At 74.4% G+C, this 47,076-nt stretch carries 39 protein-coding genes and 3 pseudogenes; 20 read left to right on the forward strand and 22 right to left on the reverse strand.

What is annotated here, in order from left to right; genetic code table 11:
• Nucleotides 1–91 precede the first annotated feature (91 nt).
• Together ACFY0O_RS11480 and ACFY0O_RS11485 are read right to left on the reverse strand one after the other, a co-directional pair.
• Nucleotides 92–556 (reverse strand): hypothetical protein, encoded by a 465-nt coding sequence (locus tag ACFY0O_RS11480; protein ID WP_388946683.1) that lies wholly within the window; start codon nt 554–556, stop codon nt 92–94.
• A gap of 255 nt (nt 557–811) precedes the next feature.
• Nucleotides 812–1,345 (reverse strand): sigma-70 family RNA polymerase sigma factor, encoded by a 534-nt coding sequence (locus tag ACFY0O_RS11485; protein WP_358892588.1) that lies wholly within the window; start codon nt 1,343–1,345, stop codon nt 812–814.
• A gap of 340 nt (nt 1,346–1,685) precedes the next feature.
• Between ACFY0O_RS11485 and ACFY0O_RS11490 the strand changes: the two genes are divergently transcribed.
• Nucleotides 1,686–2,900: a CapA family protein gene (locus ACFY0O_RS11490; protein ID WP_388945644.1), complete on the forward strand. Its 1,215-nt coding sequence runs from the start codon at nt 1,686–1,688 to the stop codon at nt 2,898–2,900.
• Nucleotides 2,901–2,952: 52 nt separating this feature from the next.
• Here the strand turns inward: ACFY0O_RS11490 and ACFY0O_RS11495 are convergent.
• Nucleotides 2,953–3,440: pseudogene (locus tag ACFY0O_RS11495) on the reverse strand (universal stress protein).
• Between the two features lie 60 nt (nt 3,441–3,500).
• Here ACFY0O_RS11495 and lysX point away from each other — a divergent pair.
• Nucleotides 3,501–6,812 (forward strand): bifunctional lysylphosphatidylglycerol synthetase/lysine--tRNA ligase LysX, encoded by a 3,312-nt coding sequence (gene lysX / locus ACFY0O_RS11500; RefSeq protein ID WP_388945647.1) that lies wholly within the window; start codon nt 3,501–3,503, stop codon nt 6,810–6,812.
• Between the two features lie 106 nt (nt 6,813–6,918).
• Nucleotides 6,919–7,818 carry a polysaccharide deacetylase family protein gene (locus ACFY0O_RS11505; protein WP_388945650.1) on the forward strand — a complete coding sequence of 300 codons (900 nt, stop codon included), beginning with the start codon at nt 6,919–6,921 and terminating at the stop codon, nt 7,816–7,818.
• A 98-nt stretch (nt 7,819–7,916) separates the two neighbouring features.
• Here the strand turns inward: ACFY0O_RS11505 and ACFY0O_RS11510 are convergent, their stop codons facing one another.
• Nucleotides 7,917–8,582 (reverse strand): class F sortase, encoded by a 666-nt coding sequence (locus ACFY0O_RS11510; RefSeq protein ID WP_388945653.1) that lies wholly within the window; start codon nt 8,580–8,582, stop codon nt 7,917–7,919.
• Between the two features lie 353 nt (nt 8,583–8,935).
• Between ACFY0O_RS11510 and ACFY0O_RS11515 the strand changes: the two genes are divergently transcribed.
• Nucleotides 8,936–9,439, forward strand: coding sequence for a hypothetical protein (locus tag ACFY0O_RS11515; protein WP_388945656.1), 504 nt, complete (start codon nt 8,936–8,938; stop codon nt 9,437–9,439).
• Between the two features lie 55 nt (nt 9,440–9,494).
• On the opposite strand, the gene ACFY0O_RS11520 is transcribed toward ACFY0O_RS11515, so the two are convergent.
• From ACFY0O_RS11520 to ACFY0O_RS11530, 3 genes are all read right to left on the reverse strand, one after another.
• Complete coding sequence (locus ACFY0O_RS11520; protein ID WP_388945659.1) at nt 9,495–10,205, reverse strand: hypothetical protein; 711 nt, start codon at nt 10,203–10,205, stop codon at nt 9,495–9,497.
• A 199-nt stretch (nt 10,206–10,404) separates the two neighbouring features.
• Nucleotides 10,405–11,175: a hypothetical protein gene (locus ACFY0O_RS11525; protein WP_388945662.1), complete on the reverse strand. Its 771-nt coding sequence runs from the start codon at nt 11,173–11,175 to the stop codon at nt 10,405–10,407.
• A 104-nt stretch (nt 11,176–11,279) separates the two neighbouring features.
• Entirely contained in the window at nt 11,280–11,873 is a 594-nt protein-coding gene (locus ACFY0O_RS11530; protein WP_388945665.1) for a hypothetical protein, read from the reverse strand.
• Between the two features lie 410 nt (nt 11,874–12,283).
• Between ACFY0O_RS11530 and ACFY0O_RS11535 the strand changes: the two genes are divergently transcribed.
• Together ACFY0O_RS11535 and ACFY0O_RS11540 are read left to right on the forward strand one after the other, a co-directional pair.
• Nucleotides 12,284–13,114, forward strand: a complete 831-nt coding sequence (locus ACFY0O_RS11535) for an SAM-dependent methyltransferase (RefSeq protein ID WP_388945668.1) — start codon at nt 12,284–12,286, stop codon at nt 13,112–13,114.
• 149 nt (nt 13,115–13,263) lie between these two features.
• Nucleotides 13,264–15,432 carry a putative bifunctional diguanylate cyclase/phosphodiesterase gene (locus ACFY0O_RS11540; RefSeq protein ID WP_388946684.1) on the forward strand — a complete coding sequence of 723 codons (2,169 nt, stop codon included), beginning with the start codon at nt 13,264–13,266 and terminating at the stop codon, nt 15,430–15,432.
• A 40-nt stretch (nt 15,433–15,472) separates the two neighbouring features.
• Here the strand turns inward: ACFY0O_RS11540 and ACFY0O_RS11545 are convergent, their stop codons facing one another.
• Nucleotides 15,473–16,558 (reverse strand): FAD-dependent monooxygenase, encoded by a 1,086-nt coding sequence (locus ACFY0O_RS11545; RefSeq protein ID WP_388945671.1) that lies wholly within the window; start codon nt 16,556–16,558, stop codon nt 15,473–15,475.
• Nucleotides 16,559–16,679: 121 nt separating this feature from the next.
• Between ACFY0O_RS11545 and ACFY0O_RS11550 the strand changes: the two genes are divergently transcribed.
• Nucleotides 16,680–17,330 (forward strand): TetR/AcrR family transcriptional regulator, encoded by a 651-nt coding sequence (locus ACFY0O_RS11550; protein ID WP_388945674.1) that lies wholly within the window; start codon nt 16,680–16,682, stop codon nt 17,328–17,330.
• Between the two features lie 77 nt (nt 17,331–17,407).
• Nucleotides 17,408–18,931 (forward strand): AMP-binding protein, encoded by a 1,524-nt coding sequence (locus tag ACFY0O_RS11555; protein WP_388945677.1) that lies wholly within the window; start codon nt 17,408–17,410, stop codon nt 18,929–18,931.
• A gap of 187 nt (nt 18,932–19,118) precedes the next feature.
• On the opposite strand, the gene ACFY0O_RS11560 is transcribed toward ACFY0O_RS11555, so the two are convergent.
• Nucleotides 19,119–19,997 carry a LysR family transcriptional regulator gene (locus tag ACFY0O_RS11560; protein WP_388945679.1) on the reverse strand — a complete coding sequence of 293 codons (879 nt, stop codon included), beginning with the start codon at nt 19,995–19,997 and terminating at the stop codon, nt 19,119–19,121.
• Between the two features lie 120 nt (nt 19,998–20,117).
• Here ACFY0O_RS11560 and ACFY0O_RS11565 point away from each other — a divergent pair, with 120 nt between their 5' ends.
• The 3 genes from ACFY0O_RS11565 to ACFY0O_RS11575 are packed head-to-tail and all read left to right on the forward strand — an operon-like array spanning nt 20,118 to nt 23,541.
• Nucleotides 20,118–20,822, forward strand: coding sequence for a succinate dehydrogenase cytochrome b subunit (locus ACFY0O_RS11565; protein ID WP_388945682.1), 705 nt, complete (start codon nt 20,118–20,120; stop codon nt 20,820–20,822).
• Nucleotides 20,823–20,824: 2 nt separating this feature from the next.
• Entirely contained in the window at nt 20,825–22,804 is a 1,980-nt protein-coding gene (locus tag ACFY0O_RS11570; protein WP_388945685.1) for a fumarate reductase/succinate dehydrogenase flavoprotein subunit, read from the forward strand.
• A complete protein-coding gene (locus ACFY0O_RS11575) occupies nt 22,801–23,541 on the forward strand; it encodes a succinate dehydrogenase/fumarate reductase iron-sulfur subunit (RefSeq protein ID WP_388945687.1) in 741 nt (246 codons plus the stop codon). The genes ACFY0O_RS11570 and ACFY0O_RS11575 overlap by 4 nt, the downstream gene beginning before the upstream one ends.
• Before the next feature lie 126 nt (nt 23,542–23,667).
• On the opposite strand, the gene ACFY0O_RS11580 is transcribed toward ACFY0O_RS11575, so the two are convergent.
• The 4 genes from ACFY0O_RS11580 to ACFY0O_RS11595 all read right to left on the reverse strand — a co-directional run bounded on the left by ACFY0O_RS11580 (nt 23,668) and on the right by ACFY0O_RS11595 (nt 28,012).
• Nucleotides 23,668–26,082: an ABC transporter gene (locus ACFY0O_RS11580; protein ID WP_388945689.1), complete on the reverse strand. Its 2,415-nt coding sequence runs from the start codon at nt 26,080–26,082 to the stop codon at nt 23,668–23,670.
• Nucleotides 26,083–26,092: 10 nt separating this feature from the next.
• Nucleotides 26,093–27,127: an LLM class flavin-dependent oxidoreductase gene (locus ACFY0O_RS11585; RefSeq protein WP_388945692.1), complete on the reverse strand. Its 1,035-nt coding sequence runs from the start codon at nt 27,125–27,127 to the stop codon at nt 26,093–26,095.
• Between the two features lie 54 nt (nt 27,128–27,181).
• Nucleotides 27,182–27,685, reverse strand: coding sequence for a hypothetical protein (locus tag ACFY0O_RS11590; RefSeq protein ID WP_388945695.1), 504 nt, complete (start codon nt 27,683–27,685; stop codon nt 27,182–27,184).
• 111 nt (nt 27,686–27,796) lie between these two features.
• On the reverse strand, nt 27,797–28,012 hold the full coding sequence (locus ACFY0O_RS11595; RefSeq protein ID WP_388945698.1) for a dodecin: 216 nt from the start codon (nt 28,010–28,012) through the stop codon (nt 27,797–27,799).
• Between the two features lie 163 nt (nt 28,013–28,175).
• Here ACFY0O_RS11595 and ACFY0O_RS11600 point away from each other — a divergent pair, with 163 nt between their 5' ends.
• From ACFY0O_RS11600 to ACFY0O_RS11610, 3 genes and pseudogenes are all read left to right on the forward strand, one after another.
• Nucleotides 28,176–29,441, forward strand: a complete 1,266-nt coding sequence (locus ACFY0O_RS11600; protein WP_388945700.1) for an extracellular solute-binding protein — start codon at nt 28,176–28,178, stop codon at nt 29,439–29,441.
• Between the two features lie 190 nt (nt 29,442–29,631).
• Nucleotides 29,632–30,447, forward strand: a complete 816-nt coding sequence (locus tag ACFY0O_RS11605) for a GNAT family N-acetyltransferase (protein ID WP_388945703.1) — start codon at nt 29,632–29,634, stop codon at nt 30,445–30,447.
• Nucleotides 30,444–30,977 (forward strand): annotated as a pseudogene (locus ACFY0O_RS11610) (lysophospholipid acyltransferase family protein); the annotation flags it as partial. The gene ACFY0O_RS11605 and the pseudogene ACFY0O_RS11610, both read left to right, overlap by 4 nt.
• Before the next feature lie 452 nt (nt 30,978–31,429).
• On the opposite strand, the gene egtD reads toward ACFY0O_RS11610, so the two are convergent.
• Genes egtD through egtA form a run of 4 tightly spaced genes read right to left on the reverse strand, consistent with a single transcriptional unit; the run spans nt 31,430 to nt 35,911 of the window.
• Entirely contained in the window at nt 31,430–32,419 is a 990-nt protein-coding gene (gene egtD / locus ACFY0O_RS11615; RefSeq protein WP_388945706.1) for an L-histidine N(alpha)-methyltransferase, read from the reverse strand.
• Nucleotides 32,416–33,174: an ergothioneine biosynthesis protein EgtC gene (gene egtC / locus ACFY0O_RS11620; RefSeq protein WP_388945709.1), complete on the reverse strand. Its 759-nt coding sequence runs from the start codon at nt 33,172–33,174 to the stop codon at nt 32,416–32,418. The genes egtD and egtC overlap by 4 nt, the downstream gene beginning before the upstream one ends.
• A complete protein-coding gene (gene egtB, locus ACFY0O_RS11625) occupies nt 33,174–34,496 on the reverse strand; it encodes an ergothioneine biosynthesis protein EgtB (RefSeq protein WP_388945712.1) in 1,323 nt (440 codons plus the stop codon). The genes egtC and egtB overlap by 1 nt, the downstream gene beginning before the upstream one ends.
• The gene (egtA, locus tag ACFY0O_RS11630; RefSeq protein WP_388945714.1) at nt 34,493–35,911 is read right to left on the reverse strand and encodes an ergothioneine biosynthesis glutamate--cysteine ligase EgtA; all 1,419 of its coding nucleotides are present in this window, start codon (nt 35,909–35,911) and stop codon (nt 34,493–34,495) included. Before egtA ends, egtB begins: the two co-directional genes overlap by 4 nt.
• 106 nt (nt 35,912–36,017) lie before the next feature.
• Between egtA and ACFY0O_RS11635 the strand changes: the two genes are divergently transcribed.
• A complete protein-coding gene (locus ACFY0O_RS11635) occupies nt 36,018–36,842 on the forward strand; it encodes a TIGR02452 family protein (RefSeq protein WP_388945717.1) in 825 nt (274 codons plus the stop codon).
• Between the two features lie 4 nt (nt 36,843–36,846).
• Here ACFY0O_RS11635 and ACFY0O_RS11640 read toward each other — a convergent pair whose 3' ends face one another.
• Nucleotides 36,847–37,311: a type II toxin-antitoxin system PemK/MazF family toxin gene (locus ACFY0O_RS11640; RefSeq protein WP_388945720.1), complete on the reverse strand. Its 465-nt coding sequence runs from the start codon at nt 37,309–37,311 to the stop codon at nt 36,847–36,849.
• A gap of 125 nt (nt 37,312–37,436) precedes the next feature.
• Between ACFY0O_RS11640 and ACFY0O_RS11645 the strand changes: the two genes are divergently transcribed.
• The gene (locus tag ACFY0O_RS11645; protein WP_388945722.1) at nt 37,437–37,790 is read left to right on the forward strand and encodes a VOC family protein; all 354 of its coding nucleotides are present in this window, start codon (nt 37,437–37,439) and stop codon (nt 37,788–37,790) included.
• A gap of 132 nt (nt 37,791–37,922) precedes the next feature.
• Complete coding sequence (locus ACFY0O_RS11650; RefSeq protein WP_388945725.1) at nt 37,923–39,416, forward strand: cellulose binding domain-containing protein; 1,494 nt, start codon at nt 37,923–37,925, stop codon at nt 39,414–39,416.
• Here ACFY0O_RS11650 and ACFY0O_RS11655 read toward each other — a convergent pair.
• Entirely contained in the window at nt 39,413–40,726 is a 1,314-nt protein-coding gene (locus ACFY0O_RS11655; RefSeq protein WP_388945728.1) for a pyroglutamyl peptidase, read from the reverse strand. The two genes, ACFY0O_RS11650 and ACFY0O_RS11655, sit on opposite strands and share 4 nt — an antisense overlap.
• Nucleotides 40,727–40,796: 70 nt before the next feature.
• Nucleotides 40,797–42,230, reverse strand: a complete 1,434-nt coding sequence (locus ACFY0O_RS11660; RefSeq protein ID WP_388945731.1) for an amidase — start codon at nt 42,228–42,230, stop codon at nt 40,797–40,799.
• A 201-nt stretch (nt 42,231–42,431) separates the two neighbouring features.
• Here ACFY0O_RS11660 and ACFY0O_RS11665 point away from each other — a divergent pair, with 201 nt between their 5' ends.
• Together ACFY0O_RS11665 and ACFY0O_RS11670 are read left to right on the forward strand one after the other, a co-directional pair.
• On the forward strand, nt 42,432–42,839 hold the full coding sequence (locus ACFY0O_RS11665) for a YciI family protein (RefSeq protein WP_388945734.1): 408 nt from the start codon (nt 42,432–42,434) through the stop codon (nt 42,837–42,839).
• A gap of 44 nt (nt 42,840–42,883) precedes the next feature.
• Nucleotides 42,884–43,336, forward strand: a pseudogene (locus ACFY0O_RS11670) (RNA polymerase subunit sigma-24); the annotation flags it as partial.
• 57 nt (nt 43,337–43,393) lie between these two features.
• Here the strand turns inward: ACFY0O_RS11670 and ACFY0O_RS11675 are convergent.
• Together ACFY0O_RS11675 and ACFY0O_RS11680 are read right to left on the reverse strand one after the other, a co-directional pair.
• Nucleotides 43,394–44,188, reverse strand: a complete 795-nt coding sequence (locus tag ACFY0O_RS11675) for an alpha/beta fold hydrolase (RefSeq protein ID WP_388945737.1) — start codon at nt 44,186–44,188, stop codon at nt 43,394–43,396.
• A gap of 37 nt (nt 44,189–44,225) precedes the next feature.
• Nucleotides 44,226–45,461: an MFS transporter gene (locus ACFY0O_RS11680; RefSeq protein WP_388945740.1), complete on the reverse strand. Its 1,236-nt coding sequence runs from the start codon at nt 45,459–45,461 to the stop codon at nt 44,226–44,228.
• 132 nt (nt 45,462–45,593) lie between these two features.
• On the opposite strand from ACFY0O_RS11680, the gene ACFY0O_RS11685 reads away from it, so the two are divergent.
• Nucleotides 45,594–46,598 carry a LacI family DNA-binding transcriptional regulator gene (locus ACFY0O_RS11685; RefSeq protein ID WP_388945743.1) on the forward strand — a complete coding sequence of 335 codons (1,005 nt, stop codon included), beginning with the start codon at nt 45,594–45,596 and terminating at the stop codon, nt 46,596–46,598.
• Nucleotides 46,599–47,076 lie beyond the last annotated feature (478 nt).

Genomic DNA, 47,076 nt, shown 5'->3' on the forward strand with positions numbered 1-47,076 from the left:
CCGACCCGAGGCCCTACGTCTGGACCAAGACCGCAGACGAGATCCTCGAACGCCTCGCCAGCTATCTGAACAGAATTCCTGACTCAGAAGACTAGAACAGGTGCATCGCCAAGTGCCCCAGCGGCAGCCCCAGTTGCCAGGCGGGGGTCCAGACGCGGGCGTTCTCGTCCAGCCCGGGCGGGGGGCCGGCCTGGGCGGGGTGGTCCGGGTCGAGGTGGGTGGCGAACAGCTCGGTGCGGTCCAGCCAGCGCCAGGCGGCCCGGGCCAGTTCCAGGTCGGGGTCCTCGGCGGCGCCGCGCTCGCGGGCCTCCTCGCCCAGGGTGAGGAACCGGGTCTGGACCCAGTCGCGCCAGGGGTGCCCGTACGCCGTCAGGGAGAGCCACTCGTCGAGCTGCGAGACGACCCGGATCCCGGAGAGCTCGCCGGCCGCGTCCGAGAGGTAGATCGTGAGCGCGAGCGTGTCCCGTCCGGCACGGAACTCCAGGGTGCCGACCGGGATCAGCCGGCCCGTGCGCAGCAGCTCGTCCGCGATGTACTCCGCGTAGAGCCACGCCATGGGCACGGCCAGTCCGCCGTCACTGGTGCCGTTCGAACCCTCGGGCTGCACCGTTCCACCTTCTCCCGCGCGTCGAGTCTGCCGCCGTCACCCCGAGCCTTCACCGGCGGGCTCGCGGGGCGGGGGATGTTTACTCAACTTGAACGGACTGATGCCGATTTCGGCATGGTTTGTGTCCGGATCGTGCGCCTGGAGGGCGTTCCTTGAGTGTTCCTCCACCGGGGCGGGAGCGGTCCTCGTGCCCGCGCGCCCGGTTCAGGCTCCCAGCCCGTACCCCTGGAGCCCCTTGCGCAGCGCGCGCAGGGCGTAGTGGGTACGGGATTTGACGGTCCCGGCCGGGATGCCCAGCTCCGCCGCGGCCTCGGCGACCGAGCGGTCCTGGAAGTAGACCTGGACCAGGACGTCGCGGTGCTCCTGCCCCAGGCTGCCGACCGCCCGCCGTACGTCGATGGCGGTGACCGAGCCGGCCACCGCGTCCTCCGGCGCGGGCGCCTGCTCCAGGCCGTCGGACTCGACCTCCTGGGGCCGTGACATCCGGGCGCGCCGGGCGTCGATCGCGAGGCGCCGTGCGACGGTGAACAGCCAGGGGCGCATGGACTCGTGCCCGGTCGCCAGCACCTCGGGGTGCTGCCAGACCCGCACGAGGGTTTCCTGGACGAGGTCCTCGGCGCGCTGCGCGTCGCCGGCCGTGAGGCCGAGCAGGAAGCCGAACAGGGCCCGCCCGTGTTCGCGCTGGAGTGCGGCGAGCGTCTCGGGTTCCGTGCGCTGGAGGGTGGGGGAGGGCGGCACGTCGGTGGCTCCTTCCGGATCCGCGGGTCTGGCAAGGGGGGCGGGGAGGTCTGCGGGGACCGGCCGGCGGGTCCTGCGCGTCCGGCTCCACCCACCCTCACCTGCGCGGAGCCGCCCGGGAACCGTCCGGCGGCGCCGTTGCGCCCAAGCACCCGGGTGGTCCGGTGGGCGGCCGCGCCGGACGACGAACGGTTGAACGGCGCGGCGAACGGCCGGGGCCGCCACCGGAGTGAGGCCGGGCCGGGCGGACGGCGCCGTTCCTTGACGCGGGGCGCCCCGTCCGATGGATTCATAGGGAGTGCAGATCATCCGATAATCCCTTCAACGAGAGCCGGGTCAGATGACCAAGCGCACCCGTCGGACCGTCGCCCTGCTGTCGGCCGGCCTGCTGTCCGCCGCGGCCGCCGGCTGCGCCGGCGGCGGCCACCCCACGCCCGCGCGCCTGGGCACCAGTGCCGCCGGCGCCCCCGCCGCGGCGGCCGGATCCGCCTCCCCGGCCGCCCCCGCCGGCGCCCGCGGCTTCACCCTGGTGGCGAGCGGCGACGTCCTCCCGCACACCTCGGTCATCCAGCGGGCGCACACCGACGCGGGCCGCGACGGGTACGACTTCCGGCCCATGTTCTCCGCGGTCAAGCCGGTGGTCTCGGCCGCCGACCTGGCCCTGTGCCACATGGAGACCATCTACGGGGACGACGACGGCCCCTTCAGCGGCTACCCCGCCTTCGTCTCCCCGCCCGCCGTCGCCGACGCCCTCAAGGACGCCGGATACGACGGCTGCTCCACCGCCTCCAACCACACCCTGGACGATGGCGCCGAAGGCCTGAAACGCACCCTGGACCGCTTCGACAAGGTCGGCCTCGGCCACGCCGGCTCCGCCCGCACCGCGGCCGAGGCGGCCCGCCCCACCCTCTACACGGCCGGCACCGCCAAGGTCGCCCACCTCGCCTACACCTACGACACCAACGGCTACCCGATGCCCGAGGGCCAGCCGTGGGCGGTCAACCTGATGGTCCAGGACAAGATCATCGCGGACGCGCGGGCGGCCCGGAAGGCGGGCGCGGACGTGGTCCTCGTCAGCCTCCACTGGGGCACCGAGTGGCAGACCGAACCCGACGAGACCCAGCTCTCGCTCGGCAAGGCCCTCACCGCCGCGCAGACCGGCGGCCGCCCCGACATCGACATGATCCTGGGCACCCACGCCCACATCCCGCAGGCCTACGAGAAGGTCAACGGGACCTGGATCGTCTACGGCATGGGCGACCAGGTCGCCGGCGAGATGTTCAACCACAGCGGCGCCCGCGACATGCGCGGCAACTACGGCTCCATCGCCCGCTTCACCTTCGCCCCGCCCGCCGCGCCCGGACAGCGCTGGCAGGTCACCAAGGCCGAGTTCGTCCCGCAGATGATGGACCTGTCCACCGGCCGCGTCGTCAACCTCCCCGCCGCCCTCGCCCAGGACCCCGACCACTCCGCGTACGAGAGCGCCCAGGACGAGATCACCGAGGCCGTCCTCGGCCGCGGCGCCGCCAAGGACGGCCTCCGGCGCGCCGGATAGGCCCCCCGCGGCACCCGCCCGGCGCGCCCTGCGGCGCGCCGGACCGTGACGGCTACGGGACCACCGTCACCGGCCAGCGGCCCGCCTTCACCAGCCGCACCGCCACCGAGCCGACCAGCCGGTGCCCGGCCCGCTCCGAGGCGCCGACCACCACCGCGTCCGCCTTCAGCTCGTCGGCGGCGCCCACCAGGCCCGCTGGGGGCACCTCCCAGCGGTAGCTGGGGGAGGATCGCCCCGGAAGGTGTGGAACTGCCACCGCACCTCGAAGATCCCCTTCAGCCGCTCCGCCGAGGCCCGGATCTCCGCCACGATCCCCTCCGCGATCTCCCCCGTCGCCTCCGCCACCGGCGCGCCCAGGGAGGCCCCGGCGGCCAGCACCGGCTGCACGTACACCAGCGCCGGCAGCGCGTTCTGCCGCCGGGCCAGCCCCGTCGCGTACGCCGCCGCCCGCAGGGAGGACTCCGAACCGTCCACCCCCGCGAGGATGACCTTCGGCCCGTCCGTGCCCCGTTCGAATGCCGTACCCGCTTGCTCCGTCAGCCTGCCGAGGCTATCCCGTTCGGCGCGCGCCACGGCGCGGCCCTCCCTACAGTGCATGGCATGAGTGCCACGCAGGAGCAGCAGACCCGCGGTGCCCGCGGCAGGTTCCTCAACCGGGTCCCGGACGCCTTCGGAGCGTTCTTCGGCACGCTCGGCCTGCTGTGCGCGCTGCTGGCACTCTCACCGGTGCTGCGGGGGCTGCTGCGGCCCGTGGTGCGCGTCCTCGACGACTTCGTCGTCCCGGTCAGCGCCAACCTCGCGTACGCCGTCTTCCTCTTCCTGCTCGCCGCCGCACTCGGCATCCGCAAGAAGATCGCCTGGTGGATCGTCGTCACCTATCTGGCCCTGCTGATCCTCGTCGACGTCCTGATCATCGCGGACGGGGACCTCTGGGTCGGCGGGCTGTCCCTGGCCCTCGCGGTGGCCGCCCTCGTCGTGCTGACCGCCGCCCGCAAGGAGTTCTACGCCGCCTCCCGCCCCGGCGCCGTCTGGCGCGCCATGCTCGTCCTGGGCCTCGGGCTGCTCGCCGCCGTCCTCCTCGGCTGGGCCCTCGTGGCCCTGTTCCCCGGCACCCTGCCCCGGGGGCAGTGGCTCGACTGGGCCGCCAAACAGGTCTTCGGCGGCCTGTTCTCCGCCCGCCAGTTCGACGGCCGCCCGCCCAGGGTGCTCTACTTCCTGCTCGGCCTCTTCGGCGCCCTCGCCCTGCTGAACGCCGCCTCCACCCTCTTCCGCTCCCAGCGGCTCACCGCCGCCCTGCACGGGGACGAGGAACTGCGCATCCGCGCCCTGCTCGGCGCCTACGGCCGCGCCGACTCCCTCGGCTACTTCGCCACCCGGCGCGACAAGGCCGTCGTCTTCGCCCCCAACGGCAAGGCGGGCGTCACCTACCGCGTCGAAGCCGGGGTCTGCCTGGCCAGCGGCGACCCGGTGGGCGACCCCGGCGCCTGGACCCCCGCCATCGACGCCTGGCTGGCCGTCGCCCGCCGCTACGGCTGGCAGCCCGCCGTCATGGGCGCCTCCGAGGACGGCGCGACCGCGTACGCCCGCTCCGGGCTCAGCGCCCTCCAGCTCGGCGACGAGGCCATCCTGCACGTGGCCCACTTCGACCTCGACGGCCGGGACATGCGCGTCACCCGGCAGGCCGTCAACCGCGTCAGGCGGACCGGCGCCACCACCGTGATCCGCCGCCACTCGGCCCTCACCGAAGAGGAGATGCGCACCATCGTCGACCGGGCCGACCGCTGGCGCGACACCGAGACCGAACGAGGCTTCTCCATGGCCCTCGACCGGCTCGGCGACCCCGCCGACGGGGACTGCCTGCTCGTGGAGGCCTTCGACGCGCAGGGCGAGCTGATCGCCCTGCTCTCCTTCGTCCCCTGGGGCAAGGACGGCATCTCCCTCGACCTGATGCGCCGCGACCGCACCGCCCCCAACGGCGTCATGGAGTTCATGGTCGCCCAGCTGTGCGCCGCCGCCCCGGGCCTCGGCGTGCGCCGGATCTCCCTCAACTTCGCCGTGTTCCGCTCCGCCTTCGAGGAGGGCGGCCGGATCGGCGCCGGCCCGGTGCTCAAGCTCTGGCGCAGGCTGCTGCTGTTCTTCTCCCGCTGGTGGCAGCTGGAGGCCCTCTACCGGTCCAACGTCAAGTACGGGCCCGAGTGGTACCCCCGCTTCCTCTGCTACCAGGACGCCGGCTCGCTCGCCCGGGTCAGCCTCGCCTCCGGCATCGCCGAGGGCTTCGTCTCCGTGCCCAGCCTGCGCAAACTGTGGGGCAAGGGCCACCAGCCCCGGGGGCTCACCGCCCCCGTCGACACCGCCGACCTGCCCTCCATCGAGTCCCTCGCCTTGGACCTCGTGGGGGAGGAGGGGGAACGCGCGCCCGCCGACCGGCTGCCCGAGCAGGTCCGCGTCCGCCACGCCAAACTGGAGCGGATCCGCGCCGCCGGCACCGACCCCTACCCGGTCGGGATCCGCCAGCGCACGCACACCGCCGCCCAGCTGCGGGCCGCCCACCCCGGCCGGCTCCCCGCCGGCGCCCGCACCGGCGAGCCGGTCGTCCTCGCCGGGCGGGTGATGGTCGTCCGCGACCTCGGCGGCGTGGTCTTCGCCGTCCTGCGCGACTGGACCGGCGACGTCCAGCTGATGTTCACCCGCGACGAGTCCGGGTCCGCGGCGCTGGACTCCTTCACCTCCCAGGTCGACTTCGGCGACCACGTGGTCGCCGGCGGCACCGCCGCGGGCAGCCGCAGCGGCGAACCGTCCGTCCTCGTCGACTCCTGGCAGCTCACCGGGAAGTGCCTGCGCCCCCTGCCCGACAAGCGCAAGGGCCTGGCCGACCCCGAAGCCCGGGTCCGGCGCCGCTACCTCGACCTCGTCGCCAGCCCCGACGCCCGGGACGTCGTACGGGCCCGCTCCAGCGCCGTGCAGGCCCTGCGCCAGGGACTCCTGGACCGCGGCTACCTGGAGGTCGAGACCCCGATGCTCCAGCAGATCCACGGCGGCGCCAACGCCCGCCCCTTCCGCACCCACATCAACGCCTACGACCTCGACCTGTACCTGCGCATCGCCCCCGAGCTCTACCTCAAACGGCTGTGCGTCGGCGGCATGGAGAAGGTCTTCGAGATGGGCCGCACCTTCCGCAACGAGGGCGTCTCCTACAAGCACAACCCCGAGTTCACGATGCTGGAGGCCTACCAGGCCTTCGCCGACTACGACGTGATGCTCGACCTCACCCGCGAACTGATCCAGGGCGCCGCCACCGCCGCCTTCGGCTCGCCCATCGCCCACAAGGCGGGCCCCGACGGCAAGCTCGTCGTCCACGACATCTCCGGGCCCTGGCCCGTCAAGACGATGTACGGGGCCATCGGCGAGGCCCTCGGCGAGGAGGTCGACGCCGACACCGAGGAGCACCGGCTGCGCCTGCTGTGCGACCGGGCGGGCGTCCCGCACCGGCCCGAGGACACCCGCGGCGACGTGGTCCTGGAGATGTACGAACGGCTGGTGGAGGAGCGCACCGGACTCCCCACCTTCTACAAGGACTTCCCCACCGACGTCTCCCCGCTCACCCGCCAGCACCGCGGGGACCCCCGGCTCGCCGAACGCTGGGACCTGGTGGCCTTCGGCACCGAACTGGGCACCGCCTACTCCGAGCTCACCGACCCCGTCGAGCAGCGCCGCAGGCTCACCGCCCAGTCCCTGCTCGCGGCGGGCGGGGACCCGGAGGCGATGGAACTCGACAACGACTTCCTCGACGCCCTGGAGTACGCCATGCCGCCCACCGGCGGACTGGGCATCGGGGTCGACCGGCTGGTCATGTTCCTCACCGGTCTGACGATCCGCGAGACGCTTCCGTTCCCGCTCGTGCGCCAGGGCTGACCCGGCCACCGCCTCCCGGACGGGCGGCTGGCCCGAGCGGGTGAGGCGGACGGGGTGCCTCCGCGCATCTCGACATCCGCGGCGATGTCGTTGATACGTAGTAATAATGACAAATGACGAGCCGACAGTAGGGCGACGCGTGCTCCTGCGTACCGCCGTCTTCCTCGGAATCGCGGCCGCCGCCTCCTCCGGACTGCTCAACGCGGGCGAGGACGGCTCACCGGCCGCACCGCCCGGGACGCCCCCGGGCGGCGCCCCCGATCCCGCCCGCGGACCCGGGGCCGCCGGAGCCCCGGGCAGCCACCCGGAGGGGCTCCCCGACGCCTCCCACCGGCTCCAGCCGATGACCGCCGAGGCCCCCGCGAAGCCGCCCGCCGTGAAGCCCGCCGTCCGCACCCGGCCCATCCTGGAACTGCCCCAGGGCCCGGCGGCGGGGCCCAAGGCCATGCTGCTCACCTTCGACGACGGCCCCGACCCCCGCTACACCCCGGCCATCCTCGACACCCTGCGCCGGTACGGGGTCCGCGCGGTGTTCTTCGTCTGCGGGGAGATGGCCGCCGACAACCGCGACCTGCTGCGCCGGATGGCCGCCGAGGGGCACGTCATCGGCAACCACACCTGGACGCACCCGGAGCTCCCCCGGCTCAGCCGGTCCGCGATGGAGTCCGAGATCGGGCGCACCAGCGAGGTGGTCGAGCAGGCCGTCGGACAGCCCCCGCTGTGGTTCCGGGCCCCGTACGGTGCGTGGAACCGGGCCGCCTTCGAGATCGGGGCGGACCTGGGCATGGAACCCCTCGCCTGGACCGTGGACAGCCTCGACTGGACCGAACCCGGGACCACGACCATCGTCTCCCGGATCCTGGACGGGGCCGCGCCCGGCGTGATCGTGCTGAACCACGACGCCGGCGGCGACCGCTCGCAGAGCGTCCGGGCGCTGGAGGCTTACCTGCCCCAGCTGCTGGGGCGCGGCTACCGTATGACCCTGCCGGTGCTGCCGCCCCGCTGAGCGCGTCCGCCGCCGGGCCGGACCGCCGCGGGGGAGCGGCGGCCGGTCCGCCATGGCTCGGCTCGGTCCGGCTCGGCTCGGTCCGGTGAAACGTTTGCTCAGCGGGCCTCGACCATCCGCGCGAAGACCACCACGTTGCCGTCGTAGCCCTTGGCCTTCGAGTAGCCGCCGCCGCAGGTGATCACCCGCAGCTCCGGGTGCCCGGTGTCCCCGTACACCCGCGCGCCGGGGAAGGCGTCCTTCGCGAACACCTCCACCCCGTACACCTCGAAGACCGCCGTGCGGCCGTCGTAGCGTTCGACCTCGATGTGGTTGCCCGGCTTCATCGAGCCCAGGCCGTAGAAGACCGCCGGGCCCTGCGCGTTGTCCACGTGGCCCACGATCACCGCCGACCCCTGCTGGCCCGGCGAGATGCCGTTGAGGTACCAGCCCGCCAGGTTGCGGTCCTGCGGCGGCGGGGCGTCGATCCAGCCCTGCGCGTCCAGACCGACCGTCATCACCGGCGCGTCCACGTTGATCGTCGGAATCCGGATGCGCTGCACCGACGAGTGGTCCAGCACCTCCATGTCCGCGGGCGGCGTGGGTGCGTTGGCCGGCTGCTGGTCGGCCCGGGTGGCGACGGCCGCCGCCGCCGTGGGCTGCGGCGGCCCGTCCGCCACGTTCGCCCCGTTGCGCATCATGGCGAGGCCGCTGAGCAGCGCCAGTGCGAGCACGCCCCAAGGGGAACGCCTCCTCGGCCGCTGCCCGTTCTCGTCCTCGAGCATGGCTCTCCCTTCCCGACGCGGGGGTCCCGACCCGCGTTCCAGTCCCACCCCTGTACGCCCTTCTTCCCGCACGCTAAGGCCGACGGGGCGGCACGGCGATCGGGGAGCGGCGAACGGGTGGTGCGTCCGGTCGGGGTGCCGCCATCCAGGTATTCATCACATAAATGACTGACGGCTCGTGACCTGCGGATCCGTCAGATGGGACCGGCGCGTCCCGGCGTGTCGCTCAACCGGGCGGCCCAAGGGCGGAAATGCGCTGGTTGCGAGCCGCCGGGAGGGTTCGTGATGGGAGGCGTTCTCGTCGATCTGCCCGGGCCACCGCTCCGGGGCGCTCTCCCGCTGGAGGTTCCACCATGCGTGCTATCCGCGCTCTCACCGTGACCGCGGCCGCCTGCGCCGCGCTCGGGCTCAGCACCCCGTTCGCCGCCGCGAACCCCCCGGGGGGCAACGGCAACGGGCCGAGCAACGTCACCGTCCAGCCCTACTCCGTCCACCAGGGCGCCTCGATGCAGGTCAGCGCGGCCGGCTGCCAGCACGGCGGCACGGTCTGGTCGCACGGCAACTTTCCGCAGACCAACCTGTCGGCCGGCTCCATCGGCTTCGCGACCGTCCGGATCTTCAACCACGCCTCGCCCGGCCACCACACCCTGTCGGTCAAGTGCCACGACAACAACCTGGTCGCCACGCACCGCTTCACGGTCCTGGAAGGCCGCGGAGCCCAGGGCGGCCTCGGCGGCTCCTTCGGCCCGTCCACCGCCGAGACGGCCATCGGGGCGGGTCTGGTCGGTGCCGCGGCTCTCGGTGCCGGCGTGCACGTGGTGCGCCGCCGCCGTCCGGCCGCCGCCGCCCGCTCCTGAGACCGCTCCCCGGAGGCCGCCCGGGCCGCCCGCGCGTGCGGGGGCCCGGGCGGGGTCAGTGGCCGCGGGCCGCGCGGCGGCGGCGCAGGGCGTACGCCGCGGCGCCCGTGGCGGCGGCGAAGAGGGCGGCACCCGCGGCGAGTTCGACCGGGTCGGCGCCGGCCACGCTGCCGCCGAGGCCGCCGCGGACACCCAGCACGGCGGTGGTCGTGCTGGTCCGGGGGACCGGGTTCGTCCGGGCCGGCGGTGTGGTCCGGGCGGGCGCGGCGGTGCGCGCCGGAGGTGTGGTGCGGACCGGGAGGGTGGCGACCGGAGGCGGCCGCAGGCCGGACCCGGAGGTGGCGGTGGCGGTGGGGGACGGGGTGCGCCGGGGCTCGCTGGTGGAGCTGGTGCTGGGCCTCGTCGTCCCGCCGGTGATGGTCAGGTCGGTGGACCCGTTCTCCCCGTTGCAGGTGAAGGTGACGGAGTACAGGGCCCCGGGCCGGGCGTCGCGGTCGACCTTGACCTTGACGGTCTTGCCGCGCTCGATGGTCACCGTGTCGAAGACCCCGGACGAGGCGGTGGCGGAGGCGGCGCCGCAGTCGCTGACGGAGAGGGTGACCGTACCGCCGGGTGCGACCGTCGAAGGGGTGACGGCGAAGGCGAAGGAGGTGGCGGGTGCCTGCTCGGTCCCGGCGGCGGGCGCGCCGAAGGCGCCGAGCGCGAGGGCGAGGCCCGTGGCGCCGGCGCCGAGCAGTGCGGTGGCGGAGCTGCGTATCGCACCCATGATCGCGTTCCTCCGGATCTACGGGGCGCAGTCGCGCGGCGATTGCCGCACGTGGGGGGTCGTGCGCCTCGATGTTCGCCACGCTAGGTCCCGGCCCGGTGCCCCGCGATCAGGAACGGGCGAATGGGGCACGGCCGTAGGCCGAACCGGGGACGGACCCCTCGTCCGCGGTTTACCGGCTCCGGCCGCGCCCGGCCGCTCAGGTCTTGAGACCGAGGTGGGGGAACTGCGCGAGGAAGGGTTCGGCGGTGGCCGCGACCCCCCGTCCGAAGGGCGCGTCGAAGTCCCAGATCAGGAACAGCAGGAAGGCGATCAGCGCGCTGAAGAGGCCGGCGAGCAGCAGTTCGCGGAAGGACCGGCGGATCTGCAGCATGAAGATCATCCCGACTGTCACCAGGGCCCCGGCGATCAGGCCGAACCACACCACCCCGGGCATGGTGGCCCCGGCACTCTGGCCGCGGGCGTTGCGGGCGTCGTCCACCAGCGCGACCTGGTCGACGAGGGGCTGGTAGGCCTGCCCCTCGTGGTCGTTCTGCGGCTGGTAGTCGGTCACGTCGCGGCGGATCTTCTCCAGCAGCCGCGCGCTCTCGTCGGTGAGCTCGTTCTCCTTGGACATGTGGTCCCACTCCGTGTCGACCACGTAGGTCACGTACGCGTCGACGTCGGAGCGGATCTTCTTGCGGACGTCGGCCGGGTAGACCTCGGAGCGGACGCTGATCTCGTGCAGGGCCTGGGACTCCTGGCGCACGTACTCCTGGGCGGCCCCGCGGCCCTCCCAGACGCCCGCGATCGCCAGGCCGAGCACGATCGCGTAGATCACCCCGATCATCATCGTCATGTATTCGATGACGTCCGGGGTCTCGTCCGGATCGTCGTCCTCGGTGATCCTGCGGTGGTTGAAGAAGGCGATGGACAGCACCACGGCACAGGCCGCGGCCATCGCGAGGGTCAGGACGAGCCATTCCGACAAGACGGGCTCCCAATCGGTGGGCAGGGGCGTTCGGCGGGCGGTGCGGTGCGGTGCCGTGGTGCGCGGGGCGGCGCGGTGCGTGGCGGACGCGGGGGCGGCGCGGGCTAGCGCGGGCGCAGCGCGACGATCGCGAGCACGGCGGGGGCGGCGGTCATCAGCGTGAACGTGACCGGCGAGATGTGGTGTTCGAGCGGTTTGTGCGCGGCCGTGTGATAGGCGGGCCGCGGCACCTTGGGCTTGGGCGCGGGCGGCTTCGGTGCCGGGGTGGGCGGGGCCGGCGGGGGCTGCGGCGGGGGCGGCGCGGGCGCCCGGTACACCCGGGGCGCGGGCGGCTTCGGTGCGGGCGGCTCGGGCGCGGGGGGAGCGGGCTTCGGCGGCGCGGGGGCCGGGGGCGGTGGCGGCGGAGGGGGTGGGGTGGGCTGGGGCGGCGGGGTCGGTTTCGGTGGCGGCGGGGTGGGCGTCGGCGTGGGGGTGGGCGTGGGCTTGGGCGGGCACGGCGGGGGCGGGGGCGGCGGGCAGTGGTGCTCGTGCCCGTGGCCGCGGCCCTTGTCGTGGCCACGGCCCTTGCCCGGCCGGTCGTCGTGATGTCCGCCACCCCGGGCGGCCGCGCCCGCGCCGCTGCCGGCGTAGGCGTAGGCCTCGACGGAGACTCCGCCGTCCCCGCCGCCGACCGTCGCGTAGGCACAGCTATCGGCCACGGCCGGAGTGGTCGACAACGTCGCCCACAGCAGGACCGGGACCGCCAGCAGGCGTCTGACCAAGGCTCTGTTCACCCGGGGAGCATGGGCTCGCGCGCGCCCGCGCACGCGGGAGCCGGGAGCGGTTCGCCCGAACGGGGGGATCCTGGACCGGTGAGGTTTGAGACAGGTTCTGATCGCTTGCGATTGAACGTTGGTCAATTCCCAAAAGGTATTTGTCGGTTTCCGCGGCGCCCGGACCGGGCCCCGGAGGCTTTGGTGTGTGACCAAGAACGGACCGGCAATTTCCGCTTTTGCTCGCCCCGTTGGGCAATGATCAGTACATTCGGCTCGGACAGGAGTCCGACCCCCGCCCGATCCCCGGGCGGACCAGGTACGACCACGACACTGACGACGGCTTGGAGACCCCGATGGAACGCCCCGCCTGGGCCCCGCCAGGCATCGACATATCGGTGCCGAGCGTGTCCCGAATCTACGATTACTACCTGGGCGGCTCCCACAATTTCGAGGTCGACCGCCAGGCCGCCCGCCGGGCCATGGAATTCATGCCGGGCCTGCCCAAGGTCATGCAGGCCAACCGGGCCTTCATGCGCCGCGCCGTCCGCCACGCGGTCGCCGAGGGAGTCACCCAGTTCCTCGACATCGGCTCCGGCATCCCCACCTTCGGCAACGTCCACGAGATAGCCCGAGCCGCCGCTCCCGACGCCCACGTCGTCTACGTCGACCACGACCCGGTCGCCGTCGCCCACAGCCGGGCCGTCCTCGCCGACGACGACCAGACCGGCGTCGTCGCCGCCGACCTGCGCAAACCCCAGGACATCCTGGCCGCCCCCGAGACCGGCCGGCTGCTGGACCTCGACCGGCCCGTCGCCCTGATGCTCGTCGCCGTCCTGCACTTCCTCGAGGACGCCGACCAGCCCTACGCCGCCGTCGCGGAACTGCGCGACGCCCTGGCCCCGGGCAGCATGCTCATCCTCACCCACGCCTCCTACGAGGGCATCCCGCTCAGCGAGGAGGTCGCGGCCGGCACCGTCGGCGTCTACCGCGACATCCGCAACCCGCTCGTCATGCGCGGACGCGAGGAGATCACCGGCTTCTTCGACGGGTTCGAGCTCCTGGAACCCGGCGTGGTCTCCATGCCCGACTGGCGCCCCGACCGCACCGGGCCGCTCGCGGAGGGCGAGACCCCAGAGGACCCGTACGCCTTCTCGGGCTTCGGCGGCGTGGGACGCAAGGCGTGAGACTCCCCGCACCGACTCCCCCGCCCGCGACCCCCGGCCGGCACCACCCGGCCGGGGGCGGCCGCGCCACGCCCGTCTCCGTCCCCGCCCCCGCACAGCCCCCCGCGGCCGGCGGCGAACCCCCCGTCCCGCAGCCGGTCCGGGCGCCGCTGCGCGACCGGCACCACGACCTCGACGACCGGATCGCCCGCTTCGCCACGATCTGGGGACGGGCCATCTTCCCCGTCACGGCCACCTCCCTGACCCGCCCCGAGTTCGAACAGCACCTCGTCCCGCTCGCCCGGACCCTCACCGAGGCCCTGCACGCCCGGCCCTTCGACGCCAGCGCCGCCCAGGGCGTGGGCGCCGAACTCGTCGCCGTGCACTGCACCGACCCCGAGGCGCTCGCCGGCACCCTCGGCGTCGTCGAGTCCTACCTGGTCCTCTACTGCGGCCCGGACGGCATCGCCTCCGCCGACGGCAACGAGAGCACCGAGGAGTACCGCTCCCGCTGCGCCCGGCTCCAGCACGGCATCGCCGCCGGGTTCGCCCGCGCGCTGCGCGAGCGGACCCTCAGGGAGCAGGAGGCCATCGCCCGCTCCGCCCTCACCGCCCGCATCGACGCCCAGCAGGCCCTGCACGCCAGCGAGGAGCGCTTCCGGGCCGTCTTCGAGGGCGCCGCCGTCGGCATCGGCATCGCCGACCTCGACGGCAACATCCTGGAGGTCAACGACACCCTCCTGAAGATGTTCGGCGGCCTGGAAGGACACGTCCGCAGCCGCAACGTCAGCGAGTGGGGACACCCCGACGACACCCCGCACGTCTGGAAGATGTACGGGGAACTCGTGCGCGGCGAGCGCGAGCACTACCGCGTCGAGAAGCCCTACTACCGGCACGACGGCACCGTCCTGTGGACCAACCTCACGGTCTCCCTCCTGCGCGACGCCGACGGCCGCCCCCAGTACCAGCTCGCCCTCATGGAGGACACCACCGAACGCCGGCTGCTCAACCTGCGCCTGCGCTACGAGGCCACCCACGACGCGCTCACCGGGCTGCCCAACCGCACCCTGTTCTTCGAACGGCTGGAGAAGGCCCTGAACGCCGCCTCCGGCAGCCGCTTCGGCCTGTGCTACCTCGACCTCGACGGGTTCAAGACCGTCAACGACAGCCTCGGCCACTCCGCGGGCGACCGGCTCCTCGTGGAGGTCGCCGACCGGCTCCAGAGCTGCGCCACCGGCCCCGGCGAGGTCGTCGCCCGGCTCGGCGGCGACGAGTTCGTGGCCCTCACCACCGGCCCCGGCGCCCAGACCGAGGAGAAGGTCACCGACCTCGCCGTCCGCATCCTGACCGCGCTGTCCACGCCCATCCGGCTGGAGGGCCGGGAACTGTCCGTGCGCGGCAGCATCGGCATCGTCGAGGGCGCGGCGGGCGAGCGCACCCCGGCCGAGGTGCTGCGCAGCGCCGACATCACCATGTACCGGGCCAAGGCGGCCGGCGGCAACCGCTTCGAGTTCGCCGACGCCGAGGCCGACGCCCGCGCCATCACCCGCCACGGCCTGACCAACGCCCTGCCGGCCGCGCTGGAACGCGGCGAGTTCTTCATCGAGTACCAGCCCCTGGTGCACCTCCACGACGGCAGCGTGCACGGCGCGGAGGCGCTGGTGCGCTGGTCGCACCCCCAGTACGGGGTGCTCGGCCCGGACCGCTTCATCCCGCTCGCCGAACGAACCGGCCTGATCGTGCCGCTCGGCCGCTGGGTCCTGGAGGAGTCCGTCCGCCAGGCCCGCACCTGGCAGCGCGAGCACGGCGGCGCGCCCCTGCGCGTCAACGTCAACCTCTCGCCCACCCAGCTGACCCACCCCGGGTTGGTCGCCGACACTCTGCGCGTCCTGGAGTCCTCCGGCCTGGCGCCCGGCGCGCTGTGCCTGGAGGTCACCGAGTCGGCGCTGATCGGAGCCGACGACGAACTCCTCGAACCGCTGCGCCGCCTCGCGGCCCTCGGAGTGGACATCGCCCTCGACGACTTCGGCACCGGCTACTCGAACCTCGCCAACCTGCGCCGGCTGCCGGTCAGCGTCCTGAAGTTGGACCGCTCCTTCACCCAGGGCATGCAGCAGGAGCCGGCCGACCCCGTCGACGTCAAGATCGTGGAGGGCATCGTCGCCCTGGCCCACAGCCTCGAGCTGGCGGTGACGGTCGAGGGGGTGGAGACCGGGGCCCAGGCGGCCCAGCTCCGCGCCCTCGGCTGCGACACGGCCCAGGGCTGGTACTACGCCCGCCCGGGCGCCCCGGACCGCATCCACACCCTCTCCCTCTGCGACGCCGTACCCACCCCGTGAGGCGGCGGCCGGGCCCCGGCCGGGGAGGCCGTGCGCGGGGTCAGCGCATGCCGGCCTCCGTTCCCCGGCCGGGCTCGCGGACCGCCGCGAGGACCCGGCCGTGGCGCGCGGCGGTGTCGGCCAGCAGCCGCTCGGCCACCGGGAGCCGCTCGGCCTCGTAGCCGTCGAGCACCTCGGCCGGGGCCGGGCCCGCGAGGGCTTCGGCCAGGGTCCGGGCGAGGGCGGCCGCGTCCTGGATGCCGGTGTTCATGCCCAGTCCGCCGGCGATCGGATGGACGTGCGCGGCGTCCCCGGCGAGGAGGACCCGGCCCTCGCGCATCCGGGCCGCCCGGCGGACGTTGACCCGCCAGCTGGAGAGCCAGCCCGCCTCCTCCAGGCGTATCCCCGATATCCCCGCGTACCGGTCGAACAGCCGCTGGAAGCCCTCCGGCGTGGGCGGCAGCGGCTCGCCGTCCGCGTCGGTCTCCGGCGCCGCCTGGAGCTGGAAGGTGTCCGTCCCCGGCATCGGACAGAGCAGGATCCCACCGCCCTCCGAGCTGAACCACTGGTGCCAGTAGGCCCGGCTCAGCCCGGGCGCCCGCACGTCCCCGACGACCATCGTCGGCTTCTCCTCCGTGTACCCCTCGAAGGGGATGCCGAGAAGCTCGCGGATCGTGCTCCGACCGCCGTCGCACCCGGCCGCGTACGCCGCCCGCACCTCCCGGCCGTCCGCCAGGCGGGCGGTGACCCCGGCCGGATCCTGCGCGAGCCCGCTGACCCGGGCCCCGTACTCGACCCGGACCCCGAGGCCGGCCAGCCGCTCGCGGAGGACCTCCTCGACCTGCCACTGGCCGATCAGGAGGCCGCCGCCGTCCGCCGGGGTGTCCGTGACGTGGGCGCCGTCGAAGTACTTGCGCAGCACCGGGGCGTGGGACCCCACCTCGGTCAGCCGCTCCTCGACCCCCAGCCGGGCCAGCACCTCCAGGCCGTCCGGGGTGAGCCCCTTGCCCCGGGACTCGCGGTGGGGGCCGGAGCGCTGCTCCAGGACGCGGACGCCCACACCGCGCAGGGTCAGGTCGCAGGCCAGGGTGAGCCCGGTGGGGCCGGAGCCCGTGATCAACACCTGGGTCGTCGTGTCAGTGGTCATCGGAGGTCCTCTCTCGTCGTCGCCGATCCGTCGTCGCTGAACCAAGGAAAGCGCGCCGAGAGAAAAAATGCAACCCGGTCACGAAATTGACTTGGTTGCGATTGGGTCGTACGGTGGGGCCATGGAGAACACGACGGGTCTGCGCGAGAGCAAGAAACTGCGTACGCGTCGCCAGCTGGCGGCCACGGCGCTGGAACTCTTCCTGGAACGGGGTTTCGACGCCGTGTCCGTGGCCGACGTCGCGGCGGCGGCCGAGGTCTCCAAGCCCACCCTGTTCCGGTACTTCCCCAGCAAGGAGGACCTGGTCCTCGACCGCTTCGCCGACCACCAGGACGAAGCGGCGCGGATCGTGCGCGACCGGCCCGCGGGCCTCGGACCGGTGGGCGCGCTCCACGAGCACTTCCGTACGGCCCTCGCGGAGCGCGACCCCATCACCGGGCTCTGCGACCATCCGAACGTGCTGGCCTTCCAGCGCCTGCTGTACTCCACCGCCAGCCTGGAGAGCCGGATCGCGCACTACACGGCCCGCGAGGTGGAGCTGCTCGCCGCCGCCCTGGAATCCGAGCGGGTCGAGCCGCTGTCCGCCCGCCTCGCCGCGACGCACCTGGTGGCGGTCCGTCATGAACTGGGCCGGGAGAACTGGCGCCGCATTGACGCGGGCAGCACGGCGGAGGAGGCCTATCCGGCTGCCGTCGTCGACGCCGACCGGGCCTTCGGCATGCTGGCCGAGGGACTCGACCGGACCCTGGGCCCCCTGATATCCCGGCCCTGAGCCCGGCGCACCGCCGGGACCGGCATGATGCCCGGTGCGAGCCCGTCGGACAGCGGGCCGGAGAGGCAGGTGTGCGGATGGCCGCGCGGTACGTGACCGAGCTGGTCGGGGCGTTGGAGCGGTACGGGGAGCGGCCCGCGATCGGGGCCGGGCCGAGGGTCCTGCGCTTCGCCGAGGTCCTGGACGCCGCCCGCCGGCTGGCCGGGGCCCTCGCGGACGCCGGGGTCGGGCGGGGTGAGGGGCTGGCCTGCGTGACGGGGGGCAACCGACCGGAGGCGCTGCTGGTGCGGATCGCCGCGCACCTGCTGGGGGCCCGGCTGACCCAGGTGGTGACCGGACCCGCGCTCCACGGCCTGGAGTTCATCCTCCGGGACTGCCTCCCGGCCCTGGTGGTGCACGACGTGCCGGTGCCGGCCACGGGCGTGCCGCTGCTCGGCCTGGAGGACCTGATCGCGCGGGCCGCCGGGCGACACCCCGCCGAAGTACCGGTGCGGGCACGGGAGGAGGACGTGGCCCGCGTGACGTACACCGGCGGGACCACGGGCCGCCCCAAGGGCGTGGCCTCCACCTTCGCGGCGATGGCCGCGCGGGACGTTCGGCGCGGGAGCGAGTGGACCGGGGTGGTGCACCTCTCGGTCACCAGCCTCGCCCAGCGGGCCGGCGGCCGGTGCCTGGAGCAACTGCGGGCCGGGGGCGGGGTGGAGATCCTCGACCCGTTCACCCCGGGGGAGTTCGCGGCGGCCTGCCGACGGCTCGGGCGGGTGTCCACGTACCTGACGCCCCCGATGGTGTACCGGCTGCTGGACGACCCCGTGACCGCCGGGGGCGTCCCGGGCCTGGAAGCGGTCTCCTACGGAGCCTCACCGATCCTCCCCGAACGGCTGCGCGAGGCGGTGACCCGCTGGGGCGGACGCTGGCGGCAGGGCTACGGGATGAACGAGGCCGCCGTGATCTCCCGCCTCACCCCGGCCGACCACGACGCGGCGGTGGCCGGCCGGCCCGGACTGCTGGCTTCCGTGGGCCGCCCGGCGGCGGGAGTGGAGGTGCAGGTGCGGGACGAGCGGGACGCGGTACTGCCCGCCGGGTGTACGGGGGAGCTGTGGATCCGGTCGGCGGCGATGATGACCGGCTACTGGAACCAGCCCGGAGCCACCGCCGAGGTGCTGCGGGACGGATGGCTGCGGACCGGCGACCTCGGCCATACCGATGCCGAGGGGTACCTCTACCTGGACGACCGGCTCAAGGACATGGTGATCGTCGACGGCGTCAACATCTACAGCCTGCCGGTCGAGGCCGCGCTCGCCCGGCACCCCGCCGTGGCCCGGGCCGCCGTCGTCGGACGGCCCTGCCCGGCCACCGGCGAGGAGGTCTGCGCCTTCCTCGTGCCGGCACCGGGCCACACCGCGAGTGCGGCGGCGGCCGCCGAGGCGTGCGAGCGGGTGGCCCGCGAACTGGCCCCGGCGCACCGCCCGACGGCGGTCTTCTGGGCACGGGACATCCCCCTCACGGACCGCGGCAAGCCTGACAAACGCCTCCTCCGCTCCCGCGCAACAGCCCAAGCACCCCACCCCGCACCCCCGCCCCACCACCCTGCCCGCTGACCAAAGCCCCACCCGCCCCGCCTGCCGACCGGGCCCCAGCCGCTGGACGGCCCCGTCCGGGCCCGCCTGCCGGCCTGGCCCCGTCCCGCCCACGTGTACGGCCTGGAGGGCGCCGCCCGGGGGAGTAGGGGCGGGCCGCTGATCGGCGTCGGCGGCCTTGCCCGCGCGCCGGGCGGGCTGGGGCGGGTCAGCCGGTCAGGAGGCGTTTCAGTTCGCGGGCCGCGCGGGGCGGGGCCACGTCCGTGCGGTGGGCCAGGGCGATGGTGCGGCGCAGGGGGGATCCCGCCAGGGGGGTGGCGCGCAGGCCGGGGCCGCCGTGTGCGACGACCATCTCCGGGACCACCGCCACGCCCAGCCCCGCCCGGACGAAACCCAGGACGGCGTCCATCTCCCCGCCCTCCACCGTGAACACCGGCTCGAACCCCGCCGCCCGGCAGGCCGCCACGGTCAGGTCCCGCAGGTCGTAGCCGTGCCGGAACATCACCATGGGCTCCTCGCGCAGGTCCGCGATGCCCAGCTCCCCGCCGCCGCCCGGCGGCGGCAGGTCGCGGGACGAGACCACCACCAGGTCCTCCGTCAGCAGCTCCACCGTCGTCAGCGCCGGCGCCGACGGCGGCAGTGGCAGGACGATCAGCGCCAGGTCCAGGACCCCGCGCGCCAGTTCCCGCACCAGGTCCAGCGAACCGCCCTCCTCGATCAACAGCTCGATGCCCGGGTGCGCCGTGTGGAAGGCGCGCAGCACCCCCGGCAGCATCCCGGTGCACACGCTCGGCGTGGCGCCCAGCCGCACCCGGCCGCGCCGCAGCTGGAGCAGCTCCTGCACCTCCAGCCGCGCCGTGTCCGCGTCCGCCAGGATCCGCCGGGCCAGCGGCAGCAGCGCCTCACCGGCGTCGGTCAGCGCGATGTTCCCCCGCGCCCGGCTGAACAGCTCGGCACCCAGCTCCCGTTCGAGTGCCTTGATCTGCTGCGACAGCGAGGGCTGGGCCACGTGCTCCCGCTCCGCGGCGCGCGTGAAGTGCCGGGTCTCGGCGACGGCCACGAAGTACACGAGCTGCTGGAACTGCATCCCCCCAGGCTAGGGGGTGTCCGCTAGCGCCCACCGAGGACCTTCCATAGCCAGCACCTATCGCGATCAGCTCCACCATGTCTTGGACCTTTCGGGACCTTGGTCCCTACGGTCTACCTCATGGCTCTGGCAACGCGGACGGATCGACGGCCGTCCACCACGCGCACGCTCTGGGACTCCACCGTCGGCAAGAAGTCCGTGATGGCCATCTCCGGCCTGGTCATGCTCGGCTACCTCGTCGCGCACATGTTCGGCAACCTGAAGATCTTCTTCGGGCCGGGGGAGTTCAACGGCTACGCCCACGCCCTGCGCACCCTCGGCGAACCGTTCCTGCACTACGAGTGGGCCTTGTGGATCGTCCGCGTGGTCCTGGTCGCCGCCGTCGTCGCCCACGCCGTCTGCGCCTACCAGCTCAGCCGCCGCGACCTCAAGGCGCGCCCCGTCAAGTACGCCCACAAGCGGCGCCGCGCGAGCTACGCCACCCGCACCATGCGCTGGGGCGGGATCATCCTCGCCCTCTTCATCGTCTGGCACCTCCTCGACCTCACCACGCTCACCGTCAACGAGCGCGCCTGGGCCGGCCACCCCTACGAGAACGTCCTCGCGACCTTCTCCACCTGGTACGGCAACACGATCTACATCGTGGCCATGGCCGCCCTCGGCCTCCACGTCCGCCACGGTTTCTGGAGCGCCGCCCAGACCCTCGGCGCGGGCAACGCCCGCCGCGAGCGGACGCTGAAGTTCCTGGCCAATGCCCTGGCCCTCGTCCTCTTCGCGGGCTTCGTGTCCGTCCCCGTCGCCGTCATGACCGGAGTGGTGAACTGACCATGAGCACCGACTACGCCGCCTACACCACCGGCGACCCCGTCGCCGACACCAAGGCCCCGGCCGGCCCCATCGCCGAACGCTGGGACCGCCGCCGCTTCGAGGCGAAGCTGGTCAACCCGGCCAACCGCCGCAAGCACACCGTGATCGTCGTCGGCACCGGCCTGGCGGGCGGTGCCGCCGGCGCGACCCTCGCCGAGCAGGGCTACCACGTGGTCCAGTTCTGCTACAGCGACTCCCCGCGCCGCGCCCATTCCATCGCCGCCCAGGGCGGCATCAACGCCGCCAAGAACTACCGCAACGACGGTGACTCCGTACACCGCCTTTTCTACGACACCGTCAAGGGCGGCGACTTCCGCGCCCGCGAGTCCAACGTCCACCGCCTCGCCCAGATCTCCGTCGAGATCATCGACCAGTGCGTGGCCCAGGGCGTCCCCTTCGCCCGCGAGTACGGCGGCCTCCTCGACACCCGCTCCTTCGGCGGCGTCCAGGTCTCCCGCACCTTCTACGCCCGCGGCCAGACCGGCCAGCAGCTCCTCCTCGGCGCCTACCAGGCACTGTCGCGGCAGATAGCGGCCGGCAACGTCGAACTGCACGCCCGCACCGAGATGCTCGACCTGATCACCGTCGACGGGGTCGCCCGCGGCATCGTCGCCCGCGACCTCGTCACCGGCCGCATCGACACGTACTACGCCGACGCCGTGGTCCTGGCCAGCGGCGGCTACGGCAACGTCTTCTACCTCTCCACCAACGCCATGAACTCCAACGCGACCGCCGTCTGGCGGGCGCACCGGCGCGGCGCGTACTTCGCCAACCCCTGCTTCACCCAGATCCACCCCACCTGCATCCCGCGCACCGGCGACCACCAGTCCAAGCTCACGCTGATGAGCGAGTCCCTGCGCAACGACGGCCGCATCTGGGTCCCCAAGGCCAAGGGCGACACCCGCCCGGCCGCGGAGATCCCCGAGGACGAGCGCGACTACTACCTGGAGCGGATCTACCCCTCCTTCGGCAACCTCGTCCCCCGCGACATCGCCTCCCGCGCCGCCAAGAACGTCTGCGACGAGGGCCGCGGCGTCGGCCCCGGCGGCCAGGGCGTCTACCTGGACTTCGCCGACGCCATCCGCCGCATGGGCCGTGACAAGGTCGCCGAGAAGTACGGCAACCTCTTCGAGATGTACGAGCGGATCACGGCGGAGAACCCGTACGAGGTCCCCATGCGGATCTACCCGGCCGTCCACTACACGATGGGCGGACTCTGGGTCGACTACGACCTCCAGACCACCGTCCCCGGCCTGTTCGCGATCGGTGAGGCCAACTTCTCCGACCACGGGGCCAACCGCCTCGGCGCCTCCGCCCTCATGCAGGGCCTCGGCGACGGCTACTTCGTGCTCCCCTCCACCATCAACGACTACCTCGCCCGCCACCCGCACCACGAGCCGGTCGACGACAGCCACCCCGAGGCCGCGGCCGCCGTCCGCGAGACCCGCGACTGCCTCGCCAAGCTGCTCGCCGTCGACGGCGACCGCACCCCGGACTCCTTCCACCGCGAGATCGGCGAACTCATGTGGGAGTACTGCGGGATGGCCCGCACCGAGGAGGGGCTGCGCAAGGCGCTCGCCCGCATCCCGGAGATCCGCGAGGAGTTCTGGCGCCGCATCAAGGTCCCCGGCAGCGGCGTGGGGGTCCCCCCAGCGGAGCGAGGGGGAGAGTTCAACCAGTCGCTGGAGAAGGCCAACCGCATCGTCGACTACCTCGAACTCGCCGAGCTGATGTGCCTCGACGCCCTCCACCGCGCCGAGTCCTGCGGCGGCCACTTCCGCGAGGAGTCCCAGACCCCGGACGGCGAAGCGGCCCGCCGGGACGAGGAGTTCGGCTACGCGGCCGCCTGGGAGTACCGCGGAACCGGCGTCGCACCCGTCCTGCACAAGGAAGACCTGGTCTTCGAGTACGTCCACCCCACCCAGCGGAGCTACGCATGAAGCTCACCCTGCGCGTCTGGCGCCAGCAGAACGCCGACGCCCCCGGCGCCATGGCCTCCTACGAGGTCGACGGCATCTCGAAGGACATGTCCTTCCTGGAGATGCTCGACACCCTCAACGAGGACCTCATCCTGCGCGGCGAGGACCCGGTCGCCTTCGACCACGACTGCCGCGAGGGCATCTGCGGCGCGTGCAGCCTCGTCATCAACGGCGACGCCCACGGTCCCGAACGCACCACCACCTGCCAGCTGCACATGCGGTCCTTCGCCGACGGCGACACCATCGACGTCGAACCGTGGCGGGCCTCGGCCTTCCCCGTGGTCAAGGACCTCGTGGTGGACCGCAGTGCCTTCGACCGGATCATCCAGGCCGGCGGCTACATCACCGCCCCCACCGGCTCCGCGCCCGAGGCCCACGCCACGGCCGTGCCCAAGCCGGACGCCAACTCGGCGTTCGAGCACGCCGAGTGCATAGGCTGCGGCGCCTGCGTGGCGGCCTGCCCCAACGGATCCGCGATGCTGTTCACCTCCGCCAAGGTCAACCACCTGAACGTGCTCCCGCAGGGCTCGCCCGAGCGCGAGACGCGGGTGCTGGACATGGTGGCGCGGATGGACGACGAGGGCTTCGGCGGCTGCACCCTGACCGGCGAATGTGCCACCGCCTGCCCCAAGGGCATCCCGCTGCCGTCGATCGCCGCGATGAACAAGGAATGGCTGAGGGCACTCCGCAGGCGCTGACCCCCCTCCCCGGGACGGCCCGGTACGAGGCCCGGCCGGCGGCCAGCCCCGCCGACCGGGCGCGCCGAGCCCGCACTGGCGGCGGGGCCGCCCTTCGGGCGGACGGCGCTACTTTGCGGACACCCCCTAGGGCTGCCGGCCCAGTGCCCGCGCCAGGTAGGGGCCCGTGCGGGCGGCCCGGGACGCGGCCACCTCCGACGGCGGCCCGCAGGCCGTGATGCGGCCGCCCTCCGTGCCCCCGCCCGGGCCCAGGTCGATCACCCAGTCGGCCCCCGCCACCACCTCCATGTCGTGCTCCACGACCACCACCGAATGCCCCGCGTCCACCAGCCCGTGCAACTGCCGCAGCAGCACCCGCACATCGGACGGGTGCAGCCCGGTCGTCGGCTCGTCCAGCAGGTACAGGGTGTGGTCGCGGCGCAGCCGCTGGAGCTCCGTCGCCAGTTTGATCCGCTGGGCCTCGCCGCCCGACAGCTCCGTGGCCGGCTGCCCCAGCCGCAGGTAGCCCAGCCCGATCTCCTCCAGCGCCCGCAGGCTGCGCGCCGCCGCCGGGACCTCCGCGAAGAAGCCGGCCGCCGCCTCCACCGTCAGCCCCAGCACCTGCGCGATGTCCAGCCCCTCGTAACGGACCTCCAGCGTCTCGGCGTTGTAGCGGGCGCCGGCGCACTCCGGGCACGGTGCGTACGTACTGGGCAGGAACAGCAGCTCCACCGAGACGAAGCCCTCGCCCTGGCAGGTCTCGCAGCGGCCGCCCGGCACGTTGAAGGAGAACCGGCCCGCCTTCCAGCCGCGTCCGCGGGCCTGCGGGGACGCCGTGAAGAGCTTGCGCACCACGTCGAACAGCCCCGTGTACGTGGCCAGGTTGGAGCGCGGCGTCCGGCCGATCGGCTTCTGGTCCACCTCCACCAGCCGCCGCACCGGGAACTCCGGCTCCCCCAGCCGCGAGGCCACCTCCTCCGCGAGCACCCGCCCCACCAGCGTGGACTTTCCCGACCCCGACACCCCGGTGACGGCGGTGAACACCCCGAGCGGGAACTCGGCCGTCAGATCACGGAGGTTGTGCCGCCGCACCCCCTCCAGCCGGACCGAACCGGTGGCGGCGCGCACCGGCCGGGCGGGCCCGGAGGCGCCGGCCCGGGCGAACAGGTGCCGGGCCGTCGCCGACTCCGCGACCCCTTCCAGGCCCCCGGGCGGCCCGCTGTACAGCACCCGGCCGCCGTGCTCACCGGCCAGCGGGCCGACGTCCACCAGCCAGTCGGCACGCCGCACCACATCCAGGTGGTGCTCCACCACGAACACCGTGTTCCCCGCCGCCTTGAGCCGCTCCAGCACTCCCAGCAGCGCCTCGGTATCGGCCGGATGCAGCCCCGCCGACGGCTCGTCCAGCACGTACACCACCCCGAACAGCCCCGACCGCAGCTGGGTCGCCAGCCGCAGCCGCTGGAGTTCCCCCGCCGACAGGCTCGGCGCGGTCCGGTCCAGGCTCAGATAGCCCAGCCCCAGCTCCGTGACCGGCGCGATCCGTGCCCGCAGGTCCGCCACCAGCACCCGCGCCGCCTCGGCGGCCGGCGCGGCCCCGGCCAGTACGGCGTCCAGCTCGCCCAGTGCCAGCGCCGCCAGCTCCGCGATCGTCCGCCCCGCGAAGGTCACCGCCAGGGCCTCGGGTCGCAGCCGCCGCCCCTCGCACACCGGGCAGGGGCCGTCGGTGAGGAACTTCTCGGCGCGCGCCCGCAGGGTGGCGCTCTTGGTGTCGGAGAAGGTCCGCATCACATAGCGGTGGGCGCTCATGTACGTGCCCTGGTACGGGCGTTGGATCCGGTCGGCCTCCCGCACCGGGTGCACCGTCACCACCGGCTGCTCCTCGGTGAACAGGATCCACTCCCGGTCCTCGGCCGGCAGTTCCCGCCAGGGCCGGTCGACGTCGTGGCCGAGCACTTCGAGGATGTCCCTGAGGTTCTTGCCCTGCCAGGCCCCCGGCCAGGCGGCGATGGCACCCTGACGGATCGACAGGTCGGGGTCGGGGACCAGGAGTTCTTCGCTCGTGCGGTGGATCCGGCCCAGGCCGTGGCAGGAGGGGCAGGCGCCTGCGGCCGTGTTGGGGGAGAAGGAGTCGGAGTCGAGCCGTTCGGCGCCCGGGGGATAGTCGCCGGCCCGGGAATACAGCATCCGCAGGGAGTTGGAGAGCAGCGTCACCGTCCCCACCGAGGAGCGCGAGCCGGGGGAGGAGCGGCGCTGCTCCAGCGAGACGGCGGGCGGCAGCCCGGTCACCGAGTCCACCTTCGGCGCGCCGATCTGGTGGATCAGGCGCCGGGCGTAGGGGGCCACGGACTCGAAGTACCGCCGCTGGGCCTCGGCGTAGAGCGTGCCGAAGGCCAGGGAGCTCTTCCCGGAACCCGACACCCCGGTGAAGACGGTGAGGGTGTCGCGCGGGATGTCCACGTCCACCCCGCGCAGGTTGTGCTCCCGGGCGCCGCGGACCCGTACGCAGGGATCGAGGGTGTCGCGGGGGACGGCGGGGACTTCGGGGGAAGGCTGGTGCATTCGCCCCAGTTTAGTGGTGTAGGCGGACCGGGGGTGCCGCCGGAGCCGCGCCCTGGCCCAGCCCGGCGATCCGGGACAGCCGCCGGAAGGAGTCCAGCAGGGCCGTCCGGTCGTACGTGGAGGTGGTGACCAGCAGCTCGTCCGCCCCGGTGTCCTCCGCCAGGGCCGCCAGGCCGGCCGCGACCTGCTCCTCCGTACCCGCGAGGTGCCCGGCGAGGGCGCCCTCGTACAGCTCCCGCTCCTTGGGCCCCGGCTCCAGCGCCTCGACCTCCTCCGCCGGCCGCAGCGGCGGGAAGCTCCCCCGGGTCCGGGAGTACGCCAGGGACCAGGCCTCCGGCACCAGGATCCGCCGGGCGGCCTCCTCGGTCTCCGCGACCGCCACCGTCCCCGAGACCACCACGTACGGCTCGGCGCCCCACGCGGAGGGCCGGAACTCCCGGCGGTAGGCGGCGACGGCCTCCGCCACCCGGCCGCGGGCCCGCAGGTCGCCCACCACCACCGGCAGCCCCGCCCGGGCGGCGATGGACGCACCCGCACCGGTGGCCAGGACGAACGGCGGGATCCGCAGCCCCTCCGCGGGGCGCGCGTGCACCTCGGGGTGGGCGCGCTGGCTGCCGTCGATCCAGCCCAGCAGTTCCGCCAGCTGCTCCTCGAACCGGTCGGCGTCGCCCGTGTCCCGGCCCAGGGCGCGCCGGATCCCGCCGGTGAAGCCGACCGAACGGCCGAGGCCCATGTCGATCCGGCCGGGGAACAGCGCCTCCAGCACCCCGAACTGCTCGGCGACCACCAGCGGCTGGTGGTTGGGCAGCATCACCCCGCCCGTGCCGACCCGGATCCGCCGGGTGGCGGCCGCCACGGCCGCGGCCAGCACCGTGGGGGCGGAACCGGCGACCCCGGGCACGCTGTGGTGCTCCGACACCCAGAAGCGGTGGTAGCCGAGCTCCTCCGCCGTCCGGGCCAGCTCCACGGTGTCGCGCAGCGCCTCGGCGGCGGGGTGCCCCGCGCGGACGCGGGACCGGTCGAGGATCGAGATTCTGAGGCTCACCCCGTGTTCAACGCCCGGCGCCCCGAGGGATTCCCCGCACCGCGGGCCGCACCCTCAGGTACGGCTGCCGCCCTCGCTCTCCTGGGCGCTCTTGAGCTCCGGCGCCGGCGCCGCCCAGTCGGCGAGCAGCACCTGGAAGCCCGCGGCGCGTGCGGCCTGGCAGACGAGCGGGTCGTCGTCGACCAGCACCCGCACCTCACGGCCCCGAGCGATCCGCTGGAGCACCTCCAGCTTGGTCACCCGGGCCGGCCGCCGGTCGCGGTCGCCGCGCATCCACACCCGGCCCTCGGGCAGCCCGTGCCGCGCCAGCCAGTCGGCGGTGTCCGCCCGGCAGCGCTCCGGCCGCCCGGTCAGGTACACCACCTCGCAGTCGGCCGCGCTCTCCACCGCCAGCGCCACGCCGCGCGCGAGCGGCGGGTCGGCCGGAGCCGCGCCGAAGAAGCCGTCCCAGTCGCGGGGCCGGCGCTCGAGGAAGTGCTGGCGGTGGCCGGTGTCGGCCAGGGTGTTGTCGATGTCGAAGACGGCCAGCGGACGGCGCGGTGCGGTGGTCTCGGTCATGTCCGCAGCCTAGGCGCCGGACCGCGCGCCCAGGCCGCCGGGGCCCGGGGCTCGGGGGCCGGGGCTCCGGGTCCGGGGCTCGGGGCGCGCGCGGGTGGCCCGGGCGGCCCGTCAGTCCTCGCCGTCGAGGCGGAAGCCCACCTTCAGTCCGACCTGGTAGTGCGCGATCTGCCCGTTCTCGATGTGCCCGCGTACCTGTGTGACCTCGAACCAGTCGAGATTGCGCAGGTTCTGCCCGGCTCGGCTGATCCCGTTCCGGATGGCCTGATCGATGCCCTCGTGGGAGGTGCCGACGATCTCGGTCACCCGGTAGGTGTGGTTGGACATGGGGTCTCCCGCCAGTCGTCGCTTTTGCCTTGTTCCACGGTGCCCCAGTAAGGCCGGGTCCGCGAACTATGCGTGAACAATTCCGGCGGAAAGCCCCTTGACCGACCCATTGGTCTATGCCAATTTCAAGCCATCTGAGATCCAGCCCAGAAGGTGACCCCCCGTGAAGAAACGTTTCCTCGCCGTGTGCGCGGCCCTCGCGGCCGCGACCGCCCTGACCGCCGGCTGCGGCGTTCTGGCCGGATCGGACGGTGGGTCCCGGAAGGTGACCCTCTGGCTGATGAAGGGCAGCGCCTCGGACGAGTTCATCGGGAAGTTCACCGCCGACTTCGAGAAGGAACACCCCGGCATCGACCTGGACGTGAAGATCCAGGAGTGGAAGGGCATCGGCGACAAGGTCAACGCCGTCCTCGCCGGCAAGGGCAGTGAGCACGCCGACGTCATCGAGGTCGGCAACACCCAGGTGGCCCAGTACGTCGAGACCGGCGGCCTCTCCGAACTCACCCTGGAGGGCCTGCGCACCTGGGGGAGCAAGGACTGGCTCAAGGGCCTCGCCGACCCGGGCAGCGTCAACGGGGCCCAGTACGGCGTCCCGTGGTACGCCGCCAACCGGGTGGTCATCTACAACAAGGACCTCTTCGGAGCCGCCGGGATCAAGACCCCGCCCAAGAACCGCCAGGAGTGGATCGCCGCCACCCAGAAGCTCGACAAGGGCGACCAGCAGGGCATCTACCTCCCCGGCCAGAACTGGTACGTCCTCGCCGGCTTCGTCTGGGACGAGGGCGGCGAGCTCGCCGCCGAGACCGGCGGCCAGTGGGTCGGCGCCCTCGACGACGAGAAGGCCATCGCCGGGATGGACTTCTACAAGCAGCTCCAGGCCCTCGGCAGGGGTCCGAAGAACGCCGACGAGGAGACGCCCCCGCAGGCCGAGGTCTTCGCCCGCGGCCAGGTCGCCCAGATCATCGCCCCGCCCGGGCAGGCCGCCCAGATCGAAGCGGCCAACCCCGCGCTCAAGGGCAAGCTCGGCTACTTCCCCATCCCCGGCAAGACCTCCGACAAGGCCGGCTCCGTCCTCACCGGCGGCTCCGACCTGATCATTCCGGAGAAGACGGCGAACCGGACCGCCGCCGTCGACGTGATCACCGCCCTGGTCAGCGAGAAGTGGCAGACGGAACTCGCCCGCACCATGAGCTACGTCCCCAACAAGACCACCCTCGCCCGGGTGGTCGAGGGCAACGAGGGCGCCGCCGCGATGGCCGCCGGAGCCGCCCAGGGCCGGGCCACGCCGAAGTCCGCGCGCTGGGCCGAGGTCGAGGCGAAGAACCCGCTCAAGCCCTACATGACGGCCGTGCTCACCGGCCAGGACCCCCGGCAGGCGGCGAAGACGGCCTCGGAGACCATGGGCCAGATCCTGAACTCCGACCGCTGAGCCGGTCCGCCCAGCCCATGATCAGCCGATCCGGCGGGCCGCTGAGCTGGGCACCGGTCCGCCGAGTTCAGCCTCCGCACATCCGGGGGCCGCTGCGCGGTCATGTCGAATCCAGCCGGTCACGGAAGAAGTAAAGGAGCCGGGTCCGCCACCCGCGGCCCGGCTCCCCGTGCCCGGATCAGGAGCAGCCATGACCATCGCCCCCCTGTCCCCGTCCCCCCTCGCACCCGCAGCCCCGGCCGTCCCCGCCCCGGCCCCCGCCGGTCCCCCGGCCGCCTCCCGGTACACAGTCCGCCTCGCCCGTGACGAGGACGAGGTCCGCGCCGCCCAGCGGCTGCGCCACCAGGTCTTCGCCGGAGAGCTCGGCGCCCGCCTCGACGGCCCCGAGCCGGGCCTGGACTCCGACGCCTTCGACGCGTACTGCGACCACCTCCTGGTCCTCGACGAGGAGACCGGCCAGGTCGTCGGCACCTACCGGCTGCTGCCCCCGGAGCGCGCCGCCGTCGCCGGACGGCTCTACTCCGAGGGGGAGTTCGACCTCTCCGCCCTCGCCCCGATCCGCCCCGACCTGGTCGAGGTCGGCCGTTCCTGCGTCCACCCCGACCACCGCAACGGCGCCGTGATCGCCCTCATCTGGGCCGGCCTCGCCCGCTACATGGAGCGCACCGGCCACAACTGGCTCGCCGGGTGCTGCTCGATACCGCTCGCCGACGGCGGGGTCCTGGCCGCCGCCACCCGCGAGACCGTCCTGGCCCGCAACCTCGCCCCCGAGGAGTACCGGGTCACCCCGCACCTGCCCTGGAGCCCCGAGGGCGTCGCCCTCCCCGGCACCCGCCTGGAACTGCCGCCGCTGCTGCGCGGCTACATCCGCCTGGGGGCCTGGGTCTGCGGGGAGCCCGCCCTCGACGCCGAGTTCGGCTGCGCCGACCTGTACGTGCTGCTCTCCCTGCGCCGGACCAACCCGCGCTACCTCAACCACTTCCTCTCGCTCGCCCCGTCGGCATGAGCAACTGGCTGCTGCCCACCGCGCCCTGCACCCCGCAGGACTGCGCCGGCCACGGGGGCCGGGCCGCGACCGTCCCGCACGCGGTGCTCCGGCTCGCGGGCGCCCTCGCGCTGGTCCTGCTGGCGGTCCCGGCCGCCCCGCCGGTGCGGCTGCTGCCCGCCCGGCCCCGGCGCGCGCTGATCCGGGCCTGGTGCACCGCGCTCCTGCGGTCCCTGGGGATACGGATCACCGTGCACGGCACCCCCGGGCCGGACGGGGGCCGCCTGATCGTCGCCAACCACATCTCCTGGACCGACATCCCGCTCGTCGCCGCCGCCCTGCCCAGCCGGATGCTGGCCAAGAGCGAGATCGGCGGCTGGCCGGTGCTCGGCCGGCTCGCCGCCCAGGCGGGCACCCTGTTCATCGAACGCGACCGGATCCGGGCCCTGCCCCGGACCGTGGCGACCCTCGCCCGGGCGCTGCGCGACGGGGACCGGGTCACCGTCTTCCCCGAGGGCTGCACCTGGTGCGGGCGCGGCCAGGGGCCGTTCCGGCGGGCCGCGTTCCAGGCGGCGCTGGACGCGGGGGTGCCCGTACAGCCCGTGCGGATCGCCTACCGGCTGGGCGACGGGGAGTTCGCCGGGGCGCCCGCCTTCGTCGGGGACGACACGCTGACCGCCTCCCTGTGGCGGATCGCCCGGGCCCGGGACGTACGCGCCGAGGTGCGGCTGCTGCCCCGGATCCCGGAGGGCCGCCACACCGACCGGCGCGCGCTCACGGCGGCGGCGCAGCGGGCGGTCCTCGGGCCGCGGGAGCGGCAGCGGACCCTGCTGACCGGCGTACCGGCCCAGCAGCGCCCGCCGCACACCCCGACCGCGCACGCCTCGCACGCCCCGGCCGCGCAAGCCGAGGCCGCGTACACCCCGACGGCGCACGCCGAGGCCGCGTACACACCGGCCGCGCAAGGGACGCCCCCGCAGGCGCCCGTCGGTCAGCCGGCCGCTCAGTCCACGGCCACCGAGTCCACGGAGCCGTCCGCCACCGACAGCGACAGCGCGAAGCGGCCCTCGGAGTCGGTCCACCAGTGGGCCAACTCCAGCCCGGCCTCCGCGAGTTCCCTCCGCACTCCGTCCTGACGGAACTTCGCCGAGATCTCCGTGAGGATCTCCTCACCCGCCGCGAACGGCACCACCAGGTCCAGCGCCCGGATCTTCACCGTCACCGCCGACCGCGCCCGCAGCCGCATCTCGATCCACTCGTGCTCCCGGTTCCACACCGCCACGTGGTCGAAGTCGGCGGTGTGGAAGTCCGCGCCCAACTCCCGGTCGATCACGGCCAGCACGTTCTTGTCGAACTCCGCCGTCACCCCCTGCGCGTCGTCGTACGCCGCCACCAGCACGGCCTCGTCCTTCACCAGGTCCGTGCCCATCAGCAGGGCGTCCCCGGGCGAGAGCATCGCCCGTACGGACGCCAGGAACACCGCCCGCTCCGGCGGCAGCAGGTTCCCGATCGTGCCGCCCAGGAACACCACCAACCGCGGCCCGGGGGACTCCGGCAGGTGCAGCGGCCCCGTGAAGTCCGCCAGCAGCGCGTGCACCTCCAGCCCCGGATGCGCCGCGAGCAGCGCCTCGGCCGCCCCGGTCAGGGCGCTCTCGCTGACGTCCACCGGGACGTACGTCTCCAGCGCCGGCAGCGCCTCGATCAGGTGCCGGGTCTTCTCCGAGGAGCCGGAGCCCAGCTCCACCAGCGTGCGCGCCCCGCTGACCGCCGCGATCTCCCGGGCCCGCTCCAGCAGGATCTCCCGCTCGGCGCGCGTCGGGTAGTACTCCGGCAACCGGGTGATCTCCTCGAAGAGTTCGCTGCCCCGCGCGTCGTAGAACCACTTCGGCGGCAGCTCCTTGGGGACCCGGGTCAACCCGCGCAGGACGTCCTTGCGCAGCGCCCTGTCGGCGGCGTGCTCATCGAGGGTCCGGGTCATCTGGAAATCGCTCACGGGGTGCTCTCCTTCAGGGGGATCAGGGCGACCCGCGTGCGGGTGGCGGTCAGCAGGCTCCGGTCGGGCACCTCGCACCAGCCGGTGTCGTCGTCGTACGGTTCGGACGCCACGACCACCCGCCCCGAGGGGTGGCCGGGCAGGTACCAGAGGGAATCGCCCCAGGCGGTGGCGGCGATCGAGGCGCCGTCGGTGAGCAGCAGGTTCAGCCGGGAGCCGGGGGCCGCGGCGGCGAGTTCGCGCACCGCCTCCGCCAGGGCCGTGCCCGGATCGTCGCCCTGCCGCAGCCGGTGCAGGACCAGCGCCCACACCAGGGCCGAGTCGGTGCGCGCGGCCAGCTCCAGCAGCGCGTGGGCCGGCAGGGCCGCCGCGAGCGGCGCCACCGCGTCCGGCCAGCCCCGCACCGCGCCGTTGTGGCTGAACAGCCAGGGCCCGGAGGCGAACGGCGCCGCCGCGGCCTCCCCGTCCGCCCCGGCGAAGGTGGCGTCGCGCACGGCGGCCAGCAGGGCCCCGCTGCGCACCACCCGGCCCAGGTCGGCGAAGCCCTCGTCCCCCCACACGGGCCCCGCGCGCCGGTAGCGGGCCGGAACCGGATCGCCGGCCGCGTACCAGCCCACGCCGAAGCCGTCGGCGTTGACGGTGCCGTACCGCTGCCTGCGCGGCTCCCAGGACTGCCGCACGAGCGCGTGCTGCGGATCGGCCAGCACCGCCCCCATGGGTATCTCGGGCCCCAGATAGGCCAGGTGACGGCACATCAGACGTCCCTCGCGGTACGGAAGCCGGCGAAGATCTGCCGGCGCACCGGCAGGTCCCAGTTGCGGAACGTGCCCCGGCACGCCACCGGGTCCACGGCGAACGAGCCGCCGCGCAGCACCTTGTGCTCCGGCCCGAAGAACACCTCCGAGTACTCCCGGTACGGGAAGGGGCGGAACCCCGGGTACGGCAGGAAGTCCGAGGCGGTCCACTCCCACACGTCGCCGATGAGCTGGTGCACCCCCAGCGGGGAGGCCCCGGCCGGGTAGCAACCGGCGCGGGCCGGGCGGAGGTGGCGCTGGCCCAGGTTGGCGTGCAGGGGGGTCGGGTCGGCGTCGCCCCAGGGGTAGCGGCGGGAGCGGCCGGTGGCCGGGTCGTGGCGGGCCGCCTTCTCCCACTCCGCCTCGGTGGGCAGCCGGCGTCCCGCCCAGCGGGCGTAGGCGTCGGCCTCGTACCAGCTGACGTGCAGGACCGGTTCCTCGTCCGGCACCGGCTCGGTCACCCCGAACCGGCGGCGCAGCCACTGGCCGGCCTCGCGCCGCCAGAACAGCGGGGCCCCGATGCCGTGGGCGCGGATCTGCTCCCAGCCCTCGGCCGCCCACCAGCGGGGGTCGGTGTACCCGCCGTCCGCGATGAAGGCCTGGTAGGCGGCGTTGGTCACCGCCGCCGTGTCGATCCAGAAGGACGGCACCTCCCGCACGTGCGCGGGACGCTCGTTGTCGAGCGACCACGGCTCGGCCGAGGTGCCCATGGTGAACGGGCCTCCCGGCACGAGTACTTCGGCCGCCGTCGGGGCCGAGTCCCGGGGCGGCTGCGGATCCGGTGCGGACAGCACGGGTTCACCCGCACGCAGTTGATGGGTGATCAGCATGGTCTCGTCGTGCTGCTGCTCGTGCTGGGCGATCATTCCGAAGACGAACCCCCGGTCGAGGAGGGCCGTCCCCTCCAGCGGGGTGCCGTCCAGCAGGTCGAGCACCCGGCCGCGGACCTCGGCCGCGTACCGGCGGGCCTCCTCGGGGCCCAGCAGGGGCAGCTTCGGCCGCTCGGAGCGCGGGTGTTGGAAGGCGTCGTAGAGGGAGTTGATCTCCGGGCGGAGGAACTCCCGCCCGGCCACGTTCCGCAGCAGCCACAGCTCCTCCTGGTTCCCGATGTGGGCCAAGTCCCACACCAGCGGGGACATCAGGGGGGAGTGCTGCGCGGTCAGGTCCGGGTCGTCGACGACATCGGTCAGCCCGGCCGTACGGGCCCGCGCGGCGGTCAGGGCGGCCGCGGCCCGCTCGCGCAGGGCCGCGGGACGGAACTCGGGGTGGGTCTCGGTGGTCACGGGCGCGGTCCCTTCGCGGTGGGCGGCCGCCGGCGGTGTGCCGCCGGGCCGGTGTCTTCCACGGCGGCCGGAGCGGTGCTCACGGCGGCCCGGGTGCGCCCGGCGACCAGGGCGTCGTCCGCGTCGTCGGCCGGGCAGCGCCCGCGCCGCACGTAGCGTCCGGCGAAGGCCTCCACGGCGTCCTGGACGCGGCGGTCCGCCCCGAGCCGGGGCAGTGCCTCCGCGGCGGCGGCGAAACAGGCCGTGGCCGCGGCCCGCAGGTCCGGGTCGGCCAGCGCGCCCCGTGCGGCGGTCCGCCACAGCGGGTTGCGGGGCGCGCTGCGGTTGCCGTAGGCGTCGGCCAGGGCCTTCACCGCCCGGTAGGCCGTCTCGGCGGCCTGCGGGTCGTCGAACAGGGCGTGCACCACCGCCACCGGGACGGTCCAGCCGTCCTCCCCGGGCTGCGCGTCGATCATCCGCAGCTCCAGGTGGCCGCGCGGGCGCACGGGCGGGAAAAGGGTGGTGAGGTGGTATTCCAGGTCCGCGGCCGTGGGCCGCCGGGCGGGGCCGCCCGGTGCGCCGCCCGGTGCGCCGCCGTCCGTGCGCAGCCAGTCGCGGAAGGTCAGCCCGCGCGGCACCGCCCAGGGCCCGTCCCCGGCCCCCCGTACGCACATCACCTCGGTGTCCAGCGCGTGCCGGACCCAAGCCGCGCGGGGTTCGGCGTCCAGCGGCGGGGCCAGTGCGCGCCGCGGGTCGATGTCGCTCCAGATCCCCTGCCGCGCGCACCGCCAGCCCTCGTACGGGCCGTCGCGGCCGGGGGAGTTGGCGAAGGCGGCCACCAGTACGGCGCCCAGCAGGTGGGCGAGCCGCCAGCGCCGCCCGTACCCGAGCGGGCCCGGCTCCTCGTGCCCGGCGTCCACGCAGACCTGCACGGAGGCGGAGGAGCGCATCATGGCCCGGCCGGCGGGGCCGGTGCGGTCGAAGTAGCTCTCCATCGCGTCGTAGCGCGGGCTGGCCAGGAGGCGGCGCAGGGGCCTGCGGGGGTCCTCGCCGAGGCCGCGGAGGACCAGCCCGCGCTCGCGCAGGGCGCCCCGCACGGCGGCGAGGTCGGCGCGGAGCCCGTCGAGGCAGGCGGTGAGGGAGGCGGCGGGAGCGGAGCTGAGCTCCAGCTGGCCGCCGGGTTCGACGGTGACCCGGGAGCCCAGGGGCAGGGCCCGGGCGGCCGCGTGGGCGGCGGTGAGGCGTTCGGGGGGTAGCGGCAGCCAGGGGCGTTCCGCGTCCAGGACGAGCCATTCGAGCTCGGCACCGAGGACGCGGGGCGGGCCGGTCTTGAAGCAGATGCCGTGCACCAGGTCCTCGGCGGCCGCCTCGCCGAGCGGGGCGTAAGCGGAATCCGCCGGATCGTGGACGTGTGGAGCGGGTGAGTTCTCGGACATGACCGGAACCTCGTCTCCTGTAGTCGGCCGTGATGTCACCGTGCCTACCCGTCCTCGGAGCGCCAATTCCTTTGCGGCCGCCGCGGCCGCCCCGCAGGATGGCGGCGTGAGCAGCAGATTGCGCGAGATCGCGCGGGAGAACGCGCTGATCGTGGCGGCCGGCGGGTACCGGACGCGGTCGGGGCGGTGGGTCTCCCTCGCCGCCGGCCTGGCGGAATCCAAGGCCGGAACCAGACTATATGGACCAAACCAGGTCATTCCAGACGGAGAGTCCGTCAGGGGGAGCCTGCGGACCGTCTTCGAGGTCACGGGGGAGAGCAGCACGGTCGCTGCGCGTCGCCTCGCGCAGGTGCCCGGCGGCGGCCCCGTCGCGGTGCTGAACTTCGCCTCGGCCCGCAATCCCGGGGGCGGCTACGTCCGCGGCGCCAAGGCGCAGGAGGAGGCGCTCTGCCGGGCCTCGGCCCTGTACGAGACCCTCCTGGAGGCCCCGGAGTACTACGAGGTCCACCGCGCGGGCCGGAGCACCTTCTACACCGACCGGGTGATCCACTCACCCGGGGTGCCGGTGTTCCGCGACGACCGGGGCGACCTGCTGGAAACCCCGTTCCGGGCCGGGTTCCTCACCTCCCCGGCCCCGAACGCGGGCACGATCCGCCGCCAGGAGCCCGAACGCGCCCCGGAGATCCCGGCGGCCCTGGTCCGGCGGGCGGGGCGCGTGCTGGAGGTGGCCGCATTCCACGGCTGCCGGGCGCTGGTGCTGGGCGCCTGGGGCTGCGGCGTGTTCCGCAACGACCCGGCGGAGGTGGCCGAGGCGTTCCGCACCCAGCTGACCACCCGCTTCACGGGCACCTTCGCCCAGGTCGCCTTCGCGGTCCTGGACCGCGACCCAACCCCGCGCGAGGCCTTCGCCAGGACTTTCGCCGGGCTGTAGGCGGCTACTGCCAGCCGTACCGCTCCCGCAGGCGGTCGACGACCAGCTGGAAGCGGGGGCGGTCCAGGGCGCAGGCCTCGCGGCGCATACCGGTCTCGTGGACGCGCAGGACGCGGTCCACGTCCACCCAGGACTCGCGCCCCGCCGCGTCCCAGGGGCCGGAGCCGATCGGGACCCACTCCCGGTCGGCGTCGTGCCGCTTGCTGGACAGCTGGACCGCCAGCACGGTCGAGCCGCCCGCCTCGCGCGCGACCACCAGGACCGGCCGGTCCTTGCCCCGCCCGTCGGCCTCCTCGAAGGGGACCCAGGTCCACACGATCTCCCCGGGGTCGGGGTCCCCGTCGGGGTCCGGGGCGTACTCCGTGCGGACCGGGCCGATCGCCAGGGGGTCGGCCTCGGCGGTCGCGCCGAAGCCCTCCCGGCCGGGCTGCTCCAGGTAACCGTTGCCGTGATGTGAAAGTGCCGTCATCCGGGCGAGGTTAGCGGGTGCCCGGCCCCGGGAGGGGGAGGAGGGCGGCGGTACGGGGCGCCGTCGGCCCGTGCGACCGGCGCCGCCTCGGCCCCGCGGGCCGCGCGCCCTGGCAGGATGGCGGCATGGAACGAGTGCTGGGAATCGGCGGCTATTTCATCCGGGCGAGCGACCCGGCGGCCCTGACCGCGTGGTACCGCGACTGCCTGGGCCTGGACCTCGACGGACACGGACTGTGGCGGCCGGAGTCCGGCCCGACGGTGTTCGCGGCCTTCGAACCCGACACGGAGTACTTCGGCTCCCGCGGCCAGCAGGTCATGCTCAACTTCCGCGTCCGCGACCTGGACGCGATGCTCGCGCAGCTGCGGGCGAAGGGGGCCGACGTGGCGGGCGAGCCCCAGGAGATGCAGGGAGTGGGCCGCTTCGCCTGGGTCACCGACCCGGAGGGCAACCGCGTGGAACTGTGGCAGCCCGCCTGAGCCCCTCCCTATGCCTGCCTTAAGCGGAGCTTAGGGTTCTCGTATCCCGCCCCGAAACGAACGATTGTCCGTTTCGGGGCGGCTAGCGTGCTGCCGCACCCCAACTCCCCAGTACACAGAGGCAGGCACGCCATGGGCAGCACCACCCGTCACCGCCGCAGGGCCGGAGGCAAGGCCAAGGCCGCGGGCGCGATCGTGGTGGCGGCGGTGATCGGTGGCGCGGCCCTCGCGTTCACCGGCACCGCGCAGGCCACCGCCGTCGGCGCCGTGTACACCACCTCCAGCTCCTGGAGCGGTGGCCACACCGGCCAGTACGTCATCACCAACGGCACCGGCCGCACCCAGTCGGACTGGACCCTGCGGTTCGACCTGCCGCCCGGCACGCGGATCGACTCCCTGTGGAACGGCACCCACACCGTCGACGGGCAGCACGTCACCGTGAAGCCCGCGAGCTGGAACCGGGAGCTCGCGCCCGGGGCCTCCGTCACCGTCGGCTTCGTCGCGAGCGGCACCGGCGCCCCCGCCGCGCCCAAGGGGTGCCTGATCAACGGGGTCAAGTGCTCGGTCGACCAGAGCGCGACCCCGCGGCCCAGCGGCCGGCCCAGCACCCCGCCCACCCCCGCCCCGACCGCCACGAGGCCCCCCGCGGACCCGACGGCCACGGCCCCGCCGACCACCGCCGCCCCCACCACCGGGCCCACCGCGACCGCCCCGGCCCCCAAGCCCGGCGGCGGCGCGGCGCGCTTCGCGCCGTACGTCGACACCTCCCTCTACCCCGCATACGACCTCCTCGACACCGCGACGAGCACCGGCGTGCGGGAGTTCCACCTCGCCTTCGTCACCGCCGGCGCCGGGTGCACCCCGCTGTGGGGCGGGGTCACCGAGTTGGCGGCCGACAAGGTGGCGGCGCAGATCGGCGAGCTGCGCGCCCGGGGCGGCGACGTACGGGTGTCCTTCGGCGGGGCCGCCGGCCGCGAACTGGCGCTGAACTGCGAGGGCGCCGACGAACTGGCGGCGGCCTACGGGAAGGTAGTGGACCAGTACCGGCTGACCAAGGTCGACTTCGACATCGAGGGCGCGGCCCTGGCCGACACCGCCGCCAACTCCCGCCGCGCGCAGGCCATAGCCCGGCTGCAGCAGTCCCACCCGGGCCTGGACGTGGCGTTCACCCTGCCCGTGATGCCCGAAGGGCTGACCCAGCCGGGCGTGGCCCTGCTCGCCGACGCCCGCCGGGGCGGGGTGCGGATCGACTCCGTCAACATCATGGCGATGGACTACGGGCCCGCGTACGGCGGGAACATGGGGCAGTACGCCATCCAGGCCGCGACGGCCGCGCAGGCCCAGCTGAAGGGGGTCCTCGGGCTCTCCGACCAGGCGGCCTGGAAGGCCCTGGCCGTCACCCCGATGATCGGCGTCAACGACGTCGCGTCGGAGGTCTTCTCCCTCTCCGACGCGACGCGGCTCGTGGAGTTCGCCTCGGCGAAGGGCGTCGGACGGCTGGCCATGTGGTCGGCGGCCCGCGACGCGCAGTGCCCCGCCGGCGCGCTGAACCACGCGGAGCCCACGTGCAGTTCGGTCCTCCAGCAGCCGCTGGCCTTCACCCGCGCCTTCGGCGCCCTGCGTTAGGGCCTGTCCGGCCGTGCTCCGCCGGACGCGCCCTGGCGGGTGGCGGGACCGCCGGTGGCGCGGAGCACCTCCAGTACCTGCGCGGTGATGGCGGCCTCGTTCCGCTCGAACTCCGGGCCGGTCAGCCGGTCCGGCTCGGCGGGCAGCCCGGTCAGGACGGGGGTGTGCAGGTGGCCGCCGGGCAGGGTCGGCCGCAGCTCCAGCCGGAGCCGGTTGGAGCGGTAGGCGACCTCGTTGGAGAGGTAGCCGCCGCCCCCGCCCGCGACGGCGCGGGAGCCGGGGGTGGGTCCGTCCTCGCGGTCCACCGGGTCCATCCGCCCGGCCGGTATCTCGGTGACGGTGGTGTTGAGCTGCACGGGATAGGGCGTCTGGACGGCGGTCATGGCGTCGGTGGGCAGGGTGGTGCGCAGGAACTCCGCCCCGGGGCCCAGGCCCGGCGCGGTGGCGGGGTGCTCGCGCGTACCGCCCGCCAGGGCGCCGACGTTGTCGGGGTACGGGTCGGCCGAGCGGTTGCGGCCGGCCCAGGCCTCCAGAGTGAACAGGCCGGGGTAGCCCTGGCTGATGCTGGTGATCAGGTCGGCGGAGCGCGGGCCCGCCGCCAGCCGGGGCCCGTAGGCCCGTTCCACGATCCCGGCGTCGAAGTCGGCGTAGCGGACCGGGAGGACGACGGCCCGGATCTCGGCGGTGGTGCCGTCGGACAGGGTGATCCGGCGGCCGTTGAGCTGGAGGGCGGCCGAGCCGGAGGGGTTGGCCCGGCGCAGTTCGGCGTCCAGGCCGAAGGGGTCGAAGCCGCTGACGAAGATGCGCCGGACGCCCCGGGTACCGCGGAACTCGTTGTCGGTCAGGCCCCGCGAGGCGTCCTCGAACCGTGTCTTCAGCGCGGCCCGGTCCACCGCGAAGGCGGGTTTCCAGGCGTCGAGTTGCACGGTCATCGCGAGCCGGGTCCAGTACAGCGGCCGGTCGTCCCGGTCCGGCAGGTCACCGCCCGGCCTGCGTCCCTGCGCCCGGGCCACCGCGGCCTGCCACAGGGCCTCGCCCCAGGCGTCGAGCAGCCGCTCCGCCCCGGCCGCGTCGCGTACGCCGCACAGCGCGGCCGGGAAGCGGCGTACGAAGCCATCGAGCCCGGCCCGCCCGGGGAAGGCGGCCGCCCGGGGGTCGGACAGCCGGCCCTGCTCGGCGTCGGACGCGGCGGGGGCCCGCACGCCGCCGGGACAGGCGGGGGCGGAGTCCGCGCGGGCGGTGGCGGCCGGGAGGAGGGCGGTGATCCCGAGGAGGGCGGCGGCGAGGGCCGTACGGCGTAAGAGCATCATGCCGTGTGACATTACATAGAGGCTGCCGGGTCCGGCAGGCGACTTCCGGGCGGCGGCGGGTACGCCGCCGTCACGTTCCGGCCGGATCGGCCAGTTCCGATCGGTACGCCCCCGGCGGCCAGTGCGCCGCCCACCCCTCCGCCGCCTCCAGCTGCGCGGCCAGCGACAACAGCCGGGGCTCGGAATGCGCCGGGCCCAGCAGCTGCGCGCCGAGCGGCAGCCCCCGCGGGGTGAAGCCGGCCGGGACGCTCACGCCCGGCCACCCCAGGACGTTCCACGTCCACGCGTACGGGCAGGCCGCGATCATCGCCCGGTCCGTGGCCACCCCGCCCAGCCCCGCCAGCGCCCCGATCCGCAGCGGCCCGGTGGCCGTCGTCGGGGTGAGCAGCACGTCGAAGCGGCCGAACAGCTCCCCGACCCGGCGGCGCAGCGCCCCCTCCGCGCGCCGCGACAGGCGCAGCGCCGCCCCGCCCAGCAGCCGGCCCGTGCGCGCCGCCCCGTGGGTCCGCGGGTCCAGCAGCCCGGGATCGGGCGCCCGCGCCGCCAGCTCCCGTACGCCGGCCGTCGCGCGGGGTGCGAAGGTGAGGCCGATGGGGCCGTAGCGGGGGTCCTCCGGGACCACCTCGTGCCCCAGCTCCTCCAGCCGCCCCGCCAGCCGCTCGACCGCCGAACGCACCACGGGATCGCAGGACTTGCCCGTGGTCGCGGTGAAGGCCGTCGCGAAGGACAGGGCGATCCGCAGCCGGCCGGGCACCCGCGTGGCGGCCTCGGCCGCCGGCACCGGCGCGGGCCGGTGCAGGTCCCCGGCGGCCGGGCCGCTCGCCGCGTCCAGCAGCAGCGCGGCGTCCGCCACCGTGCGGGCCAGCACGCCGTTGACCGTGAGGCCGTGGAAGGCCTCCGGCTCCGGCCAGGTCGAGATCCGCCCCCGCTGGGGCTTGACCCCCACGAGGTGCGTCCACGCCGCCGGGATGCGCACCGACCCCGCCCCGTCGGACCCGAGCGCGGCGGGCACCAGCCCCGCGGCCACGGCGGCCGCCGACCCGCCGGAGGAGCCGCCCGGGGTGTACTCCGGGTCCCACGGATTGCGGGTCGCGCCGAAGGCGGCCCCCTCGGTGAAGGGCCACTGGCCCAGTTCGGGCGTCTGCGTCTTGCCCACCACGACCGCCCCGGCCGCACGCAGCCGGCGCACCGCCTCGCTGTCGGCCGGCTTCGGCGGGAAGTCCCCGGCGCACCCGAACGCCGTCGGCTCCCCGGCCACGTCCATGTCGTCCTTGACCGCGACGGGCACCCCCAGCAGCGGCAGCCGCTCACCACGGGCCAGCCGCAGGTCGGCGGCCTCCGCCTCGGCCAGGGCGGCCTCGGCGCGCACGATCCGGAAGGCGTTGAGGGAGGGCTGCGCGGCCGCGATCCGGGCGAGCGAGCGCTCCGTCAACTCCCTTGACGTGACGCGTCCTTCGGCAAGTGCCGCGGCCATCTCCGCGAGTCCTGCAACGGTGTCCGCCATCGACCGCCTCCCCCTACCGACCGGTAATGCCGACGGTAGGCGCAAACGGCCCGGCCCGCACCCTCCCGGAGAGCCCCGGGGCCCACGGAACGGTCCGGGAAAAAAATCTTCGGCGCAGATGTCGAGAACCCGTCACCGGCTCCGTCCCAGGGGTGAACGCGGCCCAAATGGACGTGTCGGACCCGATCGAGGAGAACCGCCATGGCCAAGTACCTGCTGCTGAAGCACTACCGCGGCGCCCCGGCCCCCGTCAACAACGCCCCCATGGACCGGTGGACCCCCCAGGAGGTCTCCGACCACATCCGGTACATGCGCGACTTCGCGGCGAAGCTGGAGCAGACCGGCGAGTTCGTGGACGCGCAGGCCCTGGCGCCGGAGGGCACCTGGGTCCGCTACGACGGCGAGGGGCGCCCGGCCGTCACCGACGGACCGTTCGCCGAGACCAAGGACCTGATCGCCGGCTGGATGGTGATCGACGTGGACAGCCACGACCGGGCCCTGGAGCTCGCCGCCGAGCTGTCGGCGGCGCCCGGCGCCGGCGGCCGCCCCCTCCACGAGTGGCTGGAGCTGCGCCCCTTCATGTCCGAGCCGCCCACGATCACGGAGTGACCCCCCTCCGATGACCACCCCCACCCCGGCCCCCCGCCCCACCCGAGGGCATCGGGATCCTGCACGCCGCGCTGGCCCGCGACCGCCTCGGGGAGTACCAGGCCCAGGCCGCCATCGCCGCCCTGCACGCCGACGCCCCCAGCACGGCCGAGACCGACTGGCCCCAGATCGTGGAGTGGTACGACGAACTCGTCCGGCTCACCGGCAGCCCCGTCGCCCGCCTCAACCGGGCGGTGGCCGTCGGGGAGGCCGACGGACCCGAAGCCGGCCTCGCCGCGCTGGCCGGGCTCGACCTCGCCCTGCCCCGGTACACCGCCGTCAGCGCATGGCTGCACGAACGCACCGGCGACCGGGCCGGCGCCGCCCGGCTCTACGCCGAGGCCGCCCACCAGGCCCCGACCCTGGCCGAGCGCACCCACCTCACCCGGCAGGCGGCCCGGCTCAACGCCCCTCCTCCCGCCCCCGACACCCGCCCGTCAGGGCGCCGGCCGACGTAACCGGGCAGGACGAGGGCCGAGTCTGGGCGGGGCGGGGGTGTCGGCGGGCAGGGCGGACTACCCGGCCGCCGAATCACCGGTCCGCCCCGCGGCGCCGCCGGGCAACTCGCCCGTTTCGCCGCGGGGCGTGAAGGGTGATCGGGGTTGCCCGGGTCGGCGGATCCAGCCGTCCAGGGAGGTCATGAACCCCTCGAAGTCGTCGCGGTGGATGGTGTGTCCGGCCCCCGTGACGGTACGGACCTCGAAGCCGCGTTCGCGCAGGACGGCCGCGTGCTCGGGGGAGATCAGGAAGCTGGGGTCGGCCAGCTGGACCAGCGAGGGCACCGCCGGGGCCTTCGGCAGGAGGTCCCGGCCGGTGAGCGGGGCCAGGCTGAGGGCGGTGGCCTCGTCCCACAGGTCCAGCGTCGCCCGCTCCACGTCCACGTCCGCCTCCTCCCAGCGCGGGTTCAGGGCCCGGATCCGCTCCCTGCTCGCCGACTTGAACCGTGCGAACACCTCCGGCCCGAAGCCCGGTTCGGGCGCGGCCAGATGCCAGGCAGGGTCCGAGTACACCGCGCGCCGCGGCCTCAGCCGGTCCACCGCCAGGGAGAGGGTCAGGCCGCCCAGCGAATGCCCGATCGCCAACTCGGCCCCCGCGGGCAGGGTTTCCACGAGGTCGTCCGCGAAGAGCTCGGGGCCGTAAGGGCCCCGCCCACTCGCCCCGTGGCCGCGCAGGTCGACCGCGATCACCCGGTAACCCGCCTCGGCCAGGGCCGGGCCTACCCGGCGCCAGGTGCGGTGGTCGGCCATGATGCCGTGGACGAGGAGGGCGAGGCGATCGCCCTCGCCCCAGGTGTGGGTGTGCAGCCGCACGATGGTGCCTTTCGTAGCGTGGTCGGAATGGAGGGGTTCAGCGGACGCCGCGGATCGGGCGCACGGCCAGCGCCCCCGCCACGGCCAGCGCGGCGGCGACGACGAACAGCGCGGTGTAGCCGCCGCTCACCGAGACGACCACGGAGGCGACGAACGGGGCGACGATCTGCGGCCCGGCGTTGGCGACGTTCAGCACGCCCATGTCCCGCGCGGCGTCCTCGGCCCGCGGCAGGACCATCGTCACGAGGGCCGTGTCCACGGCCATGTAGCACCCGAACGCCAGCCCGTTGAGCACCGCGAAGACCAGCATCGCGGACCAGCTCGCCGACACGGCGGGCACGGCCAGCGCGACCGCCGACAACAGCGCCGAGGCGCCGACGAACAGCTTGCGCCGGTCGAGCCGGTCGGACAGCCAGCCGCCCACCACCGTCGAGACGGCCATCGCCACGCTCGTCAGCGGCGTCAGCACCGCCACCGCCGCCTCGGGCTTCATCCCGTCGGGCAGCACGGTGTGGTCCTGGAGCACGTACAACTGGTAGCCGCTCACCGCGAAGTAGCCCAGCACCAGCAGCGCCCGCCCGATGAACGCCCAGCGGAAGTCGTGGTCGCGCAGGGCACTCGCGAAGGCGGCCACCTGCTCCCGGACGGGCAGCGCAGCCCGCGCCGGGAGCCGCCGTTCGCGGGTGCAGCCGGTGAACACCACCGCGGCGACCGCCACGATCACGCCGAACAGCAGGTACCCGGTGCGGTACTCGTCCGCGAAGGCCGCACCGGCCAGCGCGCCCAGGGCGGACCCGAAGGGCAGGCCCAGTCCGACGGCCGCCGAGGCCTTCCCGCGCGCCGTCACAGGCACCCGGTCGGGGACCACGGAGGTGAGCGCGGCCTGGTAGACGTTCATGACGGCCTGGCCCAGACACCAGGCGAGGGTGATCAGCAGGATCGTGTCGGCGAGCCCGAGCAGCAGCATCGCCGGGACGGCGGCGAGCCCACCGCCCAGGATCCAGGGGTTGCGGCGGCCGCTGCGGTCGGACAGGGCTCCGGCGACCGGGTTGAAGACGGTGGCGAAGATCGCCGAAACCCCCGCTATCAGGCCGAAGTTGGCGACCTTCTCGGCCGGGTCGACGTGCTCGACCTGGAGCGCCAGCAGGACGCCGGCGACGCCGATGTACAGGGAGTACATGGCGGTGTTGGCGACGAGGAGCAGCGGGAGCAGGCCCCGGCCGGGAGCGGCCGCGGGGGAGGTGCCGGCGGGGATGGCGGAGGAAAGGGCCACGATGCCCTCCTGGGCGGCGGACGGGAGTGGTGTGGTTACACGTGTAAGTGACTCGTGTAACCACTGTGTAGCACGCGTTTCCGGCCAACCGCCAGACCTCGGGCGCGACCGGTCTGGAAAGATGCCACGGCCATGACGAACCCCCCGAACTCCCCGAACCCCCCGACCAGCGCCGACGTGGCCCGGCTCGCCGGTGTCTCCCGCGCGACGGTCTCGTACGTCCTCAACAACGCGCAGGCGGTACGGATCAGCGAGCCGACGCGCCGCAAGGTCCGCGCGGCCGCCGAGGAACTGGGCTACGTCCCGCACGCCGCCGCCCGCACCCTGCGCGCCGGGCACACCCGCATCGTGCTGCTGCCCACCTCCCACGTCCCGGCCGGCCCCCTGTACAGCGCCTTCCTGAACGACCTCCAGTGGGCCCTGCGCCGCCTGGACTACACCGTCGTCCAGTACGGCAGCCTGGGGCTGAGCGGGGACGAGGCCGTCCGCGCCTGGGCCGAGCTGCGGCCGGTCGCGGTGATCTCCCTCGGCGAGATCGCCCTCTCCCCGCACAACGTCCACACCCTCAGGCGGGCCGGTGCGCGCGCGGTACTCACCCTGGGCCCGGACCGGGTGGCGGGGGCGCACGCGCTGGTCATGGACCAGGCGGAGGTCGGCGCCCGCGCCGCCACCCACCTGGCCGACCGGGGCCGCCACCGGCTCGGGGTGGTGGTCCCGCTGGAACCGGGGCTGGAGCTCTTCTCGGGCCCCCGCCTGGCGGGCGCCCGCACGGTACCCGGCGTCGAGGTCACGCCGCTCGACCTGGCCTACACGGAGGAATCGGCGGCTGCGCTGGCCGCGCGGTGGGGGGAGCTGGGGCTGGACGGGGTGTTCGCGTACAACGACGAGTACGCGGTCCTGCTGCTGCGGGCCCTGCTGGACGCGGGGGTACGGGTGCCGGAGGACGTCGCCGTGATGGGCGCCGACGACCTGCTGATCGCACGGCTGGTCAGGCCGCGGCTGAGCTCGGTACGGATCGAGATGCCGAGCGGGGAGGATCTGGCGGAGCTGGTGGACCGGGCCGTACGGGTGCCTTCGGCGATGGCCGAGCGGTACGACTTGCTGCGGTCGGTGGCGATCCCCCGCGAGTCGACCTGACGTCCCCCCGCGCCCCCATCGCCGGCGAGGCCGGGTTTCGCCGCCGCAGCCCGCCCGGCCGCGGACCGTTGCCGGGGGGCCAGCCCCCGCCCCCCGCGCGCCTCAATCGCCGGCGGGGCTGGATTGGGTGGCGCAGCCCGTTCGCCTGCGGACCGTGTCCTGGGGCTCCGCCCCAGACCCCGCGCCTCAAACGCCGGCGAGGCTGATCTTCGCCGGACCGCGCCGACCAGAGGACGGCCGAGGTTTCCCGGTCTGCCCGGTCGGGGGCGGGGACGGGGTGGGGTGTCGTCCGGGGCTAAAACGAGATGACTTCGGCGCCATGCACCGTCCGACAACACCGACACCGCACGGAGCGCCGAACATCGAAGCCCGCCCCGGACGGCACCCCACCCCGGCCCCCACCCCCGCCCCCCCCCCCCCCCCCGCCCCCCCCCCCCACGCCACCCCCCCCCCCCCCCCCCCCCCCCCCCCCCCCCCC

It is taken from the genome of Streptomyces sp. NPDC001594, from assembly GCF_042893675.1.
Classification (GTDB): Bacteria; Actinomycetota; Actinomycetes; order Streptomycetales; family Streptomycetaceae; genus Streptomyces.

Excerpts from the sequence above, each read along its gene's own strand:
- ACFY0O_RS11665 (WP_388945734.1), top strand. The coding sequence starts at position 42,432 with ATGGCCAAGTACCTGCTGCTGAAGCACTACCGCGGCGCCCCGGCCCCC.
- ACFY0O_RS11515 (WP_388945656.1), top strand. The coding sequence starts at position 8,936 with ATGCGTGCTATCCGCGCTCTCACCGTGACCGCGGCCGCCTGCGCCGCG.
- ACFY0O_RS11685 (WP_388945743.1), top strand. The coding sequence starts at position 45,594 with ATGACGAACCCCCCGAACTCCCCGAACCCCCCGACCAGCGCCGACGTG.
- ACFY0O_RS11590 (WP_388945695.1), bottom strand. The coding sequence starts at position 27,685 with ATGACCGAGACCACCGCACCGCGCCGTCCGCTGGCCGTCTTCGACATC.
- ACFY0O_RS11560 (WP_388945679.1), bottom strand. The coding sequence starts at position 19,997 with ATGCAGTTCCAGCAGCTCGTGTACTTCGTGGCCGTCGCCGAGACCCGG.
- ACFY0O_RS11655 (WP_388945728.1), bottom strand. The coding sequence starts at position 40,726 with ATGATGCTCTTACGCCGTACGGCCCTCGCCGCCGCCCTCCTCGGGATC.
- ACFY0O_RS11570 (WP_388945685.1), top strand. The coding sequence starts at position 20,825 with ATGAGCACCGACTACGCCGCCTACACCACCGGCGACCCCGTCGCCGAC.
- ACFY0O_RS11565 (WP_388945682.1), top strand. The coding sequence starts at position 20,118 with ATGGCTCTGGCAACGCGGACGGATCGACGGCCGTCCACCACGCGCACG.
- ACFY0O_RS11650 (WP_388945725.1), top strand. The coding sequence starts at position 37,923 with ATGGGCAGCACCACCCGTCACCGCCGCAGGGCCGGAGGCAAGGCCAAG.
- ACFY0O_RS11595 (WP_388945698.1), bottom strand. The coding sequence starts at position 28,012 with ATGTCCAACCACACCTACCGGGTGACCGAGATCGTCGGCACCTCCCAC.
- ACFY0O_RS11605 (WP_388945703.1), top strand. The coding sequence starts at position 29,632 with ATGACCATCGCCCCCCTGTCCCCGTCCCCCCTCGCACCCGCAGCCCCG.
- egtC (WP_388945709.1), bottom strand. The coding sequence starts at position 33,174 with ATGTGCCGTCACCTGGCCTATCTGGGGCCCGAGATACCCATGGGGGCG.
- ACFY0O_RS11580 (WP_388945689.1), bottom strand. The coding sequence starts at position 26,082 with ATGCACCAGCCTTCCCCCGAAGTCCCCGCCGTCCCCCGCGACACCCTC.
- ACFY0O_RS11660 (WP_388945731.1), bottom strand. The coding sequence starts at position 42,230 with ATGGCGGACACCGTTGCAGGACTCGCGGAGATGGCCGCGGCACTTGCC.
- ACFY0O_RS11555 (WP_388945677.1), top strand. The coding sequence starts at position 17,408 with ATGGCCGCGCGGTACGTGACCGAGCTGGTCGGGGCGTTGGAGCGGTAC.
- ACFY0O_RS11550 (WP_388945674.1), top strand. The coding sequence starts at position 16,680 with ATGGAGAACACGACGGGTCTGCGCGAGAGCAAGAAACTGCGTACGCGT.
- ACFY0O_RS11535 (WP_388945668.1), top strand. The coding sequence starts at position 12,284 with ATGGAACGCCCCGCCTGGGCCCCGCCAGGCATCGACATATCGGTGCCG.
- egtA (WP_388945714.1), bottom strand. The coding sequence starts at position 35,911 with ATGTCCGAGAACTCACCCGCTCCACACGTCCACGATCCGGCGGATTCC.
- ACFY0O_RS11520 (WP_388945659.1), bottom strand. The coding sequence starts at position 10,205 with ATGGGTGCGATACGCAGCTCCGCCACCGCACTGCTCGGCGCCGGCGCC.
- ACFY0O_RS11640 (WP_388945720.1), bottom strand. The coding sequence starts at position 37,311 with ATGACGGCACTTTCACATCACGGCAACGGTTACCTGGAGCAGCCCGGC.
- ACFY0O_RS11490 (WP_388945644.1), top strand. The coding sequence starts at position 1,686 with ATGACCAAGCGCACCCGTCGGACCGTCGCCCTGCTGTCGGCCGGCCTG.
- ACFY0O_RS11505 (WP_388945650.1), top strand. The coding sequence starts at position 6,919 with ATGACAAATGACGAGCCGACAGTAGGGCGACGCGTGCTCCTGCGTACC.
- ACFY0O_RS11545 (WP_388945671.1), bottom strand. The coding sequence starts at position 16,558 with ATGACCACTGACACGACGACCCAGGTGTTGATCACGGGCTCCGGCCCC.
- ACFY0O_RS11575 (WP_388945687.1), top strand. The coding sequence starts at position 22,801 with ATGAAGCTCACCCTGCGCGTCTGGCGCCAGCAGAACGCCGACGCCCCC.
- ACFY0O_RS11510 (WP_388945653.1), bottom strand. The coding sequence starts at position 8,582 with ATGCTCGAGGACGAGAACGGGCAGCGGCCGAGGAGGCGTTCCCCTTGG.
- ACFY0O_RS11645 (WP_388945722.1), top strand. The coding sequence starts at position 37,437 with ATGGAACGAGTGCTGGGAATCGGCGGCTATTTCATCCGGGCGAGCGAC.
- lysX (WP_388945647.1), top strand. The coding sequence starts at position 3,501 with ATGAGTGCCACGCAGGAGCAGCAGACCCGCGGTGCCCGCGGCAGGTTC.
- ACFY0O_RS11480 (WP_388946683.1), bottom strand. The coding sequence starts at position 556 with ATGGCGTGGCTCTACGCGGAGTACATCGCGGACGAGCTGCTGCGCACG.